We start from the raw sequence: 55,681 nt of genomic DNA on the forward strand, positions 1-55,681 counted from the left end.
CGGGGCCGACACGCGGGCGACGGTGGCCGGGCACGCGGCGACCTTCACCGGCGCCTCCCGCTGGGAGGAGTCGCGGGCCGGGCTGGCGCGGGCGATCGAGGGCGCGCTGGCGGAGGCCGGCTGCCGGCCCGAGGAGGTGGACGTGGTGTTCGCGGACGCCCTCGGGGTGCCGGAGGCGGACCGGGCCGAGGCCCTCGCGCTCGCCGACGCCCTCGGGCCGCACGCACGGCGGGTGCCGGTCACCGCGCCCAAGACCGGGACCGGGCGGGCGTACTGCGCGGCGCCGGTGCTGGACGTGGCGACCGCGGTGCTCGCCATGGAGCACGGGCTGATCCCGCCCACGCCGAACGTGTACGACGTCTGCCACGACCTGGACCTGGTGGCCGGCCGGGCCCGTCCCGCGGAGTCGCGCACGGCCCTGGTCCTCGGCCGGGGGCTCATGGGCTGCAACTCCGCGCTGGTCCTGCGCCAGGGCGCGCCCACCGCCTGAGCACCGGCCGGCCCCGTACCGCCCCTCCCGAGCCATCACCATCCCGAGCGGGCGCCGCCTCCCGGTGGGCGCCGATCCGAGTGAAGGAGCACCTCCGCATGACCGACCAAGTGGACTACCAGGTGACCGTCGAGGAACTGTCGGCGCTCATGAAGCGCACCGCCGGTGTGCACGTCGACCCGGTCACCCTCCAGCAGCAGGCCGACGCCGGTTTCGACACGTTCGGCCTGGACTCCCTCGGCCTGCTGGGCATCGTGGCCGAGCTGGAGAAGCGGTACGGGCTGGGCCTGCCGGAGCAGGCCGAGCGCTGCAAGACGCCCGCGGATTTCCTCGCGCTGGTCAACGGCGCCCTGAAGACGGGAGTGTGACATGGCAGGGCACACCGACAACGAGATCACCATCGCCGCGCCGATGCCGCTGGTCTGGGACATGACCAACGACATCGAGAACTGGCCCCGGCTGTTCAGCGAGTACGCCTCCGTGGACGTCCTCGAACGCGACGGCGACCGGGTCACCTTCCGGCTCACCATGCACCCGGACGAGGAGGGGCGGGTGTGGAGCTGGGTGTCCGAGCGCGTCGCCGACCCCGTGACCCGCACCGTCCGCGCCCACCGGGTGGAGACCGGTCCCTTCCAGTACATGAACATCGTCTGGGAGTACACCGAGACCGCGGAGGGGACCCGGATGCGCTGGGTCCAGGACTTCGCGATGAAGCCGGAGGCGCCCGTCGACGACGCGGGGATGACGGACAACATCAACCGGAACTCCCGTACGCAGATGGAGCTGATCCGGGACCGGATCGAGCAGGCCGCGGGCGAGCGGCGGACCGCCGCGGTGCTCGCCGACTGATCCCGTCGAACCACAGTGCCGACTGGCACCGACGAAGGGCACCTCCCCATGCACCACACCCTGATCGTCGCCCGGATGGCACCGGGCGCGGCACCGGACATCGCGAAGGTGTTCGCCGAGTCCGACCGCGGCGAGCTGCCCCATCTGGTGGGCGTCAACCGGCGCCGTCTCTTCGAGTTCGGTGACGGTGTGTACCTGCACCTCATCGAGAGCGACGACGACCCGGCTCCCGCCATCGGCAGGCTGACCGGGCATCCGGAGTTCCGGCTGGTCAGCGAGCGGCTCGAGCCGTACGTGTCGGCGTACGACCCGGCGACCTGGCGCAGTCCCAAGGACGCGATGGCGCGCTGCTTCTACACCTGGGACCGGACCACCGCCGGCTGACGCCGGTCCGCCGCCCGCGACGTCGGGGCCGCCCGCCTTCCGCGGGCGGCCCCGACGCGCTCCGGTCGCCGTCACGGCACGCGGCCCGCGCGGACCGTCGACGACCGCGACGGCGACCACCTGGGCGGACCCGCGATTCCCTGACCACGGCCGGCCCCGCCGGTGGGCGGTTCGCGGGACAGCCGGCGGGGCGAGGGGTGATGATCCCTCCATGACCACCACACCCTCCTTCGACCCGCGCACCCTGCTGGCGGCGAGCCGGCTCGGCGTGCTCGCGACGATCAAGGCGGACGGCCGCCCGCAGCTGTCCCCCGTCTCCCCGTCCTACGACCCCGAGGCCGGCGTCATCCGCGTCTCGACCCGCGAGAGCCTGGCCAAGACCGCCAACCTGCGCCGGGACCCGCGGGCCGCGCTGGAGGTGACCGCCCCGGACGGCAGGTCCTGGGCCACCGCCGAGGGCACGGCGACCCTGACCGGGCCGGGCACCGACCCGCACGGCCCGGAGGTCGAGGCGCTCGTGGAGTACTACCGGGCGGCCGCCGGGGAGCACCCGGACTGGGACGAGTACCGGGCGGTCATGGTGTCCGACCGCCGGGTGCTGGTGACGATCACCGTCGACCGGGTGTACGGGGCGAATCTCGGCTGAGCGGGACCGGGGTCGGGGCCGGCCCAAGTTTTGTGCCGGAGCGGTGATCGATCCGCGCGCCGTTTGCGTACCTCCTGGCGTACGAGTCCCACGCGTCGCCCTGGAGGCATCATGCGGCTGTCCCGCGGCAGGATCGGCGTCGTCGTCCTGCTCGGTGCGATGACCCTGACCCTCACCGCGCTGGCCTTCCCGGCCGTGCTCGGTCTGGAGAAGCCCGACGGCAATCAGGACCGCGTCGTCGCGAGCACGAAGTACGGGCCGCTCACCGAGGCCGACCGCGACTTCGTCGTCAAGGTCCGCTCCGCCGGGCTGTGGGAGTACCCGCTGGGCGAGATGGCCATGCGGCGCGGCACGACCAAGGAGATGAGGACGGCCGGCGAGCACCTGGTCGTCGGGCACGCCGGCCTCGACGCGATGTGCCGCGAGATCGCCCCCGAGCTGGGCATCACCCTGCCCAACCTGGCCTCCCCGCAGCAGCAGGGCTTCGTGGCGACCGTCGATGCCAAGAGCGGCAGGGAGTTCGACTCCTCGGCGGTCAACATCATGCGGGTGACCCACGGTCAGATCTTCCCGGCCATCGCCAAGATCCGGGCCACCACCAAGAACACGCTCGTGCGGCAGCTGGCCGACCTGGCCAACGACACCGTGCTGGACCACATCACGGTGCTGGAGAAGACCGGACTGGTGGAGTACGACCAGGTCACCTTCCAGCAGACCGGCCCGGCGAAGCTCCCGAAGGAGAAGGTCACCCCGCCCCCGCCCCAGCCGGGAGAGCGGGTGCTGGTGCTCAGGCCGCGCCCCGACCTGAACGTGAACACGGCCTCGCCGACGCCGACGCCGTCACCGGCGGCTCCCTGAGGCGCTCCACGGGAACGGCGGGGGGAATCAGGCGCCGGGGGGCGCCGTGATTCCCGCCGCCCGCCTCGCTGAGGGCGGTGAGCGCCTGGACGATTGCCGCCCGCTTCCTGCCGACCGAGACCGGTGCCGCCATGATGGCCGGGTGCGCGCGGCGGCACCCGGGAACGGCCCGGTGTCTGTGCGCGTTCATGGGGTTGGCGGTGGAGGGCGGCGAGGCGTCGTTCCGCGGGGCGGGGGCGTACTCGGCGGGACCGGGAAGAGGGGGACCATGGCGGCATCCGAACCGGGCGGCGGCGCCACGCCGGAGGGGCGGGACGGTACGCCGTCCGTGCCCGAGGAGGTCTGGCGCAAGTTCCTCGCGGACAGTGAGCGGGCCATCCGCGCCACCGCCCCGAGAGAACCGTCCGCCCGGGAGCGGGCCCAGGGCCACCGCCCCCGCCCTCCGGCCACGGGCCCTGCGCGGGACGGACACCGGGAACCGGGCCCGGGGACCGGCGCGCTCCCCGGCTCCGGGGACGCGCATCCGGCGGAGCCACACCCGGGCGCGGACACCGACGCGTTCTCGGGGACCGACGCGTTCCCCGGCTCGGACGCGCGTCCCTCGCCGGGCCTTCGCCCGGGTGCGTACCCGCGTCCGCGCCCCCGCCCCGGAGGGGTGCGCCCTGGGTCGGGGGCGTCGCCGGGCGGGGAGGGGGTGGACGCGGTCGGTGACCTCTGGTGTCCGCAGGAGCCGTGGGCCGGTCCGGCGTGGCATGAGCTGGACGGCCGTGCCCGGCTCCGGCGGGTCGGACGGGTGGTCGGCACGGCGGCCGCGGTGGCCCTCGCGCTCACGGCGTGGTCGCAGCTGTCCACCGGCCCCGGCACCCCCGTCCGAGGACCCGGCGACACCATCGGCCGACGTCTGGAGGAGACGGCCCTGCCCACCGCCGCCTCCCCGGCACCCGGCGCCTCCGCGAGCCCCGCGGCCTTCCGGCCCCTTCCGTCCGCCGTTCCCCGGGCGTCCGCCTCCACCCTCACGATCGGCTGAGCGACGGCGCCACCGCCCGGGTGACCCGGCGCCGCCGCGGTGCCTTCGAGCCCGTACCGTCCGCCGCTCCCCGGGCGTCCGTCCGTCTCCACCCTGACGATCGACTGAGCGTCCACGTCACCGGCCGAGTGACACCCGCGCCTCCGCGAGCCCGCGGCTTTCGAGCCCGTACCGTCCGCCGATCCCCGAGCCCCGCCTCCACCTGGACGATCCCTGAGCGTCCACGTCACCGGCCGGGCGGTGCCCCGCGACCCGCGTCCCTGGACCGACCCGACGCTCCGCACCGGAACCCGCCCCGGCGCAGCGCCGCGCGCCGGCACCGGCGGGCCAGTGCCCGCACCAGCACCCGTGCCGGCGCCTGTGCGGCATCCGGCCAACACCCCGCACCGCCACCCGGACCGTCACCCGCCCGCGCCCCCAGACCCGCGGCCGGCCACCGCCTCCCGTGGAGTCACGCGCTGCGTCTGCGGGAGGCCGTCTTCTTCGCGGTGCTCTTCGAGGCCGTGTTCTTGGCCGTCGCCTTCTTCGCCGTGCTCCTGGTCGCCGTCTTCTTCCCCGACCCCGCGGCCGTCGACTTCTTCGTGGAGGCCGCCGTCTTCTTCGCCGCCGTCTTCTTCGCCGCCGTCGACGTGGACTTCTTGCCGCCGGTCTCCTTCGGCGTGCGGGGCGCCGCCGTCTTGGGCAGCGTCCTGACCTCGGCCTCCTCCCCCTCCTCGCCCCGGGACTCGCGCGCCGCCCGCACGCTGTTCTCCAGGGCGGCCATGAGGTCCAGCACCTTGCCGGACCGCGCCGGCTCCGGGCTCTCCGGGGGCGCCTCGCCGGCGGCCTTCGCGGCGATGACCTCCTCCAGTGCCTCGCGGTACTCGTCGTGCAGGTCGTCCAGGTCGATCTCGCCGAGCGTGTCCATCAGGGCGTCCGCGAGGTCCAGCTCCTGGTCGCGGACCGTGACGTTCGTGTCCGGGGCGACGCCCTCGGGGGCGCGCACCTCGTCCGGCCACAGCAGACCGTGCATCGCGATGGCCTCGCCGACGACCCGCAGCATGCCCAGGCGCTCACGGCCGCGCAGCGCGTACTTGGCGATGGCGACCCGGTTGCTGCGCTTGAGCGCCTCGCGCAGCAGGGTGTACGGCTTGGCGGCGGGGGCGCCGCTCGCCGCGAGGTAGTACGCGGCGTCCAGCTGGAGCGGGTCGATGCGCTCCTCGGGCACGAAGGCCACGATCTCGATCGTCCGCGCGGTCGGGATCGGCAGGTGGGACAGGTCGTCGTCGGTGATGGGGATCATCGAGCCGTCCGCGTCCTCGTAGGCCTTGCCGATCTCGCCCTGGGTGACCTCGCGGTCCTCCAGCTCGCAGACCTTGCGGTACCGGATCCGGCCGCCGTCCTCGGTGTGGATCTGGCGGAAGGAGATCGCGTGGCTCTCGGTCGCGTTCACCAGCTTGATCGGGATGCTGACCAGGCCGAAGGAGATGGCGCCGTTCCAGATGGACCTCACGTGCAGCACCCTTCCGATCACTTGCCACGTTGGGCGGTTTGTCCGTGTTTCATGAGATTCTCATCGTATGGCGCCTATCACGGAGGTGGAGGGGCGGCGGGTGGCCCTCAGCAACCTGGAGAAGGTGCTGTATCCGGCGACCGGCCTCACCAAGGGCGAGCTGCTGCACTACTACGCGACGACGGCCGAGGTGCTGCTGCCGCACCTGCGGGACCGCCCGGTGTCCTTCCTGCGGTACCCGGACGGACCGGACGGCCAGCTGTTCTTCACCAAGAACGTGCCGCCGGGTACGCCCGACTGGGTCACCACCGCCGAGGTGCCCCGGTCGGAGGGGCCGGCCCGGATGGTGCTGGTGCAGGACCTGGCGAGCCTGATGTGGGCGGCGAACCTGGTGACCGAGTTCCACACGCACCAGTGGACCGCGGACGATCCCGGCGAGGCCGACCGGCTGGTGTTCGACCTGGACCCCGGGCCGCCCGCGACCGTGGTGCACTGCTGCGAGGTCGCGCTGTGGCTGCGGGACCGGCTGGCGGCGGACGGGCTGGAGGCGTACGCCAAGACGTCCGGCGCGAAGGGGCTGCACCTGCTGGCCGGGGTGCGCGGGTCGTCGTCCGAGCGGGTGTCGGAGTACGCGAAGGCGCTGGCCGTGGAGGCGGAGCGGGCCCTGCCGCGGCTGGTGGTGCACCGGATGACGCGCAGCCTGCGCCCCGGGAAGGTGTTCGTGGACTGGAGCCAGAACGCCGCGCGCAAGACGACCGCCGCGCCGTACACGATGCGGGCCCGCACCGAACCGGCCGTCTCCACGCCGGTGACGTGGGAGGAGGTGGCCGCGTGCCGGCGGGCGGAGCAGCTGGTGTTCCGGGCGGGGGACCTCGGGCCGCGGGTGCAGGACTACGGCGACCTGCTGGCACCTCTGTTCGACCGGCGGCGTTCGGCACCGCTGCCCTGACGGTTCCCGGGCCCGGCCCGACGCAGGACCGTCACATCCGCGTTCCCGCCGCCGTTCCGATGCCGGACGTCAGACCCGCGTCCACGCGGTGCGGTCCCGGGCCATCGCGTGCAGGGCCTCCACGTCCGCCGGCTTGAGCACCCCGCCCGGGCGGGCCAGGCCGGGCAGTTCCTCGGCCGTGAGGACGCGGACCTCGCGCGGCGGGACCGCGACGTCCACCCCCGCCGGGCCGGCGAGGACCAGGACGGGCCGGACCTCGGCGGTCAGGGCGTAGGACGCGCGGTCGGCGTCGGCGCGGACCCGGTCCAGCAGGGGCCACGGCGCGCGACGGCCCAGCGTGACCAGCGGGTCGGCGATCCGGACCCGCTGCCTGCGGGCGGGCAGCACATGGAGGGCGAAGAGGCCCCCGGGCCCGATCACCAGGTGGTGGATGCGGTCGCCGCCGGGCAGCGGGACCGAGTGCAGGGTGTGCCAGCCGGCGCCGTCGAGCCGGTCGAGGACCTGCCCGGTCAGCTGCTCGGCGGCCAGCTCCCGGCGGCGCGGGTCGGGCCGCAGCCGGTGCGCGGGGCCGGGGTCGCGGTCCAGGGCGACCAGGAGGGCCTCGCCGGGCCGGTTGGGGGCGAGGTCGTCGTCCGGGTGGAGGGAGAGCCGGGCCAGCTCGGCGGGGGTGGGGACCGGGGGCGGCCCGACGGTGACGGGGCCGGTGAGGAAGGGCCCGAGGGCCTCCAGCACCTCGTCCTCGCGCTCGTCGCTCAGCAGGCTGACCCGGGACGCCTCACGGTCGTACCAGGCGATGTTCCCGCCGTCCGCGCGGCAGACGTAGAGGCGCTCCCGGCCGTGCCGCCAGGTCGGTATGACGCGCAGTCCGCTCATGCACCATCACCCCACGACCATGGGACCAGGAGGGTGCTCGTGGGGCAAGACCGGGCTACCTTGGAACGGGAACGGGGCAGGTCCTCGGGCGGGATGGGGAGGCGCGTTGCGTACCCGTGGCAAGGGATCCGACGTACCGGCCCCGGCCAGGCCGTGGGACGAGATCGTGCCCGGACTGTGGATGGGCGGGCACGAGTTCAGGCGGCAGGGCGGGCTGCTGGAGTCCGTCGTGGTGCGCGACGAGTTCGACCTCGTGCAGACCCTGCTCAGGCTGCCCGGTCACGGCCCGGACCCGGGTGTCGAGCACCAGGTGTGGCCGATCCCCGACGGGCCGCTGGACGGGACGCAGCTCGCGGGGGTGATCCGGCTGGCCCAGGCCGCGGGCGAGGCGCTGGCCGGGGGACGCAGGGTCCTGGTCCGCTGCTACCACGGGTACAACCGCTCCGGGCTGGTGGTCGCCCAGGTCCTGATGCACCAGGGCCGCGGCGCCGAGGAGGCGATGCGGCTGATCCGGACCCGCCGTTCGCCGTGGGCGCTGCACAACGAGCTGTTCGCGGAGTACCTGCGGGCCGGTCTGGTGACCGCCCGGCTGCTGGAGGAACTGGCCGAGTAGCCCGGCGCGCGGCGGGGCAGGCAAAATGGACTCCCGTACGAACGAGGGTGCGGGGCCACCGACGACGATCGCCGACTCGACGATCACCGACCTCCAGGAGTGCCGTGCTCCCCAGCCGCCGTGGGCGCCCGGCCCGTGTCCCCGCCGCCCGGGTGCTGCTGGCGCTCGCGGTGGCCTCGGTGACGGTGGCGGGCTGCGGTGACACGGGCGGGCTGCGGAGCGCGGGCGCCACGCCCACCGCGGTCAGTCCCGCCCGGCTGTGGCCGGACCTGACGCCGGCGTCGTCCCCGGCCTACGACATCGGCGAGGTGGACCACGAGGTGGTCGAGGGCGTCGCCGTGCCGGGCGGCGACATCCGCCGTGTGGACCCGGTGGCCACGGTACGGGCCGAGATCGCCGCGCACCCGGACGACTACGCGGGCGCCAAGGCGCCGAACCGGGAGACGGCCCGCCGCATGGCCGACTGCGACGCGGCCGGCGAGAGCGCCGGCTGCCCCGTCCTCAAGCCGTACTACCGGGACCTGACCGGCGACGGGCGCCCGGAGCTGACGCTGGGCTTCCGGCTGCTGCCCGCGAAGATGACGGCCGTGCGCGTCTACAGCGTGGAGCAGGGCCGGCTCGTGCGGGTCATGTCCTACGAGGACGCAGTGAGCGCGGTCGAGCTTGCCGGGCGGTCGGTGATCGTCCGGTCGCCCTCGGAGGTGGCGGGCTACGAGTACCGCCTCCAGTGGACCTGGGACCCGGACCAGAACGCGATGCTCCTCACCCGCGACGAGATGCTGCGCACCGGCGACGCGGCGGGCGCGAAACGCCCCTCCGCCTCCCCCTCCCCCTCCCCGTCCCCGTCCCCGTCCCCGTCTCCGTCCTCGTCGGCGAGCCCCCGGTGAGGGCCGCCCTTCCGCGATGGGCCGGTCCGCTCGCCCTGAAGGCCGCCGTGTTCATCACCGTGATGTGCTGCGCGCTCGCCGCCCTGCTCGGCGTCCTGGTGCACGTCTCGGTGACCGACCAGACCGTGGGGCAGGCCCGGGACGTCGCCCTGGCCCGGCTGCGGGAGGCGACGGCGGCGTACGAGGCCGGGGACCCGCTGCGCCGGGGCGCGGGCGTCGATCCGCCGGGGCTGCCGCCGTCGCTGCGGGAGCTGGCCGCCTCCGGCCGGCGCGGCACGATGGTCGCCGAGCACGATGGGCGCCCCACGATGTGGGCGGCGGGTCCGGCCGACGGCGGCCGGGTCCTCGCGGTGCGGGTCGACCACTCCCAGGGCGAGCGCACCATCGACGGCCTGGACCGGGCGATCGTGTGGTCGTCGGGCCTGGCGATCGGGGCGACGCTGGTGGTGGGCGCGTTCGCCGTGACCCGGGTGACGCGCCGACTGCACACGACGGCGCGGGTGGCGCGGCGGATCAGCGCGGGCGACCTCGACGCGCGGGTCGGCGATCCCCGGACGAAGGATCCGACGCGCCCGCAGGACGAGGTGGCCTCGGTCGCCGCCGCGCTGGACTCCATGGCGGCGTCGCTGCAGGGCAAGCTGCTCGCCGAGCAGCGGTTCACCGCGGACGTGGCGCACGAGTTGCGCACCCCGCTGACCGGGCTGCACGCGGCGGCCGAGCTGCTGCCGCCGGGCCGTCCGACCGAGCTGGTGCGGGACCGGGTGGCCGCGCTGCGCACGCTCACCGAGGACCTGCTGGAGATCTCCCGGCTGGACACCGGGCGGGAGCGTCTGGAGGCGGACCCGGAGGAGCTGGGCTCGCTGGCCCGGCGGGTCGTGCGGGGCTCCGGCACCGATGCCCGGGTGGACGTCGTACGGGACGCGCGGGTGGAGACCGACCGGCGGCGGCTGGAGCGGGCGCTCGGCAATCTCGTCGCGAACGCCGACCGGCACGGGCGGGCGCCGGTGGTGCTCACCGTGGACGGTCCGGTGATCACCGTGCGGGACCACGGGGACGGCTATCCGGAGTACCTCCTCGCGCACGGGCCGCAGCGGTTCCGCACCGAGGGCGGCGCGAAGGGGCACGGGCTCGGGCTGACGATCGCGCTGGGGCAGGCGGAGGTGCTCGGCGCGCGGCTGGAGTTCGCCAATCCGCCCGACGGCGGGGCGCTGGCGATCCTGACGCTGCCTCAGCGGACCTGACCGGCAGGGACTCCCCGCGGAGCGTCCGGCCCTTCCCCGATGGCGCAGTGCGACGGGCGACCGCCACCCACCGCTCCTAATGTGGCGATTAGTCACATTCGACCACGTCGGCACTTTCGACCGCGTCGGCGCTTTCGCCTCTCGGGAGGTACCCATGTCGCTGCTGAACCCCCGTTCCCCCTTGACCCGGCGCATCGCCGTGACGGCAGCCGCCGGCGCGCTCGCCGCCGCCGTCGCCGTCACGCCCGCCGTCGCGAACGACGACTGGGGCGGCGGGGGCTCCGGTTCCGGCAGCGCCTCCGGCAACCCCACCGGGGGGAACGGCGGCGACGGGGGCGGGCACGACGGCCGGCAGCAGCAGGGCGACTACCGGGGCCGCGTCACGGCCGACCGGCTCGCCCTGCGCACCTCGCCGAGCCGCGGCTCGCAGGTCATCCGGTACGTCCGCCGGGGCGAGATCGTCCACATCTACTGCAAGACCCCCGGCGACCGGGTGCAGGGCAACCCGCTCTGGTACCTCCTCACGGACGGCACCTGGGCCTGGGGCGCGGCCCGCTACATCGACAACATCGGTCCCGCGCCGCGCTGGTGCTGATGCCGACAGCTCGCACACCCCGCCATTTGGGTAAGTTCCGGACATGACCAAGGCCGGAACCGAGACCGGAATCACCGTGGCACAGGCGGACACACCCGCTCCCGCCGCCCGCCTCCCCCGGCGCCGTGGCATCGAACTCGCCCTCATCGTCATGGCCGTCCTGCTGTCGGTGTTCGGCTACTGCAACGTCGGCCTCGCCCAGCAGGGCACCCTGCCGCCCGGCGCCGCCGGTTACGGCGCCGGGCTCGGGGTGCTCGCCGTCCTCGCCCATCTGGCGGTACGGCTGCGCGCCCCCTGCGCCGATCCGCTGCTGCTGCCCATCGGTGTGCTGCTCAACGGCCTCGGCCTGGTGCTGATCTACCGCCTCGACCTGGAGACGCCGGACGACCGGGCGGCCCCGGCCCAGCTGGTGTGGTCCACGCTGGGCGTCGCGCTGTTCATCGTCGTCGTCCTGCTCCTGCGCGACCACCGGGCCCTCCAGCGCTACGCCTACGTCTGCGTCGCCGCCGCGCTCGTCCTGCTCACCGTGCCGATCCTGTTCCCGGCCGTGAACGGCGCCCGCATCTGGATCCGCGTCGAGGGCTTCTCCATTCAGCCCGGTGAGTTCGCCAAGGTGCTGCTCGCCGTGTTCTTCGCCGCCTACCTGGCCGCCAATCGCAGCGCCCTGGCGTACGCGGGCCGCCGCGTGTGGCGGCTGCAACTGCCCACCGGCCGGGTGCTCGGCCCGATCGTCGCCGTGTGGCTGGTCAGCGTCGGCGTCCTGGTGCTGGAGCGCGACCTCGGGACCTCGCTGCTGTTCTTCGGCCTGTTCGTCGTCCTGCTCTACGTCGCCACCGGCCGCACCGGCTGGATCGCGGTCGGCCTGCTGCTGGCCTCGCTGGGCGCGGTCGCCGTGGGCTGGCTGGAGCCGCACGTGCACAGCCGGGTGGAGGACTGGCTGCACCCGTTCGCGTCGATCGAGGCCGGAGGGGGCGCCAACCAGCTCGCCCAGTCGCTGTTCGCGTTCGCCGCGGGCGGGGTGACCGGCACGGGCCTGGGCCTGGGACACTCCGTGCTGATCGGGTTCGCCGTCAAGTCGGACTTCATCCTGGCGACGGCCGGGGAGGAGCTGGGCTTCCTCGGTCTGACCGCGATCTTCCTGCTGTACGCGCTGCTGGTGGAGCGCGGCTTCCGGGCCGGCCTCGCCGCCCGCGACCCGTTCGGCCGGCTGCTCGCGGTCGGTCTCTCCTCGATCGTGGCGCTCCAGGTGTTCGTCATCGCGGGCGGGGTGACCGGGCTGATCCCGCTGACCGGCATGGCGATGCCGTTCCTGGCCCAGGGCGGCTCGTCGGTGGTCACCAACTGGGCGATCGTGGCCCTGCTGATCCGGGTCAGCCACGCGGCCCGCAGCCTCGGCGACGGGCGGGCGGCGCCGTGAGCGGGGAGGGGCCGCGGTGACCCGGCACATCCGGCACGCCGCCGCCTTCTGCGCCCTGCTGCTGGTCGCCCTGGTGGTGAACGCCGCCCGCGTCCAGATCGTCCAGGCGCCGGAGTACGACGACAATCCCGCCAACCGACGTCCGGACATCGCCCGTTACCAGCAGCCGCGCGGCAACATCCTGGTCGGCGGCGAGCCGGTCACCGGCTCCCGGGACACCGGCGAGCACCTGCGCTTCGAACGGACGTACGCGAACGGCCCGATGTACGCCCCGATCACCGGCTTCGCCTCGCAGGTGTACGGGACGACCCTGCTGGAGCACGCCGAGGACAGCCTGTTGTCCGGCGCCGACCCGATGCTCGCGCCGCTGCCGTTGTGGAACGACGTCACGGGCAACCGCAACCCGGGCGGCGACGTGGTGACGACGATCAACGGGGCCGCGCAGCAGGCGGCGTTCGAGGGGCTCGGCGGTCGCAAGGGGGCGGTGGCCGCGATCGAGCCGTCGACCGGGCGGATCCTGGCGCTGGTCTCCGCCCCGTCGTACGACCCCCAGCTGCTGTCCGGGAACAGCACGGCCGCCACCCGGACCTGGGAGCGGCTGAACGGCGACCCGGACAAGCCGATGCTCAACCGGGCGGTGCGCCGGACCTATCCGCCGGGCTCCACGTTCAAGGTGGTCACCGCGGCGGCGGCGCTCGACGCGGGCGTGATCCGGGACCTGGACGCGCCGACCCGCTCCCCCGACCCGTACACGCTGCCCGGAACGCGGACGCGGCTGACGAACGAGGGCGAGGGATGCCGGGACGCCTCGCTGCGGGAGGCCTTCGAGTGGTCCTGCAACACGGTGTTCGCCAAGCTCGGCGTGGACGTGGGCGTGGCGGAGATGGCGGCCACGGCGGAGGCGTTCGGCTTCAACGACGATGGGCTGCGCGTCCCCTTCTCGGTCGCGCGGAGCACCTTCGACACCTCGGTGGACCGGGCGCAGCTCGGGCTGTCGTCGATCGGCCAGTACAACACGCGGGCCACTCCGCTGCAGATGGCGATGGTGGCGGCGGCCGTGGCCAACGGCGGGCAGGTGCGGGCGCCGTACCTGGTGGAGCGGACGGTGCGGGCGGGCGGCAGCCTGGTGGCGACGGCCGGGTCGCGCCCCGCCCGGGAGGCGATGCGGCCGTCGACGGCCAGGAAGCTGAAGGAGCTGATGACCGGCGTGGTGGAGGACGGCACCGGCGCGAACGCGGCGATCCCGGGGGCCACGGTCGGCGGCAAGACCGGCACCGCCCAGCACGGCGTCGGCAACTCGGGGACTCCGTACGCCTGGTTCGTCTCGTGGGCACAGGACGACCGGGACCTGGAGCCGAAGGTCGCGGTGGCGGTGGTCGTGGAGGGCTCCCCGGGCGGCCGGGAGGACATCAGCGGGGGCGGGCTGGCGGCGCCGATCGCGCGGGCGGTGATGGAGGCGGTGCTCGCGGAATGAGACGGGGGTACCGGCCCACAGACGGCCCGACCTAACGTTCGGTACATGACTGACGCCGCGTACGAACTCGCACAGGTCAACATCGCCCGCCTCAAAGCCCCCCTGGACTCGCCGCAGTTGAAGGACTTCGTGGACGGGCTCGACCCGGTGAACGCCGACGCGGACTCCGCCGAGGGGTTCGTGTGGCGCCTGCAGAGCGAGGCGGGGGACGCGACCGACATCCCGGTCCTCGGGGACTCCTGGCTGATCATCAACATGTCGGTGTGGCGGGACGCGAACGCCCTGACGGCGTTCATGTACCAGGGGCGGCACCGGGAGATGCTGGCCCGGCGCCGGGAGTGGTTCGAGCGGGTGGCCGAGGCGATGGCGACCCTGTGGTGGGTCCCGGCGGGCCACCGGCCGACGGTCGCGGAGGCGGAGGCGCGACTGCTCCACCTGCGCACGCACGGTCCGACGCCGTACGCCTTCACCCTGCGGACGTCGTTCCCGGCGGGGGCGTCGACGCCGGCGACGGTCGAGGTGCCGGAGGGGCTGGGCTGCCCGGTCTAGGAACCTGAACACCTCTCACTTCTTTACTCGCGGTCAACAAGTCTCGCCCAGGGGATTGACGAGCTTGCTGACAGGCAGTCTCATAAGACGAGTGAGTGACCGCGGGTAACACGAAGAGGTGGGACAGCCATGACGACCCTGACGGAAGCCGACGCGCTCGACGGTCTGCGCGACGCGCTCGGCCTGCTCAAGGACCGGGAGCAGGTGGCCGAACGGCTCCTCGACTCGTCCGCCAAGCACTCCTTCGACCCGGACAAGGAACTGGACTGGGACGCGCCCTTCGAGGAGGGCAAGTGGTTCTGGCCTCCGGAGCTGGTGTCGCTGTACGACACCCCGATGTGGAAGCGGATGAGCGAGGAGCAGCGCATCCTGCTCTCCCAGCACGAGGCCGCGGCGCTCGCCTCGCTCGGCATCTGGTTCGAGCTGATCCTCATGCAGCTGCTGGTGCGGCACATCTACGACAAGGCGGCGACGAGCGCGCACGTGCGGTACGCGCTGACGGAGATCGAGGACGAGTGCCGGCACTCCAAGATGTTCGCCCGGCTGATCTCCCGCGGCGAGACCCCGTGGTACCCGGTCAGCCCGGTCCACCAGCACCTGGGCCGCCTGTTCAAGACGATCTCCACGACGCCCGGCTCCTTCACCGCCACGCTGCTCGGCGAGGAGGTCCTGGACTGGATGCAGCGGCTGACCTTCCCGGACGAGCGGATCCAGCCGCTGATCCGGGGCGTCACGCGCATCCACGTCGTGGAGGAGGCCCGTCACGTGCGCTACGCCCGTGAGGAGCTGCGCCGCCAGATGGTGACGGCCCCGAAGTGGTCGCAGGAGTTCACCCGGGTCACCTCCGGCGAGTTCGCCCGCGTCTTCTCCAAGGCCTTCATCAACCCCGAGGTCTACACGAACGTCGGCCTGGACAAGCGGGAGGCCCTGGCCCAGGTCCAGGCCAGCGGCCACCGCAGGGAGATCATGCAGACCGGCGCGAAGCGCCTGACCGACTTCCTGGACGACATCGGCGTCCTGCGCGGAGCAGGCCGCCGCCTGTGGAAGTCCTCGGGCCTGCTGGCATAACCCCCGCAGCCGACCCCCCTCAGCTGCGGGCAGCAGTGCCGCTGGGGCGGCACGGGTGGGCGCAGCGGCACCCCGTAACGCCGGGCCGCGCGACCCACCCCCGCCTCGCCTCAGCGCCGGCACCCCGTGACGCCGCGCAACCCACCCGTCCCTCCTCTCCCGCACCTGACAGTGCGATCCGGACACCGCCCACCGCACCGGCCCCCCAGCCGCACCCAGCGGAGCGATTACGCTGCGGTCCATGACCCCGCAGGCCCCCACCCCCGCCTACCGCCGGCTCAGCGTCGAGGAGCGCCGCGGTCAGCTGCTCGACGCCGCGCTCGCCCTCTTCGCCCACCGGCCGCCGGAGGAGGTCTCCCTGGACGACGTCGCGGAGCAGGCCGGGGTCTCGCGCCCGCTGGTGTACCGGTACTTCCCCGGCGGCAAACAGCAGCTCTACGAGGCCGCCCTCAGGTCGGCCGCCGACGAGCTGCGGCAGTGCTTCGACGAACCCCGCGAGGGGCCCCTGCTGACCCGGCTGTCCCGCGCCCTGGACCGCTACCTGGCCTTCGTCGACCAGCACGACACCGGCTTCAGCGCCCTGCTGCGGGGCGGCAGCGTGGCCGAGACCTCCCGGACCACGTCCATCGTGGACGGCGTGCGCCGGGCCGCCGCCGACCACATCATGAGCCACCTGGAGGTCGCCGAGGCCGGCCCGCGGCTCCGGATGACCGTGCGGATGTGGATCACGGCGGTGGAGGCGGCCTCTCTGATCTGGCTGGACGAGGGCAAGCAGCCGCCGCTCGACGAGCTGCGGGACTGGCTCGTCGAGCAGTTCCTCGCCATGCTGACGGTCACCGCGCGGCGCGACCCGCAGACCTCGGCGCTGGTCGAGGTGCTGGCGGAGGATGTCTGACACTGGTGCCGTGAAGAGCGAAGACACCCCCTTCGAGGGCGGCCCCATGGACGGGCGGGTGCTGCCCGTGCTGGTCGGTCCGACCGGGCACCCGCCGAAGACGTACCGCATCCCCGTACCGGCCCCGGACGGCGGAGCGCCCACCGTGCTCGTCTACCGGCGCGTGCCCCGCTCGGACCGGGCGCGGATCGGGTTCGCGCGCTGGAAGTACGCCTACGACCCCGAGGGCGGCAAGGGCTCCCGTCGGCGCTGGCCGTGGTCCCGGCCGGACACCACGCCGGGTGGCAAGCCGGACGACGCCGACGGGTGACGTCATTGCGCCGAACCGCGCACACTCGACGCGCGCGTTCCGGACAACCGGCTGATGCTCGCGGTGCGGAGCGGACGAAGGGGCCGCCGCACCGGAGGTGACAGCATGTCAGGAAGGTTTCTCCGTCTGGCCTGTACGGCGGCGGTGACGGCGGGGATCGCGCTCGCACCCGTGTCCGCCACGGCGCAGCCCGCGCCCGCCCCCGCGGAGCGTTCCGTGGCCGAGCTGCTGACGGACCTTCAGGGTCTGTACCGGGAGGCCGAGAAGGCCACGGAGACCTACAACGGCACCGAGGAGAAGCTGACGAGGCAGCGCGCGAAGGTGCAGCGGCTGGAGACCGAGCTGGCCCGGGCCCGGCTCTCCCTGCGCGACGGCCGTGGCGCGGTGGGCCGGCTGGCCCGGCAGCAGTACCAGAACAGCGGCGGCCTCTCCCCCTACCTGCGGCTGCTGCTGGCCCGCGATCCCCAGCACGCCCTCGACCAGGGGCATGTGATCGGGCGGCTGGCCCTGGAGCGCGTCGAGACGGTGGGGCGCCTGGCCGACCACGAGAAGAAGGCCGACGACCTGGCCCGCCGGGCCCGCGAGGCCCTCGACGAGCAAGTAGCCCTCGCCGAACGGCAGAAAAAGGACCGCGACGGCGTACGCGCCCGGCTCCACGCCGTGGAGGAACTGCTCGCCTCGCTCAGCACCGAGCAGCTGACCGAGCTGGCCGCCCTGGAGAAGAACGGCATCGCCGAGGCCCAGGAGCGGTTCATGGCGTCCGGCGCGATCGGCGACGACGACAAGCCGTCCGCGGAGGGCGACCGGGCGGTGCGCTTCGCCGTGGAGCAGGTCGGCAAGCCGTACCAGTGGGGCGCGGAGGGCCCGGCGTCGTACGACTGCTCGGGGCTGACCTCCGTGGCCTGGCAGCGGGCCGGGACACCGATCCCGCGGACCAGCCAGGAGCAGTGGGCGCGGCTGGAGCGCGTCCCGCTGGAGGACCTGCGGCCCGGCGACCTCGTCGTCTACTTCCCCGAGGCCACCCATGTGGCGCTGTACCTCGGCGACGGCATGGTCGTCCAGGCGCCGCGGCCCGGCGCCGAGGTCAAGGTGTCGCCGATCGCGGCCAACCCGGTGCTGGGCGCCGTACGCCCCGACCCCGGTGGGGAGCCTCTGCGGCAGTACACGCCGCCGAAGCTCCCCGAGGGGGCGACGGGCGGATCCGACGAGGGATACGCCGCGCCCTACGCGCCGGTGGCTCCGGAGACCTCCATCAGGTAGGCCTCCGTCTTCTGCGGGTCGAAGAAGAAGTTCTCGAAGTCCGCCGGGTTGTTGAAGCCGTTGGCGAAGCGGTCCGCGACCGGCTGGAGCTGACCGGCCGCGCCGATCAGGTTCAGGACGTGCTCCGGCGGCGGCGCGAGCATGGCGTTCGTCCACTTGGTGACGTGCTGGGCCGTCTCCCAGTAGCGGTCGAAGGTCTGCTGCATCCAGACCTCGTCGAACTCCTTGTCGCCGTGCTCCAGGATCGAGGCGAGGTAGGCGGCGGCGCACTTGGAGGCCGAGTTGGAACCCTGGCCGGTGATCGGGTCGTTGGCGACGACCACGTCGGCGACACCGAGGACCGCGCCGCCGCCGGGGAGGCGGCCGATGGGGTTGCGGACGGTGGGGGCGTAGCGTCCGGCGAGGGTGCCGCCGGCGTCGGTCAGTTCGACCTTGGTGGCCCGCGCGTACTCCCAGGGGAGGAATTTCTCCATGAGTTCCAGGGTCAGGGAGAGGTGCTCCGAGGGGTCCTTCACGTCCTTGAAGGCGTCGAGCGGACCGCCGGGTATGCCCTCCCAGAACAGGATGTCGGCGCGGCCGGAGGTGGTCACGGTCGGCATGATGAACATCTCGCCGACGCCGGGCACCAGGTTGCAGCGGACGGCCTCCGTGTCCGGGTGCTCCGGGCGCGGGCCCAGCCCGTGCACGTAGGCGACGGCGAGGGCGCGCTGCGGCTCGCTGTACGGGGAGCGGGAGGCGTCCCGGCCGAACATCTGGACCAGCTCGCCCTTGCCCGCCGAGACGAGGACGAGGTCGTAGGCGCGGGAGAAGTAGTCCAGGTCGCCGACGGCCGCGCCGTGGATGACGAGCTGGCCGCCGCGCTGGGCGAAGGTCTCCATCCAGCCGGCCATCTTCACCCGCTGGTCGACCGACTGCGCGTAGCCGTCGAGCCGGCCCAGCCAGTCGATCGCGCGCTGCGAGGGGCCCGGGTCGAAGGAGCCGGGGGCCGCCACCGAGACGCCGAGTCCCTCGATCTTCGGGGCCTGGGACTCCCAGAAGTTCAGCTGGAGATCGCGCTCGTGCTGGAGTGCCGTGTGGAACATGCACTGCGTCGACATGACCCGGCCCGTGCGGATCTCGTCCGCGGTCCGGTTGGACATCAGGGTGACCTCGTAGCCGTGCGACTGGAGGCCGAGGGCGAGCTGGAGACCGGACTGCCCGGCTCCGACGACGAGTATCTTCCGCATGCGGGTGTTCCGTCTTCTACTCGGGGGTTTCGTCGAGCGCGTGGCCCACGAGGGACAAGAGGGTCTCGATGGCCGAGATCCGGCGGCGCGCATCCATGATCATTACAGGTATGTGCGCGGGGATCGTCAACGCCTCCCGCACGTCCTCCGCATCGAACAGCTCGCTGCCGTCGAAGTGGTTGACCGCGACGACGTACGGCAGTCCGCAGCTCTCGAAGTAGTCGAGCGCCGGGAAGCAGTCCGTCAGGCGGCGGGTGTCGGCCATGACGACGGCGCCGATCGCGCCGCGCACCAGGTCGTCCCACATGAACCAGAACCGCTGCTGGCCCGGCGTGCCGAACAGGTAGAGCACCAGGTCGTCGTCGAGCGTGATGCGGCCGAAGTCCATGGCCACGGTGGTGGTGAGCTTGTCCGGGGTGGCGGTGAGGTCGTCGGTGTCCTCGCTCGCCTCGGTCATCAGCGCCTCGGTCTGCAGGGGCGTGATCTCCGAGACGGCGGTGACCAGCGTGGTCTTGCCGACGCCGAAGCCGCCCGCCACGACGATCTTCGTCGCGATCGGCGCACGGGTGCGATCCGTCTGCCAGGGCTGCACGGTCTCGTCCGGGTCGACGAGTGGGGAGACGCCGTAGGCGGCGGCGTCAGAGACGACGGAGTCCACTGAGCACCCTTTCGAGCAGAGCGCGGTCCGGGCGGCCCGTGCCGTGGCCGGTCCCGGTGCCGTACACACGGATCTTTCCCTGGTCCGCGAGGTCGCTGAGGAGCACGCGGACCACGCCGAGCGGCATCTTCAGCAGCGCGGCGATCTCGGCCACCGTACGCATACGGCGGCACAGTTCGACGATGGCCCGCATCTCCGGCATCACGCGGGAGGTCAGCGAACCGTTCGTCAGTTCCTTGCGCTCCTCGGCGGCTTCGAGCGCGGCGGTGCCCGCGGTGGCGCCGACGAACGTCTCGACGAGCAGCACGTGGCCGAAGCGGGTGCGGCCGCCGGTGAGCGAGTAGGGGCGGACGCGGGCGGGCTTGCGGTCCGCGCCGCGTACGGGGAGGTGACCCCGGCTGTTCTTCCCGGGACTGCTGCTCATCGGGCACTCCCCGTCGACTCGGACTCCAGGGACTTCCGCAGCTCGCTGCGGAGTTCGGGGGTCAGGACGTGACCGGCTCGGCCGACGAACAGCGCCATGTGGTACGCGATGACACTCATGTCGGCGTCCGCGGAACCGTGCACGCCGAGCAGCGATCCGTCGCTGATCGACATCACGAACAGGCTGCCCTCGTCCATGGCGACCATCGTGTGCTTCACGTTGCCGAAGTCCATCAGCCGGGCGGCGCCGATGGTCAGGCTGCCCACGCCGGAGACGACCGTGGCGAGGTCGGCCGCGGAGCCGCGCGGGCCGGTGCGCCGCTCGCCCCGCGCCACCCGGGCCGCCTCGTTCCTGTCCTGGTCGGAGGAGAGCAGGAGCAGGCCGTCGGAGGAGACCACGGCGACGGACAGGATGCCGGGGACCTCCTCGACGAGGTTGGTCAGCAGCCAGTGCAGATTACGGGCTTCGCTGCTCAGCCCGAAGGTACTGGGAGCGGTCAACTGCTTGCCTCCTCGACGGTGCCCCCCGTGGCTTCTTCGGTGGTGCCTGCGGCCGGCGGCGCCTCGTGCTGGTCCGTCCGCTCGGCGATCTCGGCCTCGACGTCGCGCCGCCCGGCCTCCGCCCCCCGGCGGAACCCTCCCAGGCGGCGGCGCAGCGCCTCGGCGTCGACGGAACCCGCCGTGCGCGGCCGTGGGACCGCGGCGGGTGTGGTGATCTTCGGGGTCCGCTTGGGCAGACCCTTGGCGGTGACGGGGCCACCGGCCGGCTCGGCGCCCTCGTCCGCGGTGCGTTCGTGGACTTCGGGGCCGATGGCGTAGGGGTCGGCGGGAGCGGGTGCCTCCGGCTGGGCGGCGCCGTGCGGCTGAGCCGGGGCCGGGGGCTGCGGGGCGGCCGGCTCGGGGGCCGGGGGCTCGGTCGGAGCCTGGTCGCGAGGCTCCGCCTGCTCCTGCTCCTGTGCCGGGAGGAAGAGCTCCATGGTGGTGTCGTCCGGGAAGTCCCTGACGCCGTGCGCGCCCTCGGTCTCCGGGGCCTCCTGCGGCTCGGCAGCACCCGTCTCGCTGGTCTCGGCGGCCTCGTCGGTGGGCTCCTGCGCGTGGGTGCCCGTCTCCGTCGGCTCGGGGGTAAGCCCGGGGTCCGCCGCGTCCGCCGCGGGCTCCGCTTCGGCCTCCGCCTCCGCGCGCCGTACGGCCTCTTCCGCCGAGGCCACCAGCGGGTCGACGTCGTGCCGCACCCCCTTCTCCGCGCGGCCGTGCAGGACGTTGGAGTTGGCCTCCGCGCCGGCGCCCGGCAGGGTGAAGGAGCCCGTGCCGTCGGACACCGGCGCGACCGGGGCGAGGGCCGCCGGGGGCGCCGCCGCGAGCAGCGTGCTCGGCAGGACCACGACGGCCGCGACGCCGCCCTGCTTCTGCTCCCGCAGCCGCACGCGCGCCCCGTGCCGGTGGGCCAGCCGGGCCACCACGTACAGGCCGAGCCCGAGCCCGTCCTCGCCCTCCTGGTCGTAGGGCGCTTCGGGGTCGAAGTCGGTGAGGCGGGCGTTGAGCCGCTGGAGCCGCTCGGTGGCCATGCCGATGCCCTCGTCCTGGACGGAGAGCATCACCTCGCCGTTCTCCAGCAGCCAGCCGGAGACCTCGACGGGCAGGTCGGGCGGCGAGAAGGACGTGGCGTTCTCCATCAGCTCGGCGAGCAGGTGGGAGAGGTCGTCGGCGGCGAAACCGGCCACGTGGGCGTGCGGCGGCAGCGCGGCGATGCGCACCCGTTCGTACCGCTCGATCTCGCTGACCGCGGCCCGGACCACGTCGACCAGCGGCACCGGACCGGCGCTGTGCTGGATGTGCTCGGTGCCGGCCAGCACGAGGAGGTTCTCGCTGTGCCGGCGCATGACCGTGGCGAAGTGGTCGAGCTTGAACAGGGTGGCGAGGCGTTCCGGGTCCTGCTCGCGCTCCTCCAGGCTCTCGATGACGGCGAGTTGCCGCTCGACCAGACCGAGGGTGCGCAGCGCCAGGTTGACGAAGGTGGAGCCGATGCTCTTGCGGACGACCTCGAGCTGGGCGGCGGACTCGGCGAGTTCGGCGCGCAGTTCCTCGCGGGCGTCGGCCATCTTCTGCCGCTGCCCGACGAGGTGCTTGCGGTCGGCCTCCAGCGTGGTGACGCGCTCGGCGAGCGTGGCGGCGTGCGCGTGCAGGGCGTTGACGGAGCGGACGACCTGGGCGAACTCGTCGTTGCGGCCGGTGAAGGCGACCGGCTCCTCCACGGCGGGGTCCGCCGCGCCGGCGAGCCGGGCCGAGCCGCGGCGCAGCACCGAGAGCGGGCGCGTGAGGGTGCGGGCCATGGCGGTGGCGATACCGAGGGCGAGCAGGACCAGGGCGCCGAGGGCGGCGATCCGGATCTCCAGCGCGGTCACGTCGTCGTCGCGCAGCCGCTCGAGTGCCTGGGTGCGCTTCTCGTACAGGGCGGACTCCGCGCCGCGCATGGCGTCGACGCGGGCGGAGAGCGCAGCGTCCAGCTTCTTGACGGAAGTGCCGAGGTCGTCGTCGGAGAGGGTGGGCTGGTCGGTGAGCCCGGCGAGGTACTTCTCGGCGGAGTTGACCTCCGGCCCGGCGACCGTGGCATCGAAGCTGTCGCGCGCCTCCTTGGGCGCCCCCTCGCGGAAGTCGGCGAGGGCCGCGTCGGAGCGCACCCGGGCCTGCTGGGCGGCGGCGGTGAGGGCGTCGCGCTGCTCGGTGTCGGCGTCCGAGGAGGTGACGGACTCGGTCGGCAGCCCGGTGATCGGGTCGATGACGGTCTCGGTGCTGCTCGGCACGCCGAGGGCCGCGAGCAGCAGGCCCCGGGTGGCGGCGGCCTGCTGGACGGCGGTGTCCAGTTCGGCGAGGGCGTGGGCGCCGGCGCCCGCTCGGGGCGGCATCCGCTCGGCCAGCTCCTCGGCCAGGGCGTGGAGTTCGGCGATCGCGTCGGAGTAGGCCTCGTGCGCCTGGAGAGCGGTGCTCTTCCCGGTGAGCGCCGATCGGCGCAGCGCGGCGATGGCGTCGAGGTCCTCGCGCAGGGACGCGGGCGTGTCCGTGTCGGCGAGCAGCTCCTCCACCTGCCGGTCGACGCGAGCGCTGCGCTGCTCGGAGGGGGCCTTGGACTTGGGACGGCCCGCGGCGATGTAGGGGGTGACCTCGTCCCGCTCGTCGGCGAGGGAGTGGGCGAGGGTCAGCGCGTCCTGGGTCTGCTCGGCGAGCGTCACCAGGTCCTGCGAGTCGTGCAGTTGCCCGGAGGCGGCCACGACGGAGGGGGCCCCGGCTCCGGCGACGGCGGCTGCCACGACCGCCACGGCGACGATGAGCCGGTTGCGTACATGGGTGGGACGGCCCTTGCCGACGGGCGGCGCCTCGGCCACCGGGGTGGAGGGGGTGCCGGGGATCCGCTCCGCGCTCCCCGCGGGGGCCGTCTGCTTGCCTGTACGACGAGGCCGCGTCTTCTGCACCGGTGCTCGCATTCCTGACTCGTGTACCCGTGGGCCCGGGTGGCGCTCCGTCAACTGGCCGGCCGGCGCGTGCACCCTTCCCCAAGCTCTGGGCTGCTCCCCCGCCGCCGACCGTGCGCCGGACGGGGAAACCGCGTGAGCAGGGCAGGCCCCCCACCGGTTCCCGACCCTCCCAGTGCCGGTGGGCGGTGGGCGTGCATCACCTGACCCGCCACCCGAAGGAGTGAACCCCGGACGGGAGTTGGCGGGCAAGTTCCCGTGGCTCGTGCGACGTGCCCGGTCCGCGCGCCGGTTGGACGTCTGCGGCGGGCGGTGGCACTATGTGCCGCCACGCGTTCCCGGAGTGAAGCATTCCACCCCAAATCCGGCTGCTGACCTGCGCGACCGGGGCGTTTCCTGGGAGAGTTGCCGGTCTTTTGCGGACACCGTGAAGGGGTCGTGCAGACTGGCCGGATGCGTACGGAACTCGTTTCGGAACCAGGCCTCGCCGACCACCCCAACGAGGACTTCGCGAGCGTCGCACTACCGGCCTCGGGACAGGGTGGTTCGCTCGTCGTGCTGGACGGCGTGACACCGCCGAGGGGGGCGACGGGCTGTCTGCATTCCGTGCCCTGGTTCACCGCGCGGCTCGGTGGGGCGCTGACCGAACTGACCGTTTCACTCGCGGATGTTCCTCTCTCCGACGTCCTGTCCCGCGCCATCGCGCGTACCTCCGCGGCACACGCGGAAACCTGTGATCTTTCTCACCCGCGCACCCCTCAGGCAACCGTGGTCCTGGCGCGCTGGTCCCCCGACCTGGTCGAGTACCTGGTGCTGTCCGACTCCGCCCTGCTGGTGGAGGCTCCCGCCGGCGCGGTCACGGCGGTTCTGGACGACCGGCTGGCCCGCCTGCCGCGCTCGGCCCTCGCGACGGACGCGATCGTGGACGCCGGCTTCCGCAACAAGGAGGGCGGCTTCTTCACGGCCGCGGCGGATCCCGCGGTGGCGGCACGGGCGGTGACGGGGGCGCTGCCGCGCGAGGACGTGCGGACGCTGGCGGCGCTGACGGACGGGGCCGCGCGCTGGGTGGAGAAGTTCCGCGAGGGCGACTGGGCGGACTGCCTCGCCCTGGTGCGCAAGCAGGGCGCGCAGGCACTGGTGGACCGGGTGCGGCAGCTGGAGCGCGAGGACGCGGCGGGGGCGCGGGAGTTCCTCGGCCGCAGCAAGACGCACGACGACGCGACGGTCGTGTACGCGGAGCTGTGACGAGGACGGCCCCCGGCGCTACTTCTCCATCCCGCGGTTCAGCTCGTGCAGCAGGCGGGCCAGTTCCGCCACTTCCCGCGGGTCCCAGTCGCCGAGCCGGCGGGCGTACCGGGCCCGGCGGGCCTCCCGCACCCTGCCCACCCGCTCCTGCCCCTCCGGGGTCAGGGTGACGAGCCAGGCGCGGCCGTCGGCGGGGTCGGGTTCGCGGGCGACGAGGCCGAGTTCCTCCAGGGCGCGCAACTGGCGGGACATCGTGGCCTTGCCGACTCCGATGTAGGCGGCGAGGTCCGTGGCGCGCTGGCCACCGGACTCGCCGAGCCGGACGAGAAGGCCGTACGCGGACGACTCCAGGTCGGGGTGGACCTCCCGGGCCATCTCGCCCTGGTTGGCCCGGGCGCGCCGGAACAGGACGGTCAACTCGCGTTCCAGGGCCAGGAACTGCGGTTGGTTCACACCACTGCCGGTCGGGCGGGATTCGCCCTGGCGACCGCCGCCGTTTCCGTCTTCGTGCACGTCAGCCCCTGCCTCGATTTTCCCGGTCCTGAAAGTTTCCGCCACGGGCCGCCATCACCGCAGCTCGGCAAGTATTTCGCAGGCTTAGACCAACGGCAGCTTCCAGTCCCTCTTCCCACCCCCCGTTCTACGTGCGTAGCGTCTTCACCGGACCTGTGAATGGCATGCTCACGCCACTCACGGATTCTCCCCACGCACGCAACCCCCACCGAGCACCACCGAGCCATCGGAGGCACGTTCATGCTCGTGCACAGATCCGGATCGGCCCGCGGGCGGCGTTTCGCCGCCACCGGGATTCTGCTCGCCGCCCTCTCCCTCCTCCTCGCCCAGCCCTCGTCGGCCGCCGACGTCCCGTCCCGCGGCTCGGCCCACATGGGCATGGGCGTCCTGGCCCACGACGGACAGCAGGGCACCCCCGTCCCCGGCGACGCCACCCAGACGGAGGGCGTGGACGTCTCCGGCCACCAGGGCAACGTCGCCTGGTCGACCCTGTGGAACAGCGGGGTCAAGTGGGCCTACGTCAAGGCCACCGAGGGGACGTACTACACGAACCCGTACTTCGCCCAGCAGTACAACGGCTCCTACAACGTCGGGATGATCCGCGGCGCGTACCACTTCGCCACCCCGGACACGACGAGCGGCGCGACCCAGGCCAACTACTTCGTCGACCACGGCGGCGGCTGGTCCCGGGACGGCAAGACGCTGCCGGGCGTGCTGGACATCGAGTGGAACCCGTACGGGGCCGCCTGCTACGGCAAGACGCAGAGCGCGATGGTGACCTGGATCCGGGACTTCCTGAACCAGTACAAGGCCCGCACCGGCCGGGACGCCGTCATCTACACGGCCACCAGCTGGTGGACCCAGTGCACCGGCAACTACGGCGGCTTCGCCGCGTACAACCCGCTGTGGATCGCCCGGTACGCCTCCACGGTGGGGACGCTGCCGGCCGGCTGGGGCTACTACACGATGTGGCAGTACACCTCGTCGGGCCCGACGGTCGGGGACCACGACAAGTTCAACGGGGCCCTGGACCGGGTGCAAGCACTCGCCACCGGCTGAGCGGCGCGCCCCCGGCCGGGGGCCCGGGGGGTGGCCCCGGACCAAAACAGCAACGGCGCCCCGGACCGCGTGCAGGCACTCGCCAACGGCTGGGCAGCGCCGACGGGCGCTTGCCGACGGCTGACCCGCACAGGGGCTGGGCCCGGGTCCCCCTCTCGGGGACCCGGGCCCTCACCTCTCCCGGTCACGTCCGTCACGCCGCGACCGGAACCTCCGGCTCGGCACCGCTCGTCGCCGGTGCCAGGGCCAGTTCCAGGACCTGGCGGACGTCGGTGACGGCGTGGACGTCGAGCTTGTCCAGCACCTCCGCCGGGACGTCGTCCAGGTCGGGCTCGTTGCGCTTCGGGATGATCACCGTGGTGATCCCGGCCCGGTGCGCGGCGAGCAGCTTCTGCTTCACACCGCCGATCGGCAGGACCCGGCCGGTCAGCGAGACCTCACCGGTCATCGCCACGTCCGTACGGACCAGGCGCCCGCTGAGCAGCGACGCGAGAGCGGTCGTCATCGTGACGCCCGCGCTCGGACCGTCCTTGGGGACCGCGCCCGCCGGGAAGTGGATGTGCACGCCCCGGTCCTTCAGGTCGGCCACCGGCAGCTCCAGTTCGGCGCCGTGGCTGCGCAGGAAGCTCAGCGCGATCTGCGCGGACTCCTTCATCACGTCGCCCAGCTGACCGGTCAGCGTCAGACCCGCCGCTCCCGTCTCCGGGTCGGCGAGGGACGCCTCGACGTACAGCACGTCGCCGCCCGCGCCGGTGACCGCGAGGCCCGTGGCCACGCCCGGCACCGCGGTGCGCCGCTCGGCCGGGTCCTGCGCGGACTCGGGCACGTGGTGCGGCCGGCCGATCAGGCCGCGCAGGTCGCCGTCGGTGACGGTGAACGGCAGGTCCCGCTCCCCCAGCTCGTGCTGGGCCGCCACCTTGCGCAGCAGCCGCGCGATCGACCGCTCCAGGGTGCGCACGCCCGCCTCGCGGGTGTACTCGCCCGCCAGCCTGCGCAGCGCGCCCTCGTCGATCGTGACCTCGTCCTTGTCCAGACCGGCCCGCTCCAGCTGGCGCGGGAGCAGGTGGTCGCGGGCGATGACGACCTTCTCGTCCTCGGTGTAGCCGTCGAGGCGGACCAGTTCCATGCGGTCGAGGAGGGCCTCGGGGATGGCCTCCAGGACGTTGGCGGTGGCCAGGAACACGACGTCGGACAGGTCGAGCTCGACCTCCAGGTAGTGGTCCCGGAAGGTGTGGTTCTGCGCCGGGTCGAGGACCTCCAGCAGTGCGGCGGCGGGGTCCCCCCGGAAGTCGGAGCCCACCTTGTCGATCTCGTCCAGGAGCACGACCGGGTTCATCGACCCGGCCTCCTTGATCGCCCGCACGATCCGGCCGGGCAGCGCGCCGACGTACGTACGCCGGTGGCCGCGGATCTCGGCCTCGTCGCGGACGCCGCCGAGGGCGACGCGGACGAACTTGCGGCCCATGGCGTGGGCGACGGACTCCCCGAGCGACGTCTTGCCGACGCCGGGCGGCCCCACCAGGGCCAGCACGGCACCGCCGCGCCGGCCGCCGACGACACCGAGGCCGCGGTCGCTGCGCCGCTTGCGCACGGCCAGGTACTCGGTGATCCGCTCCTTCACGTCCTGGAGGCCCGCGTGCTCGGCGTCCAGGACGGCCTGGGCGCCCTGGATGTCGTAGGCGTCCTCGGTGCGCTCGTTCCACGGCAGCTCGAGGACGGTGTCCAGCCAGGTGCGGATCCACGAGCCCTCGGGCGACTGGTCGGAGGACCGCTCCAGCTTGTCGACCTCCTTGAGCGCGGCCTCGCGGACCTTCTCGGGCAGGTCTGCGGCCTCGACGCGGGCGCGGTAGTCGTCGGACTCCTCGCCCTCCTGCTCGCCGTTCAGCTCGCGCAGCTCCTTGCGGACGGCTTCGAGCTGGCGGCGCAGCAGGAACTCGCGCTGCTGCTTGTCGACGCCCTCCTGGACGTCCTTGGCGATGGTCTCGGCGACGTCCTGCTCGGCGAGGTGGTCGCGCAGCTGCCGGGTGGCGAGCTTCAGGCGGGCGGCCGGGTCGGTGGTCTCCAGCAGCTCGACCTTCTGCTCGGTGGTGAGGAAGGGCGAGTAGCCGGAGTTGTCGGCGAGCGCGGAGACGTCGTCGATGGCCTGGACGCGGTCGACGACCTGCCAGGCGCCGCGCTTGCGCAGCCAGGCGGTGGCGAGCGCCTTGTACTCCTTGACGAGCTCGGCGAGCTGGCCGGGCAGCGGATCGGGCACGCTCTCGTCGATACGGGTGCCCTCGACCCACAGCGCGGCGCCGGGGCCGGTGGTGCCGGCGCCGATGCTCACCCGGCTCCGGCCGCGGATCAGCGCGCCCGGGTCTCCGTCGGCGAGACGGCCGACCTGCTCGACCGTGCCGAGGACGCCGGTCTTCGCGTAGGTGCCGTCGATGCGCGGGACCAGCAGGACCCGGGGCTTGCCCGGTTCGTCCCTGGCGGCGGCCTGCGCGGCCTCCACCGCGGCCCGAACCTCGGAGTCGCTCAGGTCCAGGGGGACGACCATCCCCGGCAGCACGACCTCGTCGTCGAGCGGCAGCACGGGCAGGGTGAGCGGTGTGAAGGCAGCGGACTCAGCAGCCATGATCTCCCCTTCGGCAGTCAAGTTGAGTTATGCCGACTCAATGCTCGGGAGGCGATGAATGTTCCCGGAGGCCTGTTCGCTCTGAGCGATCAAGGGGCGATGCCCCTCGCGAGCCGCCCTCACGCACCATCAGCGCCCCCGGACCGCCGGCCATTCCCCTTGCCGGAGTGCCAGGATGGGCCGATGCCCATCACCTCTTACGACTCCCACGGCACCCCGGAAGTTCTGGACCGTCGCGAGGGCCCGTACGGCGAGGTCGTCCTGCGCCGGCACGGGAAGCTGCTGCAGATCATCGCGAACGGCTGCTTCCTGATGGACACCTCCGACGGACGCTCGGAGCGCCGGCTGGTGGACGCGGCGGCCGAGGCGCTCGACGGCCGGGCGGCGCCGCACGTCCTCATCGGCGGGCTCGGCGTCGGCTTCTCGCTGGCCCACGCGGCCGCCGACCCCCGCTGGGGGCGCATCGCGGTCGTCGAACGCGAACGTGCCGTCATCGACTGGCACCGCTGCGGACCACTGGCCGAGCTGTCCGCCGGAGCACTGGCCGATCCGCGCACGGAGATCCTCGAGGCGGATCTCGTGGCTTACGTCAATGAGACTTCCGACACGTACGACGCGCTGTGCCTCGACATCGACAACGGCCCCGACTGGACCGTCACCGAGGGCAACGACGGGCTCTACTCGTCGGCCGGACTCGCGGGCTGCGCAAGGGTGTTGAGGCCCGGCGGGGTGCTCGCCGTATGGTCCGCGCAGCCCTCTCCGGAATTCGAAGAAACCTTGCGTAATGCCGGGTTCCAGCAGGTGCGTACCGAAGAGATCCCCGTTGCCCGGGGCGTTCCGGACGTCGTCCACCTCGGCATCGGGCCTGGATAGCAAAGGCGCGTCACCTCCCCGTACGCTGCTGCCCTGGCGCAGATCATTCAAGCGTCAAGCGCAGTCATGGGATCACCCCACGGATTCCGGAAAGCACACCTCAGGGGCGGGCGATGGAGCAGACACAGACCTCCCACAACGGCACGGCGACGGCCACCCAGGGCGCACAGCGCCGGGTGCTGGTGGTCGAGGACGACCAGACGATCGTGGACGCCATCGCGACCCGCCTGCGCGCCGAGGGATTCCTGGTGCAAACGGCGGGCGACGGCCCGGCCGCCGTCGACACGGCCGAGGCCTGGCAGCCCGACCTGCTGATCCTCGACATCATGCTGCCCGGCTTCGACGGCCTGGAGGTCTGCCGGCGCGTGCAGGCCCAGCGCCCGGTGCCGGTGCTGATGCTCACCGCGCGCGACGACGAGACGGACATGCTGGTCGGCCTCGGCGTGGGCGCCGACGACTACATGACCAAGCCGTTCTCGATGCGCGAGCTGGCCGCACGGGTGCACGTGCTGCTGCGCCGGGTGGAGCGGGCCGTCGTGGCCGCCTCGACGCCGCGCAGCGGCATCCTGCGCCTCGGCGAGCTGGAGATCGACCACGCACAGCGCCGGGTGCGGGTGCGCAGCGAGGACGTCCACCTGACGCCCACCGAGTTCGACCTGCTGGTGTGCCTGGCGAACACCCCGCGCGCGGTGCTCTCCCGCGAGCAGCTGCTGGCCGAGGTCTGGGACTGGGCCGACGCCTCCGGCACGCGGACCGTCGACAGCCACATCAAGGCGCTGCGCCGCAAGATCGGGGCCGAGCGCATCCGCACCGTGCACGGCGTGGGCTACGCGCTGGAGACGCCGACGCCATGAGCTCGGGACGGGAAGCCGCACGGAGGAGCCCCGGGGAGCCCTGGGGCGGCGTACGCCCGTTCTCGATCAAGACCAAGCTGGGCGCACTCGTCGTCACCTCGGTGCTGATCACCACCGGCCTGTCGGTGATCGCGGTGCACACCAAGACGGAGCTGCGCTTCATCACGGTCTTCTCGATGATCGCCACACTGCTGATCACGCAGTTCGTGGCGCACTCGCTGACCGCCCCGCTGGACGAGATGAACGCCGTGGCCCGGTCCATCTCGCACGGCGACTACACGCGCCGGGTGCGGGAGAACCGGCGCGACGAGCTGGGCGACCTGGCCGTCACGATCAACCGCATGGCCGACGACCTGGAGGCCCAGGACCTCCAGCGCAAGGAGCTGGTGGCGAACGTCTCGCACGAGCTGCGCACCCCCATCGCGGGCCTGCGCGCGGTGCTGGAGAACATCGTCGACGGCGTCACCGAGGCCGACCCGGAGACCATGCGGACCGCCCTGCGGCAGACGGAGCGGCTCGGCCGGCTGGTCGAGACGCTGCTGGACCTCTCCCGCCTGGACAACGGCGTCGTACCGCTGCGCAAGCGGCGCTTCGAGGTGTGGCCGTACCTGTCGGGCGTGCTGAAGGAGGCCAACATGGTCGCCTCGGCACGCGCGGGCATCGCTTCCGGATCCGGCAGCCACACGCGTACCGACGTGCATCTGGCCCTCGACGTGTTCCCGTCCGACCTGACCGCTCACGCCGACCCCGAGCGCATCCACCAGGTCGTCGCCAACCTCATCGACAACGCGGTCAAGCACAGCCCGCCGCACGGCCGGGTGACGGTCAGGGCGCGGCGCGGGGCGCAGCCGGAATCCCTGGAGCTGGAGGTTCTGGACGAGGGCCCCGGCATTCCGCGGTCGGAGTGGCGACGGGTGTTCGAGCGGTTCAACCGGGGCTCGGTGTCCCGGCCGCACGGTCCCGGCAGCGACGGCGGCACCGGACTCGGGCTGGCGATCGCCCGCTGGGCGGTGGATCTGCACGGCGGCCGGATCGGAGTGGCCGAATCCGAGCGGGGCTGCCGGATTCTCATCACTCTTCCGGGCCTGCCGACGACGTCGAGTTGACGTAGGGTTCGAAGCGGAGCACCAAGATCCACGAGCGTTCGCGCTGACGGACACGTGTGATCAGGCACAGGCCCGCGAATTCTTCGCGCAGGGCCGCGGTCTCCCCTTCCCAAGCGCAACAGAACCTCGCTTGTTTCCCGCCATTTCCAGCGCCGAAACACGGTCTGCAATGTGACTTACGCGACGTTGAACGGGCCCGGTCTGACCTTCCGGTCCGGGGAGGCGTAGCCTTGATTCCCGCTGTCCACCACCTTGTGAAGCGGAAGAGGGCGGTTCTCGCCGTGTCGCCACAGTCCCCCAGTAACTCGAGCATCTCGACCGACACCGACCAAGCGGGCAAGAACCCCGCTGCCGCGTTCGGTGCCAACGAATGGCTCGTCGACGAGATCTATCAGCAGTACCTCCAGGACCCGAATTCCGTGGACCGAGCCTGGTGGGACTTCTTCGCCGACTACAAGCCAGGGGCGGCCGCCGCCCAGGCGGCTTCCGGCTCCGCGACGACCACGGGCACGAGCGCGCCGCAGGCCGCCCCGGCGCCCCAGGCGCAGACTCCCGCCCCGGCCGCTCCCGCGCAGCCCGCCCCGGCCCCGGCTCCGGCGGCTCCCCAGCCGGCCGCCGCCCCCGCGAAGCCGGCCGCCCAGCCCGCGGCCGCGGCTCCCGCCGCCCCCGCCGCTCCGGCCGCGAAGCCGCAGGCGAAGGCCGAGCCCGCCAAGGAGGCCCCCGAGGGCCCCGAGCTGGTGACGCTGCGCGGCCCGGCCGCCGCGGTCGCCAAGAACATGAACGCCTCGCTGGAGCTGCCCACGGCCACGTCCGTGCGCGCGGTCCCGGTGAAGCTGCTGTTCGACAACCGCATCGTCATCAACAACCACCTCAAGCGCGCCCGGGGCGGGAAGATCTCCTTCACGCACCTGATCGGCTACGCGATGGTGCAGGCCATCAAGGCCATGCCGACGATGAACTACGCGTTCGGCGAGAAGGACGGCAAGCCGACCCTCGTCAAGCCGGCGCACGTCAACCTCGGCCTGGCCATCGACCTGGTGAAGCCCAACGGCGACCGCCAGCTCGTCGTGGCCGCCATCAAGAAGGCCGAGACGCTGAACTTCTTCGAGTTCTGGCAGGCCTACGAGGACATCGTCCGCCGCGCCCGCGACGGCAAGCTGACGATGGACGACTTCACCGGCGTCACCGTCTCGCTGACCAACCCCGGCGGCCTCGGCACCGTCCACTCCGTGCCGCGTCTGATGCCCGGCCAGTCGGTCATCATGGGCGTCGGCTCCATGGACTACCCGGCGGAGTTCCAGGGCACCAGCCAGGACACCCTGAACAAGCTCGGCATCTCGAAGGTCATGACGCTCACGTCGACCTACGACCACCGGGTCATCCAGGGCGCCGCCTCCGGCGAGTTCCTGCGCCAGGTCGCCAACCTGCTCCTCGGCGAGAACGGCTTCTACGACGAGATCTTCGAGGCGCTGCGCATCCCCTACGAGCCGGTCCGCTGGCTCAAGGACATCGACGCCTCCCACGACGACGACGTCACCAAGGCCGCCCGCGTCTTCGAGCTGATCCACTCCTACCGGGTCCGCGGCCACGTCATGGCCGACACCGACCCGCTGGAGTACCAGCAGCGCAAGCACCCCGACCTGGACATCACCGAGCACGGGCTCACCCTGTGGGACCTGGAGCGCGAGTTCGCCGTCGGCGGCTTCGCCGGCAAGTCGATGATGAAGCTGCGCGACATCCTCGGCGTCCTGCGCGACTCGTACTGCCGCACCACCGGCATCGAGTTCATGCACATCCAGGACCCGAAGCAGCGCAAGTGGATCCAGGACCGCGTGGAGCGCGCCCACTCCAAGCTGGAGCGCGAGGAGCAGCTGCGCATCCTGCGCCGGCTGAACGCGGCGGAGGCCTTCGAGACCTTCCTGCAGACCAAGTACGTCGGCCAGAAGCGGTTCTCCCTGGAGGGCGGCGAGTCCGTCATCCCGCTGCTCGACGCCGTGCTGGACTCGGCCGCCGAGTCCCGCCTCGACGAGGTCGTCATCGGCATGGCCCACCGCGGCCGGCTGAACGTGCTGGCCAACGTGGTCGGCAAGTCGTACGCGCAGATCTTCCGCGAGTTCGAGGGCAACCTCGACCCGAAGTCGATGCACGGCTCCGGCGACGTGAAGTACCACCTGGGCGCCGAGGGCACCTTCACCGGCCTGGACGGCGACCAGATCCGCGTCTCGCTGGTGGCCAACCCCTCGCACCTGGAGGCGGTGGACCCGGTCCTGGAGGGCGTCGCGCGCGCCAAGCAGGACATCATCAACAAGGGCGGCACGGACTTCACCGTCCTGCCGGTGGCGATCCACGGCGACGCGGCCTTCGCGGGCCAGGGCGTGGTGGCCGAGACCCTGAACATGTCGCAGCTGCGGGGCTACCGCACCGGCGGCACGGTCCACATCGTCATCAACAACCAGGTCGGCTTCACCGCGGCCCCCGAGTCCTCGCGTTCCTCCATGTACGCGACGGACGTGGCCCGCATGATCGAGGCCCCGATCTTCCACGTGAACGGCGACGACCCGGAGGCCGTCGTGCGCGTCGCGCGCCTGGCCTTCGAGTTCCGCCAGGCGTTCAACAAGGACGTGGTGATCGACCTCATCTGCTACCGCCGCCGCGGTCACAACGAGTCCGACAACCCGGCCTTCACCCAGCCGCTGATGTACGACCTGATCGACCGCAAGCGCTCGGTGCGCAAGCTGTACACCGAGTCCCTGATCGGCCGTGGCGACATCACCCTGGAAGAGGCCGAGCAGGCGCTCCAGGACTACCAGGGCCAGCTGGAGAAGGTCTTCACCGAGGTCCGCGAGGCCACCTCGCAGCCCTCGGCCGCCGCGCCCACCGACCCGCAGGCCGAGTTCCCGGTCTCCGTGAACACCGCGGTCACCGCCGAGGTCGTCAAGCGGATCGCCGAGTCGCAGGTCAACATCCCCGACCACATCACCGTCCACCCGCGCCTGCTGCCGCAGCTGCAGCGCCGGGCGGCGATGGTCGAGGACGGCACGATCGACTGGGGCATGGGCGAGACCCTCGCCGTCGGCTCCCTCCTGCTGGAGGGCGTGCCGGTGCGCCTGGCCGGCCAGGACTCGCAGCGCGGCACCTTCGGCCAGCGCCACGCGGTCATCATCGACCGCGAGACGGGCGACGAGTTCACGCCGCTGCTGTACCTGGCCGACGAGCAGGCCCGGTACAACGTCTACAACTCCCTGCTGTCCGAGTACGCGGCGATGGGCTTCGAGTACGGCTACTCGCTGGCCCGCCCCGACGCGCTCGTGCTGTGGGAGGCGCAGTTCGGCGACTTCGTCAACGGCGCGCAGACGGTCGTGGACGAGTTCATCTCGTCGGCGGAGCAGAAGTGGAACCAGACCTCCGGTGTGGTCCTCCTCCTCCCCCACGGCTACGAGGGCCAGGGCCCGGACCACTCCTCGGCCCGCCCGGAGCGCTTCCTCCAGCTGTGCGCGCAGAACAACATGACGGTCGCGATGCCGACCTCGCCGGCGAACTACTTCCACCTCCTGCGGTGGCAGGTGCACAACCCGCACCACAAGCCGCTGGTCGTCTTCACCCCGAAGTCGATGCTGCGCCTGAAGGCGGCGGCGTCGAAGGCGGAGGAGTTCACGACGGGCCGCTTCCAGCCGGTCATCGGCGACGACTCGGTCGACCCGACCGCGGTCAAGAAGGTCGTCTTCACCGCCGGCAAGGTCTACTACGACCTCGAGGCCGAGCGGAAGAAGCGCGGCGTCACGGACACGGCCATCATCCGCATCGAGCGCCTGTACCCGCTGCCGGGTGCCGAGCTCCAGGCGGAGATCGCCAAGTACCCGAACGCCGAGAAGTACCTGTGGGCCCAGGAAGAGCCGGCGAACCAGGGTGCCTGGCCGTTCATCGCGCTCAACCTGATCGACCACCTGGACCTGGCGGTCGGCGCCGACGTCCCGCACGGCGAGCGCCTGCGGCGTATCTCGCGCCCGCACAGCTCGTCCCCGGCCGTCGGTTCCGCGAAGCGGCACCAGGCCGAGCAGGAGCAGCTGGTGCGTGAGGTGTTCGAGGCCTGAGCCTCGTACGGCCTGAGATGAAGGGCGCGGCCCCCGGTGCCTCCGGGGGCCGCGCCCTTCGTCATGGGCCCAGGCCGGGCCCGGGGACGCGGAGCTCGCCCTCCGGGCGCGGGCGCATAACCTTGACGGGTAGGACCCGAGGCCCCAGGCGGCCCATCCCCAGGAGAGCACCTGTGTACTTCACCGATCGAGGCATCGAGGAACTGGAGAAGCGGCGCGGCGAGGAGGAGGTCACCTTCGAGTGGCTCGCCGAGCAGCTGCGGACGTTCGTCGACCTGAACCCGGACTTCGAGGTGCCGGTGGAGCGGCTGGCCACGTGGCTGGCGCGGCTGGACGACGAGGACGAGGACGAGTAGGAACGCCCGTCTTTTACTGCCGATCTCGCGCGGGGTGCCGGTCACGGCACCCCGTTCGGCATGTCCTGGGGCCTTCTTCGACCCCACGCACCACACGAACAGGTGTCTTGACTTCCGACCACCACGATATATCGTGAATGGCGAGGGACGCGATATGGCGCGTTCGGTCGGGAGGTCTTCACCATGTCCGAGTGGTCCGTCGCGGAGCCCAGGAAGCTCTCCTTCGACGAGTCCGTGAGCGAGCTCCACGTACGCATCGTCAACGGAACGGTGAACGTCGTGGGCACGGACGAGGGTTCCGCCAGACTGGAAGTGTCCGAGATCGATGGCCCGCCCCTGATCGTCACCCACCGGGACGGCACCCTCACCGTGGCCTACGAGGACCTGCCCTGGAAGGGTTTCCTGAAGTGGCTGGACCGCAAGGGCTGGCGCCGCAGCGCGGTGGTCTCCCTGGCCGTCCCCACCCGCACCCGCGTGGAGGTGGGCGTCGTCGGCGCCGCGGCCGTGGTCTCCGGGATCGACGCGGGCACCGAGGTGAGGGGTGTGTCCGGGGACACCACCCTGGTGGGCCTCGCCGGACCGGTCCGCGCGGACACGGTCGCCGGGAATCTGGAGGCCCAGGCCCTCACCGGGGACCTGCGCTTCAACTCCGTCTCCGGGGACCTGACCGTGGTGGAGGCGGGTTCGTCCGTCAAGGCGGACTCGGTGAGCGGTTCGATGATCGTCGACCTCGACGCGGCCGACGGACCCACCGACATCAGTCTCACCAGCGTCTCGGGCGAGATCGCCATCCGGCTGCCCCAGCCGGCCGACGCCGAGGTGGAGGCCAACACCGCGAGCGGCACGGTCTCCAGCGCCTTCGAGGACCTCCGGGTGACCGGCCAGTGGGGCGCCAAGCGGATCACCGGCCGGCTCGGCGCGGGCAACGGCCGGCTGAGGGCCACGACCGTCTCCGGCTCGATCGCGCTGCTGCGCCGGCCGCCCGTGGAGGACACACCGTGGGAGCCGGAGCCGGAGGACACCGGACCGGGGCACGGCACACGGGGCGACTCGGGGGACAATTCCGCTTCCGGCCGGAACGACGGCGTCACCGACGCCCCGGCCGACGGCACGACCGACAAGAAGGTGCTCTGACATGCCCCCCGTCTTCGCCCACGGCCGCCTCCGCCTGTACCTCCTGAAGCTGCTCGACGAGGCCCCGCGCCACGGCTACGAGGTGATCCGCCTCCTCGAGGAGCGCTTCCAGGGCCTGTACGCGCCGTCGGCGGGCACGGTGTACCCGCGCCTGGCCAAGCTGGAGGCGGAGGGCCTGGTCACCCACACCACCGAAGGCGGCCGCAAGGTGTACGCCATCACCGACGCGGGCCGCGCCGAGCTGGCCGACCGCAGCGGCGAGCTGGCCGACCTGGAGCTGGAGATCCGCGACTCGGTCGCCGAGCTCGCGGCCGAGATCCGGGCCGATGTGCGCGGCGCGGCCGGTGATCTGCGCCGGGAGATGCGGGCGGCGGCCGGTGAGGCCCGCCGGGGCACCGGCACGGGCCCCCGGGCCGAAGGAACGGGGGACCTCGGCGACAGCGCGGACCTCGGGGACAAGGAGGCCTGGCGCGCCGCCAAGGAGGAGATGCGCCGGGTCAAGCAGGAGTGGAAGGAGCAGGCCCGCCGCGCCAAGGACGAGAGCCGCCGGGCCCGTGACGAGGCCCAGCGGGCCCGGCGCCAGGCCAAGGAAGCGCAGGAGCGGGCCCGTGCCCAGGCGCAGGAGGAGGTGCAGCGCATCGCCCAGCGGGTGCAGGAGCAGATGCAGGACCACTTCTCGCGGGGCGACTGGCCGACGGGACTGCGCGAGGGCCTGGGCGAACTGGTCAAGGAGGTCGGCGAGTTCGGGAAGGACCTCGGCAGGGACTGGGGGTTCGGCCGCACCGACACCGGTACGTCCGCCCCCCGGCCGGAATACTCCCGTGCCCCCGAGGACTTTCCGGCGGGGTACGAGCCGGCCTGGGCCCACGAGGACACCGCGGAGTCCACCGGTGACCCGGCCCGCGACCTGGACCGGTTGCTGGACCGCTTCCGGGACGACATCCGTGACGCCGCCCGCGACCACGGCGTCACGGCCGACCAGCTCCGCGACGCCCGCCGCGAGCTGTCCACCGCGGCCGCCCACATCGGGGCGATACTGCGGACACCTGAGGCCTGAACCCCCGGTGCGGGCAGGGGCTGCGCCACCCCTTCCCGCGCCGCAGGGCCCGTCCGTCCGGGTCAGGCGCAGGCCTCCCCCGGGCCGCCGAGCACCCGGGTCAGCGAGTCGTGGGTCACGCCGTGGTCGGCGAGCACCTCGGCGGGCACTCCCGGGCGGACGGTGAGGGCGAGCAGCAGGTGCTCGTCCCCGATGTACCGTTCACGCCGGGCGAGGGCCATCCGCAGGGACTTCTCCAGGACGTCCTTGGCGTCCCTGCCGAAGCCGGGACGCCCCGACCGTGAGCGCCGGCCCGACCGACCGCCGGACATGGCGCCGACGCCGTGGGTCTCCTCCACCCGGGCGACGACCTCCGTGACATCGATGCCCAGCCCGGCGAGGGCATCGGCCTCGGCCTGCGAGAGACCGGCGCGCCGCCGCGCCTCCTCCAGGGCCCGGCGCACCGACTCCCGGCCCTCGCCTCCCCCGAGCGCCGTCAGCGCGAAGGAGGCACGGCTCCCCTCACGGTCCAGCAGGGCGAGCAGCAGGTGCTCGGCGCCGACGCTCCCCGCCCGTGTCCGTTCGGCGTGCTCGACGGCGCCCTGGACCACGGCGCGGGCGTTCTTCGTGAACCGCTCGAACATCAATGCCTCCCGTACTTCTTGTGCACGGCCTGCCTGCTGACCCCGAGTTCCGTGGCGATCTCCTGCCACGACCAGCCCTGATTGCGCGCGCTGCGCACCTGCACCGCCTCCAGTTGCTCCAGCAGCCGTCGCAGTGCGGCGACGGCCCGCAGCCCGACCCGCGGGTCGCGGTCGCCCGCACGCGCGGCGAGATCCGTTGCTTCGCTCATGCAGTCAACTTAGGTTGACAGGACGGCCCCGTCAACCCCAGTTGACGACTGGATCCGGGGGGCGGGACAGCGAACGGCGGGCCCGGAGGAACCGGACCCGCCGCGGACGCTCGGGAGGAAGGGTGGGCTCAGGAGGCGGTGAGCACGATCTTGCCGAACAGCTCGCCGGACGCCATCCGCTCGAAGCCCTCCCGGGCCCGGTCCAGCGGAAGCACCTCGTCGATGACCGGACGAACGCCGGTGGCGGCGCAGAAGGAGAGGAGGTCCTCCAGCTCGTCCTTGGTGCCCATCGTGGAGCCGACGACCTTGAGCTCCAGGAAGAAGATCCGGGTCAGCTCGGCATGGGAGGGCCGGTCGCCGCTGGTGGCGCCGGAGATGACGAGCGTGCCCCCGGGCCGCAGCGACTTCACCGAGTGGGACCAGGTCGCGGCACCCACGGTCTCGATGACGGCGTCGACCCGCTGCGGCAGCCGCGCGCCCGGCTCCACGGCCTCCACCGCGCCCAGTTCCAGGGCCCGCTTCCGCTTGGCCTCGTCCCGGCTGGTGGCGAAGACCCGCAGCCCCGCGGCCTTGCCGAGCACGATCGCGGCCGTGGCGACCCCGCCGCCGGCGCCCTGCACCAGCACCGAGTCACCGGGACGCACCCCGGCGTTGGTGAACAGCATCCGGTAGGCCGTCAGCCAGGCGGTCGGCAGACAGGCGGCCTCCTCGAAGGAGAGCTCCTTCGGCTTGGGCAGGACGTTCCAGGTCGGCACGGCGACCTGCTCGGCGAACGTCCCCGGGTAACGCTCGGTGAGGATGGAGCGGGGCTCCTGGGGCCCGACGCCGTGGCCGGTCTGGCCGATCACGGAGTGCAGGACGACCTCGTTGCCGTCGGCGTCGACACCGGCGGCGTCACAGCCGAGGATCATCGGCAGCCGGTCCTCCGGGAGGCCGACACCACGCAGGGACCACAGGTCGTGGTGATTGAGGGAAGCGGCCCGCACATCGACGACACTCCAGCCGGGACGGGCCTCGGGGGCCGGACGCTCCCCCAACTCCAGACCGTTCAGCGGCTGGTCGCGGTCGATTCGGGCGGCGTAGGCAGCGAACATGACCTTGACGATAGATTCCGCACCCGCCATCCGAAACCGCACGCCCGTGTGACACACACCCTCTTGCCACGGAACCACCACAGCTGCGGGCAGGAGTGCCACTGGGGCGGCACGGGTGGGCGCAGCGGCACCCCGCGACGCCGGGCAGCGCACCCACCCTCCACCGAGCCGACCCCGCCAACCCCACGCCGGCCCGGTCGGCCGGCCCCTTCCCACCCCACCCAGCACCCAAGCCCTGCCCGAACAGCAAACGGCCCCGTCCACCAGGACGGGGCCGTTCACCACACGGGTCACACCGTCACCGGCGCGCAACCCCCTCCGCACGAGCCGCCGCCGCCACCGCCGCCGTGACGGCCGGCGCGACGCGCTCGTCGAACGGGGACGGGATGACGTAGTCCGCCGCGAGGTCGTCGCCCACGACGGAGGCCAGCGCCTCCGCCGCCGCGAGCTTCATGCCCTCGGTGATCCGCGACGCCCGCACCTGCAGCGCGCCCGCGAAGATGCCCGGGAACGCCAGCACGTTGTTGATCTGGTTCGGGAAGTCCGACCGCCCCGTCGCCACGACCGCCGCGTACTTGTGCGCGACCTCCGGGTGCACCTCGGGGTTCGGGTTGGCCATGGCGAAGACGAACGCGCCCTCGGCCATCGAGGCCACCGCCTGCTCCGGCACCGTACCGCCGGAGACGCCGATGAAGACGTCGGCGCCCGCGAGGGCTTCCTCCAGCGAGCCGGTCAGCCCGGCCTTGTTGGTGAAGGAGGCGAGCTCCTGCTTCACCGGCGTCAGGTCGTCCCGGTCGGCCGAGACGACACCCTTGCGGTCGGCGACCGCGACGTCGCCGATGCCGGCCTCGACCAGCATCTTGGCGATGGCGACACCGGCCGCGCCCGCGCCCGAGATCACCGCCCGCAGCTCACCCAGCGTCCGCTTGCTCAGCCGCGCCGCGTTCCGCAGCGCCGCCAGCGTCACGACCGCAGTGCCGTGCTGGTCGTCGTGGAAGATCGGGATGTCGAGACGCTCCTGGAGCTTGCGCTCGATCTCGAAGCACCGCGGTGCCGAGATGTCCTCCAGGTTGACTCCGCCGAACGAGGGCGCGAGGCGCACCACCGTCTCGACGATCTCGTCGGCGTCCGTGCAGTCCAGCGCGATCGGGACCGCGTCCACACCGCCGAACTGCTTGAAGAGGATCGCCTTCCCTTCCATCACCGGAAGAGAGGCCTCGGGCCCGATGTCCCCGAGTCCCAGCACCGCCGTACCGTCCGTCACGACCGCCACGACCGAGGACTTCCAGGTGTAGTCGTGCACGAGGTCGGGCTGCTCGGCGATCGCGCTGCACACTTTCGCGACGCCGGGCGTGTACGCCAGGGACAGGTCGTCCTTGTCGCGGATCGGCACGGTGGCCTGCACAGCCATCTTGCCGCCGCGGTGCAGCGCGAACGCCGGGTCGAAGGAGTCGAGGGGCTCGGCCCCGGCCTCCTGGTCCGTACTGACGTCACTGTCGCTGCGAGGATTGACGATCTCCGCTGCCACTTTGTCTTACCCCTTAAGTGTTCATGGTTTGAGGGTTTGTCCACTCCTGGTGAGGGGTGGGCGGGCACCGCCCAGGGACATGGCACGTTGATGCGCACGGGCCCCTGCGCGACGGGCGCGCCGCACACGCGCCCTGAGCCCCTGATGAGGGGTGTAAAGAACCTTCTTACCCGACGGACACCTCCCGCGACGAGTCCGATAAGTGCAAGCTCACATGTCGGACGCCGCACGTCGCATGTCGGTGACATGACTCATAGCCGGGTATCCGGTCAACTTCCTGGCACCTCTTGACAGTCCCGGAGAACAGCGCCTCAACGGGGGCACGCGCCCGCGAACCATGTCCGCATCGCGAGAAATACCGAAGATCTTCCGGCCGGAAGGGCTGATTCCCGCAAAGGTTCGGTCGTGATGTACCGACCTGGTGCGGTTCGGGGGGTCACCCGTTATCCGATTTTGACATGACGGCTCCCCTGAATGGCCGAGTCCGAATGGCAAGATGCCGTAATCACACGAGGTCGCGACACTCGAAGGCGTGTGCTCTCGTCGACCCACAGCGCCTGTCGGTCCCCCGGCCGGCGTCCCGTCCCATCGGCAACTCCATCATCCGCCGGAGGAACCACCATGACCGCAAGCTCCACCCGTCGTCCGACCGCCGCGCAGTCCCGGCTAGCAGCGGTCGGTGCGATCGCGGTCGCAGGCGCTCTGCTGCTCACCGGATGCGGCGACCAGACCAAGAAGAACGACGGCGGCGACAGCCAGTCCGCCTCGGGAGCCCCGCTGGCCGAAAAGCTGCCGCAGGCGATACGTGACAAGGGCGTCATCAAGGTCGGATCCGACATCGCCTACGCTCCGGTCGAGTTCAAGGACGACTCCGGCAAGACGGCCGGCATCGACCCCGATCTCGCGGCCGCCATGGGCAAGCAGCTCGGGGTGAAGTTCGAATTCCAGAACGCCACGTTCGACACCCTGGTCGGCGGTCTCGCGTCCAAGCGCTACGACATCGCCATGTCGGCCATGACCGACACCAAGGACCGGCAGGAGGGCATCGACGCCGACACCGGCAAGAAGGTCGGCGCCGGCGTCGACTTCGTCGACTACTTCACCGCGGGCGTCTCGCTCTACACCAACAAGGGCGACGACCAGGGCATCAAGACCTGGGACGACCTCTGCGGCAAGACCATGGCCGTGCAGCGCAACACCTTCTCCCACGACCTCGCCAAGGAACAGGCGCAGAAGTGCGAGAAGGCCGGCAAGAAGACCCTGAAGATCGAGGACTTCGCGACCAACCCCGAGGCCGAGACCCGGATGCGCTCCAAGGGCGCGAACGTCGTCTCCGCCGACTTCCCGATCGCCGCGTACTCGGTGAAGAACTCCGGCGGCGGCAACTACTTCGAGATCGTCGGCGACCAGGTCGAGGCGGGCCCGTACGGCATCGCCGTCGCCAAGGACAACACCCAGCTGCGCGACGCGCTGCAGGCGGCCCTGCAGGCCGTCATCGACAGCGGCGAGTACAAGAAGATCGTCGAGAAGTGGGGTGTCGCGGACGGCGCGGTCACCGAGGCCAAGATCAACGGCGGCTCCTGAACCGTCCCGTTCGACGCGGCTCTGAAAGGCTCCATCCGTGACTGTTGACGTCAACAAGACGACCGGTCCCGACGCGAGGCCCCCCGCCGGGCCGGAGGCCATCAAGGCCATTCCGGTCCGGCACCCGGGACGGTACGTGTCCGCGGTCGTCGTGCTCGCCCTCCTGGGCTCGGTCGTCTACGCCTTCGCGCAAGGCAAGATCAACTGGGGCACGATCCCCGAGTACTTCTTCGACGACCGCATCCTCGACGGCGTCTGGAACACCCTGGTCCTCACGGTGCTCTCGATGGTGATTGGCATCGCCGGCGGCATCCTGCTCGCCGTGATGAGGCTGTCGAAGAACCCGGTGACCTCGTCGGTGGCGTGGTTCTACATCTGGTTCTTCCGCGGCACACCGGTCCTGGTCCAGCTCTTCGTCTGGTTCAACCTGGGCCTGGTCTTCGAGTACATCAACCTGGGTCCGGTCTACAAGGACTACTGGTCGTCCTTCATGACGCCGCTGCTGACGGCGCTGCTCGGCCTGGGTCTCAACGAGGCCGCGTACATGGCCGAGATCTGCCGTGCCGGTCTCCTCTCGGTCGACGAGGGACAGACCGAGGCGTCGCACGCCCTGGGCATGAGCCACACGAAGACGCTCCGCCGGATCGTGATCCCGCAGGCGATGCGGGTCATCGTGCCGCCGACGGGCAACGAGGTCATCAACATGCTGAAGACGACCTCGCTCGTCTCGGCGGTGCAGTTCTACGACCTGTTCAAGCAGGCCCAGGACATCGGCCAGAACGCCGGTTCCCCGGTCGAGATGTACTTCCTGGCCGCCGCCTGGTACCTGATCATGACGTCGATCCTGAGCGTCGGGCAGTACTACGTCGAGCGCTACTACGCCCGCGGTTCGAGCCGGTCCCTGCCGCCGACGCCGCTGCAGCGCCTCAGGGCCGCGGTTCTGCCCACGCGCCGTCCGAAGGGAGCCGCGGCATGAAGCAGTCCTCCCACGCCATGGTCAAGGCCGAGGGCGTCCACAAGTCCTTCGGCGCGGTCGAGGTCCTCAAGGGCATCGACCTGGAGGTGAAGCAGGGCGAGGTGTTCTGCCTCATCGGCCCCTCCGGTTCCGGCAAGTCGACCTTCCTGCGGTGCATCAACCACCTGGAGAAGATCAACGCCGGCCGGCTGTACGTCGACGGGGACCTGGTCGGCTACCGCCAGAAGGGCGACAAGCTCTACGAGCTCAAGGACAGCGAGGTCGCCCTCAAGCGCCGGGACATCGGCATGGTCTTCCAGCGCTTCAACCTGTTCCCGCACATGACGGCCGTGGAGAACGTCATGGAGGCGCCGGTGCAGGTCAAGGGCGTCAGCAGGACGCAGGCCAGGCAGCGCGCCATGCAGCTCCTGGACCGCGTGGGCCTGGGCGACAAGTCCGGCAACTACCCCTCGCAGCTCTCCGGCGGCCAGCAGCAGCGGGTCGCGATCGCCCGGGCCCTCGCGATGGACCCGAAGCTGATGCTGTTCGACGAGCCGACCTCGGCCCTGGACCCGGAGCTGGTCGGTGACGTCCTGGACGTCATGCGCGACCTGGCCGAGTCCGGCATGACGATGGTCGTGGTCACCCACGAGATGGGCTTCGCCCGCGAGGTGGGCGACAGCCTGGTCTTCATGGACGGCGGCGTCGTGGTCGAGTCGGGCAACCCGCGCGACGTGCTGACCGACCCGCAGCACGAGCGGACCAAGTCGTTCCTGTCCAAGGTTCTCTGAGCACACGCGCAGGCCGAGGGGCGGTACGGATCTCCGTACCGCCCCTCGGCGCGTGGTCCTACTTCAGCGCCAGCAGCAGTGTGTCCGACGGCGAGCACCACACCGGCCGCACCTCGCCGAAGCCCTTCTCGCGCAGCACGCGCGCGTGCCAGGCCGCCGAGGGCATCTCGCCGTCGGCGTGCTCGCCGTAGATCTCGAAGCGCCGGGCCGTGGGCTCGGCGAGGACGGGGTCCTTGGCGGCGAGCTGCCACCATTCGGCCCAGTCGAGGGCACCGTCCCGCCTTGCCTCCTCCATGCGGGCGTGCCGCTGCGTGCGCTCGGCCGCGTTGATCCGGGGCGTGGTCTCGTCGATCATGTGGTCCGCGTTCATGAAGACACCGCCGTCGCGGACCAGCTCCGCGACGCGGCCGTAGAGGGCGGTGAGGGGTTCGGCGTGGAACCAGTGCAGGGCCGTCGCGGTCAGGACGGCGTCGTAGGAGTCGTACGGCAGCTTGGCCGACCAGTCGGGGTCCTTGAGGTCGGCGGTGACGAAGGAGACCCGGTCGTCGCCCGCGAAGGTGCCCTCGGCGATGGCGAGGAGCGCGGGGTCGAGGTCCACGCCGGTACTGACGGCGTCCGGGAACCGGGCGAGCAGCCGGGCGGTGATGGTGCCGGTGCCGCAGGCGAGGTCGAGCACGCGGGGTGCGGGGCCGGTCAGGGCCTCGACCATGTCGAGCATGATCCGGAAACGGTCCTCGCGGTCCGGCATGTACCACTCCTGCTGCCGGTCCCAGCTCTGCTGCCAGGCGTTCCAGTCGGCACCGGTGGTGGTGATCTCCGCGTCCGTCATCGAGCCCCTCCGTCACGTCGGCGTACGTAATACCCTGTAAGCACGATCAGCTGTTACCTGACCGCAGGCACGACCATAGAGCCCCTTCGTAAGGACTACAAGTGGAACTGGCCTATTACTCGGATTACGCCGTGCGTCTCGTCAACACCGAGGAACCGGCGCGGGGGCAGGATTCCCTGACCTCGGTCGAGGCCGTCCGCGAACTCTTCGGCGCCAACCAGTCGGCTGCCCGGCGGGCCACGGACTCGGACGTGACCCGGTTCCGGTCGGTCCGGGGGCGGCTGCGCGCGGTCTTCGAGGCGGCCGACGAGGGCGACGAGACGCTCGCCGTGGACCTCCTCAACTCCCTGCTCCTGGAGTTCCCGGTGAGCCCGCAGATCTCCGGCCACGACCAGCGCGACGACGACGGCCGCCCGCTGTGGCACATGCACCTGGCGGACCACCCGTCCAACGCGACCGCCGGTTTCGCCGCCATCGCCGCGATGGGCCTGGCCTTCCACCTCACCGAGTACGGCGTGGACCGCCTGGGTCTGTGCGAGGCGTCCCCCTGCCGCAACGCCTACCTGGACACCTCCACCAACCGCTCCCGGCGCTACTGCTCCGACCGCTGCGCCACCCGTGCCAACGTGGCGGCCTACCGCGCCCGCAAGCGCCTGGAGGCGGACCGGTCGGACAGCACCGGCCTGAGCGCCGAGGAGGCCCAGCGGACCACGGCGAGCGGCGAGCGCTGACCGGGCCGCCGCGGCCGGTACCGGAAGCGCACCCTGCCCAGCACGAGGTCCTCGGGGACCGTCCCGTAGTCGGTGCTGTCGCCGCCGGCGAAGGCGTTGTCCCCGAGCACCCACCAGCCGGCCCCGCGCCGCTCCGCCGCCCGCTTCACGACCAGCAGGTCCTGCTGGAAGGGGTGCCGCAGCACGACCACGTCACCGGGCCTGACCCTGGCCCCCCAGTGCACGAGGAGCAGATCCCCGTGGTGCAGCGTGGGCACCATCGACGGCCCGGTCACCTCGGCCGGCCCGAACGGCAGCGGCCCTCTCGCCCGCTCGGTCTCCTGCGACAGCTCCGGCATCACCCGGCACCTCCCCGGTCTTTCCTCCACCAGTCTCAGTCTCACCCCGGACTTTTGTCCTAAGCCCACGGGGGCACTCGCGAAAACGGGTCTCCCAGGGAGTAATGTCCCCCCTGAGAAGACGATCACGAGGAAGGAACGCTCCATGCTTTCCCGCCTGTTTGCCCCCAAGGTCACGGTCAGCGCCCACTGCGACCTGCCCTGCGGCGTGTACGACCCGGCCCAGGCCCGCATCGAGGCGGAGTCGGTGAAGGCCGTCCAGGAGAAGATGGCCGGCAACGACGACCCGCACTTCCAGGCGCGTGCCACGGTCATCAAGGAGCAGCGCGCCGAGCTCGCGAAGCACCACGTCTCCGTGCTGTGGAGCGACTACTTCAAGCCCCCGCACTTCGAGAAGTACCCGGAGCTGCACCAGCTGGTCAACGACACCCTGAAGGCCCTCTCGGCCGCCAAGGCGTCGACCGATCCGGCCACCGGCCAGAAGGCGCTGGACTACATCGCCCAGATCGACAAGATCTTCTGGGAGACCAAGAAGGCCTGACGTCCGGTCACTCTCTCCGCACGCCGGCGATCGGTGCACCATCGCAGGCCGACGGACAGACCGAAGGGCCCGGCCGCTCCTGCGGCCGGGCCCTTCGCCGTCCGGTGCCGTGCCCCGGAGGGCGGCTCAGCGCTTCCTGCTGTACGACCGCACCATGACGCCGTTCCCGAACACCCGTACCGCCTCCGCGTCCGGCACGAACTCCGAGACGTCGAAGCCGGAGGCGAACATGGGCATGCCGGTGCCCAGCAGGACGGGGTACGTCTTGATGACCAGCTCGTCGACCTCGTCGATCAGCTCGCCCGCCACGGCGGAACCACCGCACAGGTAGATGCCGAGCGGGCTGTCCTCCGCCTTCAGCTCGCGGACCCTGCCGACCAGGTCCGTCGAGATGATCTCGACCTTCGGGTCGGGCGACGGGACGAGCGTGCGCGAGGCGACGTACTCCCGCAGATGGGCGTAGGGGCTGGTGATGCCCTCCTTCAGGGCCAGGTCGTAACTGGCCCGCCCCTGGACGACCGTGTCGAACCGCTTGTTGGGCAGGTCGTCGAGACCCAGAGCCCGGCGGCCGTGCGTCGCCATCGTCTCCGGATACTCCGCTTTCAGGAACGCGAGGAACTCCTCGTCGACGAACGGCATCATGAAGGACGCGTCGCCGTCCGGGCCTCCGATGAAGCCGTCGATCGAGCAGGCGATGAAGTACGTGAGCTTGCGCAAGTGGTCTCTTTCCGTCGGGAGAGGAAGTCCGGTCTGTCAACCACTTCAGTTATAGTGCTTCATGTGTAGTGGTTGCAAGGGATTTCCGCGACGTACGGACGAAGACCGTACGAAGCCATCGAGCAGGAGGAAGGGTTCCGCATGGTCAGCAACCCGGAGCGGCGTGCCGCCCTGGTCGACGCGGGCGTCGAGGTGCTGGCCCGCGAGGGGGCACGCGGGCTGACGTTCCGCGCGCTGGACACCGAGGCGGGCGTGCCCGTGGGCACCGCGTCCAACTACTTCACCGGTCGCGACGACCTGCTGCGCCAGATCGACGCCCGGCTGCACCAGCGGCTCGCGCCCGATCCCGACGTGGTGGCGGAACTGCTGACGAGGCCGAAGGACCGCTCACTGGTCACCGCCTTCATGCACGACCTCATGGGCCGGGCGACCCGTGACCGCACCGGCTACCTCGCCCTGCTGGAGATGCGCCTGGAGGCCACCCGGCGCCCCGGACTGCTCGCCTCGTACACCCGCTCGGTGCGGGGCGACCTGGAGGAGGGCATGGAGTTCCACCGCGCGGCGGGCCTGCCCGGCGGTGACGAGACCGTCGTCGTGCTCTATCTCGCGATGCTCGGGCTGATCCTGGAACACCTGACCCTGCCGGACGTCCTGAACGGCGTACTGCCCACGGTGGACGTCCCGGACGCTCTGGTGGAGCGGATCGTGGCGACGGTGGTGCCGGAGGCCTAGCGCGCCCCCTGCCGCGGCTCGCGCCACATGGGCCACATCCGGGGGCCGTCCGGCAGGTCCAGGGCGCGGCCGGTGAACTCGAAGCCGAGGCGTTCGTACAGCCCTCGGCTGCGGGCACTGCTCGCCTCCAGATAGGCCGGCAGTTCCTCGCGGTCGCAGCGGTCGAGGACCGACTCGATGAGCGCGGTGCCCAGGCCCTCGCCCTGCCGCCCCGGGGCCACGCCGATCATCCACAGGTACGCGTGGGCACGGCCGGAGGGGTGGATGCCCTCCGTCAGCCTGGCTATCCGCTCGACGCGCTCGTTGTCCGGATCCACCGCCTCGCGTACCTGGGCGGGTCCGTCGGCGCCGTCGGTCTCGCCATCGTGCCCGCCCTCGGACACGGACAGCCACAGCGCGCAGGCCGCGCCGTCCTCGGTGACGTCGATCCACCCGTCCGCCAGTACGGCGTCGGTGAAGGCGGCCATGAGCCGGTGGTGGGTCCTGCGGCGGTACTCCTCGCCGGGGAAGACCCAGCGGCTCACCGGGTCGTCCCGGAAAGCCTCGTCCAGCAGCCGTACGACCAGCTCCCGGTCGCCCTCCCCCGCCGTCCGGATCGCCACACCCATGTCCCGCCCGCCCTTTCGCCTCAACAGCGCCCATGCGTACGGCGGTTGAGCCTATCCGCAGGCATCTGCGGAGCGTGAACGGTGCTCCGGGCGGTACGCCGACGAGGTGGCGAGCCCCGCACACCGTGGGGAAGTGCGGGACCCGCCGTACCGGAGCCCTCGGCGGTGCGGTCGTACGGCGGTCAGGTGCCGAACGGCCCTGCACGGGCTCCGGGGTCTTGCGCGGCCGAGGCCGTCAGGTGCTGCGCCGGGTCACGAACTCGGCCAGCGCGAGCAGGCCGCCCGCTGCCTCCGGCTCGGGCACCGCGCGGGCGAGCTCCTGCATGGCCCGCGCCATCCGGTCGGCCGCCTGGGCCTGCGCCCAGTCCCGGCCGCCCGCCCGCTCCACGGCCAGTGCCGTGTGTTCCAGATCCTCCTCGTCCTCCGCGTACGGTGCCGCGTACAGCTCGGCGAGCGCGGCGGCCTCCGGGGTACCGGCGGCGAGGGCGGCGACCACCGGCAGCGACTTCTTGCGGGCGGCCAGGTCCGCGCCGGCCGGCTTCCCGGTGTGGCCCGGGTCGCCCCATATGCCGATGACGTCGTCGATGAGCTGAAAGGCCAGGCCGGCCTCGCGGCCGAAGGCGTCCAGCGCCCGGACGTCCTCGTCGGCCGCGCCGGCGTACAGCGCGCCGAGGGCGCAGGCGCACCCCAGCAGCGCACCGGTCTTCGCCTCGGCCATCGCGAGCGTCTCGCCGAGGGTGACCTCGTGCGGGCCGCGCCGCTCCATGGCGGTGTCCACCTGCTGCCCCTCGCACAGCTCCATGACGCAGTCCGCCAGCCGGACGGCCGCCGCGGCGGACGCCGGGTGCGGGTCCGTCGCCAGCAGCCGCAGGGCCAGCGCCTGGAGGGCGTCCCCCGCGAGGATCGCGTCGGCGTCGCCGAACACCGCCCAGGCGGTCGCCCGGTGACGGCGGGTGGCGTCCCGGTCCATCACGTCGTCGTGCAGCAACGTGAAGTTGTGGACCAGCTCCACCGCCGCCGCCGCCCGCACCGCCGCCGCCCGGGCCGCGGCCCCGCCGAGCGCGGCGGCCGAGGTGAGCACGAGGGCGGGACGGATCGCCTTGCCCGCGTTCCCGGACGCGGGCGTGCCGTCCGCGTGCTGCCAGCCGAAGTGGTAGAGCGCGACCCGGCGCATGGCGGCGGGGAGCGACGCGATGGCGGACCGCAGTTCCGGATCGACCGACGCCCGGGACCGGCGCAGGAGCTCCGCCGCCTCGGTCCCGTCGGACACGGCCGCCACCTCGGGCTCCTTGTCGCGCTGCCCGCCGATGGTCCCGTGCCGTTCCAGGATTCCGGTGGGGTGAGGCGCCTCGGCGGCGCCGTGCCCAGCCTCCGTCATCGGCTCACCTCCCCCATGCGTCCGTCTGCGTACCCCCGGGGTGTACCCGCCCGGACGGACGGGGACACGGCGTTCGGGAGACAGGCGTCACCGCCAGCGGCCGATCTCGACGTTCTCCAGGACGCCGAGCGCATCGGGCACGAGGACTGCGGCCGAGTAGTAGGCCGTGACCAGGTACTTGATGATGGCCTGCTCGTTGATGCCCATGAACCGCACCGACAGACTCGGCTCGATCTCGTCCGGGATGCCGGTGGCCCGCAGCCCGATGACGCCTTGGTCCGCCTCGCCGGTACGCATCGCGATGATCGAGGACGTACGGGCTTCGCTGACCGGGATCTTGTTGCAGGGGTAGATGGGCACACCGCGCCAGGTCGGGATGCGGTTGCCGGCGATGTCGATCGTCTCGGGAACCAGTCCGCGCTTGTTGAGCTCACGTCCGATGGCGGCGATCGCCCGCGGGTGGGCGAGGAGCAGCTTGGTGCCGCGCCGGCGGCTGAGCAGCTCGTCCAGGTCGTCCGGGCCGGGCACGCCGTCGTGCGGCTGGATCCGCTGGTCGTACTCGCAGTTGTGCAACAGCCCGAACTCGCGGTTGTTGATGAGCTCGTGCTCCTGACGCTCCTTCAGCGCCTCGACGGTCAGCCGGATCTGCTGCTCCGTCTGGTTCATCGGCTGGTTGTACAGATCGGCCACGCGCGAGTGGATGCGCAGCACGGTCTGGGCGACGCTCAGTTCGTACTCACGGGGCCGCGCCTCGTAGTCGACGAAGGTGTGCGGGATGTCCGGCTCGCCGCTGTGGCCTGCGGCGAGGTCGATGGCCTTCTCGCCGTGCTTGTTGGTGCGCTGCTCGGGGATCGAGCGCTGCTGCTGGAGGTGTTCGCGCAGGGTGGTCGCGCGCTCCGCGACCTGCTCCACCTCCTGGCGGGGCAGCACGAGCACCGTGCAGGCGGTGACCGTGCGGGCGGTGTACTCCCAGATGGCGTCCCCGTCGAGCAGCGCCTGGTCGCCGAAGTAGGCGCCGTCGGCGAGGACTCCGAGGACGGCGTCGTCGCCGTACGGACCGGTGCCGATCTTCTCGACCTTGCCGTGCGCCAGCAGGTAGACCTCGTCGGCCTGACCGCCGAACGAGGCGATCACCTCTCCCGGGCCGAACTCCCGCTGCTCACAGCGCTGGGCGAGTTCCGACAGGACCTCCTCGTCCTCGTACGACCGCAGGGCCGGCAGCTCGCCCAGCTCCGCGGGGATGACCTCGACGCGGTCGCCGGTCTTCACGAACGTCACCCGGCCGTCGCCGACGGCGAAGGTCAGGCGCCGGTTCACCCGGTACGCGCCGCCCTGGATGTCCACCCAGGGGAGCGTGCGCAGCAGCCAGCGCGAGCTGATCTCCTGCATCTGAGGTACGGACTTGGTCGTGGTGGCCAGGTTCCGCGCGGCCGCCGTGCCGAGGCTCTGCTGCGGCCTGGTCTGCTCGGTGCGGACCTCTTCGCCTACCGACATAAGGAATTGCCCTCCCGGTCATGCCGGACGCCTGCGTCCGGCATCGATGTGCGCGGACCAGCTTTCCTCACGGAGCGTGCCGGTGCTATTACCCGAAAGAGCGGGAATGGATCACCGTCCGCCGGGGCAGGAAGAGGGGCCTCGCACAGCCGCACGAGGCCGGGCCCCGCCGCCGCCCCGGGGCGAACATTGTCCGGATCGGCTCGCACACGGCCCGAACGAGTCGTAGGGACGGCTCCGTTTCGGTACAAGCACCGTACGAGGCGGTCGCGCCCGGCGGTCGTCGCGCAGCGTGAAGGAGTCGGCCATGGCCTCACCCATGTCCGCGAGCACGTTCCTCAAGGCCCTGAAGGCGGAGGGCCTCAGCGTCGTCGAGGTCGGCGACTGGCGGCACCACAACCGCAACCACAAGGGCCCGTGGGGCCCCGTCCACGGGGTGATGATCCACCACACGGTCACCAGGGGCAGCGCGCGCACCGTGGACATCTGCCGCAAGGGCTACGAGGGTCTGCCGGGCCCGCTGTGCCACGGGGTCGTCACCAAGGACGGCAGGGTCCACCTGGTCGGCTACGGCCGGGCCAACCACGCCGGGCTGGGTGACGACGAGGTCCTGCGCGCGGTGATCGCGGAGCGGGCGCTGCCCCGGGACAACGAGGCGAACACCGACGGCAACCGGCACTTCTACGGATTCGAGTGCGAGAACCTGGGCGACGGCGAGGATCCCTGGCCGGCGGCACAGCTGGAGGCGATCGAGCGGGCCGCCGCCGCGGTCTGCCGCCATCACGGGTGGACGGAACGTTCCGTCATCGGCCACCTCGAGTGGCAGCCGGGGAAGGTGGACCCGAGGGGGTTCACGATGGCGTCCATGCGGGCGCGGATCCGGGACCGGCTGCAGTGACCGCGGACGCCGCGCGCGGAGCGGCGTGACAATGGCGGGGTGACCAGCACCGACCCCGCCGACCTCGCCGCCCTGCGCCCCCGGCTGCCCTCACCGTTGCAGGAGGCCGTGGACGACCGGTTCGAGCGGCGCGGGGTGCGGCTGCTGCTGAAGCGCGACGATCTGATCCACCCGGACCTGGTCGGCAACAAATGGCGCAAACTCGCGCCGAATCTCGCCACGGCGCACGGCCGTACCGTCGTCACCTTCGGGGGCGCGTACTCCAACCACCTGCGCGCCACGGCCGCCGCGGGCCGACTGCTCGGGCTGTCGACGGTCGGCGTGGTGCGCGGCCAGGAGCTGGCCGGGCGGCCGCTCAACCCCTCCCTGGCCCGCTGCGTGGCCGACGGCATGCGGCTGCACTTCACCGACCGCTCGACGTACCGCCGCAAGGCCGAACCCGGGACTCTCACGGCCCTGCTGCGGGCGGCGGGCGCCGAGGACGCCGTCGTCGTCCCGGAGGGGGGCAGCAACGCCGCGGCCGTCCGCGGCTGCCGGGCCCTCGGCGAGGAACTGGCCGGGCACGCCGATATCGTCGCGCTCGCCTGCGGCACCGGCGGCACGCTCGCCGGGCTGGCCGCCGGCCTCCCGGACCGGCGGACGCTCGGGATACCCGTACTCAAGGGCGGCTTCCTGGCCGACGAGGTACGGCGGCTCCAGCAGCGGGCCTTCGGCGGGCCCCGTGGTACCTGGAGCCTCGACGACCGCTTCCACTGCGGCGGCTACGCCCGTACCACCCCCGAGCTCGAATCGTTCGCCGCGGACTTCGAACGACGCCACGGCCTGCCCGTCGAGCGCGTGTACGTCGCCAAGATGCTGTACGGCCTGCTCGCGCTGACCGAGGAGGGCGCCTTCCCGCGGGGGACGACCCTCGCGGCGGTCATCACCGGCCGCCCCTTCCCCTGAGGCCGGCACGCCCTCCCCCTGCCCGAAGGGGCGTGGGCGCCGTCCCCGGCGGCGTTGTCGTGCGTCGCCCGCTCCCCCACGCCCGAACGGACTGGTCCGGTGCCGCGGCTCCCCTACGCCCTGCTCCGCCGGACGGCCCTACGCGGCCTCCCGGTACGCCGCCGCCTCCTCCAGGTCCAGGCGGCGCAGGAGCGTCCGCAGCATCTCGTCGTCGATGTACCGGCCGTCCCGCAGCCGGACGAACACCTCGCGCTCCGCGCTGATCATCTCCCGGGACAACCGCCGGTAGGTGTCGTCGACGGTCTCGCCGGTGACGGGGTTGGCCTGCCCGAGGCGCTCCCAGACGGCGTTGCGGCGGCGCTCCAGGACCGTGCGCAGGCGCTCGGCGAGGGGCGCCGGCAGGGCGTTGCGCTCGTCGGCGAGCAGGTCGTCCAGGCACTGTTCGGCGGCCCTGGAGGCCTGCGCCTGGGCGTTGGCCTCCGCGAGCGTCTCGGCCTGCACGTCGTGCGGCGGGAACTTCAGCAGGCGGATCAGGGGCGGCAGGGTCACGCCCTGCACCACCAGGGTTCCGATGACCGTGGTGAAGGTCAGGAACAGGATGAGATTGCGCTCGGGGAAGGGCGCGCCGCCGTGCACGGTGAGCGGGATGGAGAAGGCGATGGCCAGCGAGACCACGCCCCGCATCCCGGCCCAGCCGATCACGAACGGCCCCGTCCAGCCGGGGTCCTCCTCGCGCGCACGGATGCGTGCCGACAGCATCCGCGGCAGGAGGATCGCCGGGTACACCCATACGAAACGGGCGGCGGCGACGACCAGGAAGACGGCGACGGCGTACCAGGCGGCGTCGGCACCCTCGTACGCGCCGAGGCCCTTGAGGACCACGGGCAGCTGGAGACCGATCAGGGCGAACACGGCGGACTCCAGGACGAAGGCGACCATCTTCCACACCGCCTCCTCCTGGAGCCGGGTGGCGAAATCGACCTCCCACGCGCGGTGGCCGAGGTAGAGCGCGACGACCACCACCGCCAGCACCCCGGAGGCGTGCACCTGCTCGGCGACCGCGTACGCGACGAACGGGATCAGCAGGGAGAGCGTGTTCTGCGGCAGCGCGTCCTTCACGTGCGTGCGCA

At 72.2% G+C, this 55,681-nt stretch carries 56 protein-coding genes (2 of these 56 only partly in view); 36 read left to right on the forward strand and 20 right to left on the reverse strand.

Annotated features, from left to right (window positions below):
* The 7 genes from IEZ05_RS04400 to IEZ05_RS04430 all read left to right on the forward strand — a co-directional run.
* Positions 1–490 carry the end of a ketosynthase chain-length factor gene (locus IEZ05_RS04400; protein ID WP_189228665.1) on the forward strand. The gene continues 758 nt to the left of window position 1, outside the view, so 490 of the gene's 1,248 nt are visible here — the last part of the coding sequence; its start codon lies beyond the left edge, outside the window; it ends in the stop codon at positions 488–490.
* Between the two features lie 98 nt (positions 491–588).
* The gene (locus IEZ05_RS04405) at positions 589–858 is read left to right on the forward strand and encodes an acyl carrier protein (RefSeq protein ID WP_161167749.1); all 270 of its coding nucleotides are present in this window, start codon (positions 589–591) and stop codon (positions 856–858) included.
* Position 859: 1 nt separating this feature from the next.
* On the forward strand, positions 860–1,339 hold the full coding sequence (locus tag IEZ05_RS04410) for an SRPBCC family protein (RefSeq protein WP_189228666.1): 480 nt from the start codon (positions 860–862) through the stop codon (positions 1,337–1,339).
* A 48-nt stretch (positions 1,340–1,387) separates the two neighbouring features.
* Positions 1,388–1,723, forward strand: a complete 336-nt coding sequence (locus tag IEZ05_RS04415; protein WP_189228667.1) for a TcmI family type II polyketide cyclase — start codon at positions 1,388–1,390, stop codon at positions 1,721–1,723.
* Between the two features lie 211 nt (positions 1,724–1,934).
* Positions 1,935–2,369 (forward strand): PPOX class F420-dependent oxidoreductase, encoded by a 435-nt coding sequence (locus IEZ05_RS04420; protein ID WP_189228668.1) that lies wholly within the window; start codon positions 1,935–1,937, stop codon positions 2,367–2,369.
* A gap of 111 nt (positions 2,370–2,480) precedes the next feature.
* Positions 2,481–3,227 (forward strand): DUF4142 domain-containing protein, encoded by a 747-nt coding sequence (locus IEZ05_RS04425; RefSeq protein WP_189228669.1) that lies wholly within the window; start codon positions 2,481–2,483, stop codon positions 3,225–3,227.
* A 694-nt stretch (positions 3,228–3,921) separates the two neighbouring features.
* Positions 3,922–4,254: a hypothetical protein gene (locus tag IEZ05_RS04430; RefSeq protein WP_189228670.1), complete on the forward strand. Its 333-nt coding sequence runs from the start codon at positions 3,922–3,924 to the stop codon at positions 4,252–4,254.
* A 451-nt stretch (positions 4,255–4,705) separates the two neighbouring features.
* Here the strand turns inward: IEZ05_RS04430 and ku are convergent, their stop codons facing one another.
* Complete coding sequence (ku, locus tag IEZ05_RS04435) at positions 4,706–5,746, reverse strand: non-homologous end joining protein Ku (protein WP_189228671.1); 1,041 nt, start codon at positions 5,744–5,746, stop codon at positions 4,706–4,708.
* Positions 5,747–5,813: 67 nt separating this feature from the next.
* On the opposite strand from ku, the gene ligD reads away from it, so the two are divergent.
* A complete protein-coding gene (ligD, locus tag IEZ05_RS04440) occupies positions 5,814–6,695 on the forward strand; it encodes a non-homologous end-joining DNA ligase (RefSeq protein ID WP_189228672.1) in 882 nt (293 codons plus the stop codon).
* Between the two features lie 69 nt (positions 6,696–6,764).
* Here ligD and IEZ05_RS04445 read toward each other — a convergent pair whose 3' ends face one another.
* Positions 6,765–7,568 (reverse strand): nuclease-related domain-containing protein, encoded by an 804-nt coding sequence (locus tag IEZ05_RS04445; protein WP_189228673.1) that lies wholly within the window; start codon positions 7,566–7,568, stop codon positions 6,765–6,767.
* Positions 7,569–7,674: 106 nt separating this feature from the next.
* Here IEZ05_RS04445 and IEZ05_RS04450 point away from each other — a divergent pair, with 106 nt between their 5' ends.
* The 11 genes from IEZ05_RS04450 (at position 7,675) to IEZ05_RS04500 (ending at position 17,877) form a co-directional block, all read left to right on the forward strand.
* Complete coding sequence (locus tag IEZ05_RS04450; RefSeq protein ID WP_189228674.1) at positions 7,675–8,181, forward strand: protein-tyrosine phosphatase family protein; 507 nt, start codon at positions 7,675–7,677, stop codon at positions 8,179–8,181.
* Positions 8,182–8,285: 104 nt separating this feature from the next.
* Positions 8,286–9,068 carry a hypothetical protein gene (locus IEZ05_RS04455; protein WP_189228675.1) on the forward strand — a complete coding sequence of 261 codons (783 nt, stop codon included), beginning with the start codon at positions 8,286–8,288 and terminating at the stop codon, positions 9,066–9,068.
* The gene (locus tag IEZ05_RS04460; RefSeq protein ID WP_189228676.1) at positions 9,065–10,309 is read left to right on the forward strand and encodes an ATP-binding protein; all 1,245 of its coding nucleotides are present in this window, start codon (positions 9,065–9,067) and stop codon (positions 10,307–10,309) included. The genes IEZ05_RS04455 and IEZ05_RS04460 overlap by 4 nt, the downstream gene beginning before the upstream one ends.
* Positions 10,310–10,463: 154 nt before the next feature.
* On the forward strand, positions 10,464–10,904 hold the full coding sequence (locus tag IEZ05_RS04465) for an SH3 domain-containing protein (protein ID WP_189228677.1): 441 nt from the start codon (positions 10,464–10,466) through the stop codon (positions 10,902–10,904).
* A gap of 43 nt (positions 10,905–10,947) precedes the next feature.
* Positions 10,948–12,321, forward strand: coding sequence for an FtsW/RodA/SpoVE family cell cycle protein (locus IEZ05_RS04470; RefSeq protein WP_189228678.1), 1,374 nt, complete (start codon positions 10,948–10,950; stop codon positions 12,319–12,321).
* Positions 12,322–12,337: 16 nt separating this feature from the next.
* Positions 12,338–13,795 (forward strand): penicillin-binding transpeptidase domain-containing protein, encoded by a 1,458-nt coding sequence (locus tag IEZ05_RS04475; protein ID WP_189228679.1) that lies wholly within the window; start codon positions 12,338–12,340, stop codon positions 13,793–13,795.
* A 45-nt stretch (positions 13,796–13,840) separates the two neighbouring features.
* Positions 13,841–14,344: a DUF3291 domain-containing protein gene (locus tag IEZ05_RS04480; RefSeq protein ID WP_189228680.1), complete on the forward strand. Its 504-nt coding sequence runs from the start codon at positions 13,841–13,843 to the stop codon at positions 14,342–14,344.
* A 129-nt stretch (positions 14,345–14,473) separates the two neighbouring features.
* Positions 14,474–15,412, forward strand: coding sequence for an AurF N-oxygenase family protein (locus IEZ05_RS04485; RefSeq protein ID WP_189228681.1), 939 nt, complete (start codon positions 14,474–14,476; stop codon positions 15,410–15,412).
* 241 nt (positions 15,413–15,653) lie between these two features.
* Positions 15,654–16,307 carry a TetR/AcrR family transcriptional regulator gene (locus tag IEZ05_RS04490; RefSeq protein ID WP_189228682.1) on the forward strand — a complete coding sequence of 218 codons (654 nt, stop codon included), beginning with the start codon at positions 15,654–15,656 and terminating at the stop codon, positions 16,305–16,307.
* Positions 16,308–16,317: 10 nt separating this feature from the next.
* Positions 16,318–16,617 carry a hypothetical protein gene (locus IEZ05_RS04495; RefSeq protein WP_189228683.1) on the forward strand — a complete coding sequence of 100 codons (300 nt, stop codon included), beginning with the start codon at positions 16,318–16,320 and terminating at the stop codon, positions 16,615–16,617.
* A 105-nt stretch (positions 16,618–16,722) separates the two neighbouring features.
* Positions 16,723–17,877, forward strand: coding sequence for a C40 family peptidase (locus IEZ05_RS04500; protein ID WP_189228684.1), 1,155 nt, complete (start codon positions 16,723–16,725; stop codon positions 17,875–17,877).
* Here IEZ05_RS04500 and IEZ05_RS04505 read toward each other — a convergent pair.
* The 5 genes from IEZ05_RS04505 to IEZ05_RS04525 are packed head-to-tail and all read right to left on the reverse strand — an operon-like array spanning position 17,841 to position 23,663.
* Positions 17,841–19,103, reverse strand: coding sequence for a styrene monooxygenase/indole monooxygenase family protein (locus tag IEZ05_RS04505; RefSeq protein WP_189228685.1), 1,263 nt, complete (start codon positions 19,101–19,103; stop codon positions 17,841–17,843). The genes IEZ05_RS04500 and IEZ05_RS04505 overlap by 37 nt on opposite strands.
* Before the next feature lie 16 nt (positions 19,104–19,119).
* Positions 19,120–19,761, reverse strand: coding sequence for a GTP-binding protein (locus IEZ05_RS04510; protein WP_189228686.1), 642 nt, complete (start codon positions 19,759–19,761; stop codon positions 19,120–19,122).
* The gene (locus IEZ05_RS04515) at positions 19,742–20,185 is read right to left on the reverse strand and encodes a DUF742 domain-containing protein (protein WP_189228687.1); all 444 of its coding nucleotides are present in this window, start codon (positions 20,183–20,185) and stop codon (positions 19,742–19,744) included. The genes IEZ05_RS04510 and IEZ05_RS04515 overlap by 20 nt, the downstream gene beginning before the upstream one ends.
* Entirely contained in the window at positions 20,182–20,685 is a 504-nt protein-coding gene (locus tag IEZ05_RS04520; protein ID WP_189228688.1) for a roadblock/LC7 domain-containing protein, read from the reverse strand. The genes IEZ05_RS04515 and IEZ05_RS04520 overlap by 4 nt, the downstream gene beginning before the upstream one ends.
* Positions 20,682–23,663 carry a sensor histidine kinase gene (locus tag IEZ05_RS04525; protein ID WP_189228689.1) on the reverse strand — a complete coding sequence of 994 codons (2,982 nt, stop codon included), beginning with the start codon at positions 23,661–23,663 and terminating at the stop codon, positions 20,682–20,684. Before IEZ05_RS04525 ends, IEZ05_RS04520 begins: the two co-directional genes overlap by 4 nt.
* 441 nt (positions 23,664–24,104) lie before the next feature.
* Between IEZ05_RS04525 and IEZ05_RS04530 the strand changes: the two genes are divergently transcribed.
* Positions 24,105–24,896: a protein phosphatase 2C domain-containing protein gene (locus IEZ05_RS04530; RefSeq protein WP_189228690.1), complete on the forward strand. Its 792-nt coding sequence runs from the start codon at positions 24,105–24,107 to the stop codon at positions 24,894–24,896.
* 18 nt (positions 24,897–24,914) lie between these two features.
* Here the strand turns inward: IEZ05_RS04530 and IEZ05_RS04535 are convergent, their stop codons facing one another.
* Positions 24,915–25,409, reverse strand: coding sequence for a MarR family winged helix-turn-helix transcriptional regulator (locus IEZ05_RS04535; protein ID WP_189228691.1), 495 nt, complete (start codon positions 25,407–25,409; stop codon positions 24,915–24,917).
* A gap of 240 nt (positions 25,410–25,649) precedes the next feature.
* Between IEZ05_RS04535 and IEZ05_RS04540 the strand changes: the two genes are divergently transcribed.
* Positions 25,650–26,468, forward strand: a complete 819-nt coding sequence (locus IEZ05_RS04540) for a lysozyme (RefSeq protein WP_189228692.1) — start codon at positions 25,650–25,652, stop codon at positions 26,466–26,468.
* Positions 26,469–26,661: 193 nt separating this feature from the next.
* Here IEZ05_RS04540 and lon read toward each other — a convergent pair whose 3' ends face one another.
* The gene (gene lon / locus IEZ05_RS04545; protein ID WP_189228693.1) at positions 26,662–29,085 is read right to left on the reverse strand and encodes an endopeptidase La; all 2,424 of its coding nucleotides are present in this window, start codon (positions 29,083–29,085) and stop codon (positions 26,662–26,664) included.
* A 183-nt stretch (positions 29,086–29,268) separates the two neighbouring features.
* Here lon and IEZ05_RS04550 point away from each other — a divergent pair, with 183 nt between their 5' ends.
* The 7 genes from IEZ05_RS04550 (at position 29,269) to IEZ05_RS04580 (ending at position 38,556) form a co-directional block, all read left to right on the forward strand.
* A complete protein-coding gene (locus IEZ05_RS04550) occupies positions 29,269–29,958 on the forward strand; it encodes a spermine/spermidine synthase domain-containing protein (protein ID WP_189228694.1) in 690 nt (229 codons plus the stop codon).
* A 113-nt stretch (positions 29,959–30,071) separates the two neighbouring features.
* Positions 30,072–30,812, forward strand: a complete 741-nt coding sequence (locus tag IEZ05_RS04555; RefSeq protein WP_043380000.1) for a response regulator transcription factor — start codon at positions 30,072–30,074, stop codon at positions 30,810–30,812.
* Positions 30,809–31,918 (forward strand): HAMP domain-containing sensor histidine kinase, encoded by a 1,110-nt coding sequence (locus IEZ05_RS04560; RefSeq protein WP_189228695.1) that lies wholly within the window; start codon positions 30,809–30,811, stop codon positions 31,916–31,918. Before IEZ05_RS04555 ends, IEZ05_RS04560 begins: the two co-directional genes overlap by 4 nt.
* A gap of 281 nt (positions 31,919–32,199) precedes the next feature.
* Positions 32,200–36,009: a multifunctional oxoglutarate decarboxylase/oxoglutarate dehydrogenase thiamine pyrophosphate-binding subunit/dihydrolipoyllysine-residue succinyltransferase subunit gene (locus IEZ05_RS04565; RefSeq protein WP_189228696.1), complete on the forward strand. Its 3,810-nt coding sequence runs from the start codon at positions 32,200–32,202 to the stop codon at positions 36,007–36,009.
* Positions 36,010–36,182: 173 nt separating this feature from the next.
* Positions 36,183–36,365: a DUF6104 family protein gene (locus IEZ05_RS04570; protein WP_003961784.1), complete on the forward strand. Its 183-nt coding sequence runs from the start codon at positions 36,183–36,185 to the stop codon at positions 36,363–36,365.
* A gap of 183 nt (positions 36,366–36,548) precedes the next feature.
* Complete coding sequence (locus tag IEZ05_RS04575; protein WP_189228697.1) at positions 36,549–37,499, forward strand: DUF4097 family beta strand repeat-containing protein; 951 nt, start codon at positions 36,549–36,551, stop codon at positions 37,497–37,499.
* Between the two features lies 1 nt (position 37,500).
* Positions 37,501–38,556: a PadR family transcriptional regulator gene (locus IEZ05_RS04580; RefSeq protein WP_189228698.1), complete on the forward strand. Its 1,056-nt coding sequence runs from the start codon at positions 37,501–37,503 to the stop codon at positions 38,554–38,556.
* A gap of 62 nt (positions 38,557–38,618) precedes the next feature.
* Here IEZ05_RS04580 and IEZ05_RS04585 read toward each other — a convergent pair whose 3' ends face one another.
* The 4 genes from IEZ05_RS04585 to IEZ05_RS04600 form a co-directional block, all read right to left on the reverse strand.
* A complete protein-coding gene (locus IEZ05_RS04585; protein WP_189228699.1) occupies positions 38,619–39,179 on the reverse strand; it encodes a Clp protease N-terminal domain-containing protein in 561 nt (186 codons plus the stop codon).
* Positions 39,179–39,388 (reverse strand): helix-turn-helix domain-containing protein, encoded by a 210-nt coding sequence (locus tag IEZ05_RS04590; RefSeq protein ID WP_055417899.1) that lies wholly within the window; start codon positions 39,386–39,388, stop codon positions 39,179–39,181. The genes IEZ05_RS04585 and IEZ05_RS04590 overlap by 1 nt, the downstream gene beginning before the upstream one ends.
* Before the next feature lie 128 nt (positions 39,389–39,516).
* Entirely contained in the window at positions 39,517–40,482 is a 966-nt protein-coding gene (locus tag IEZ05_RS04595) for a zinc-binding dehydrogenase (protein WP_189228700.1), read from the reverse strand.
* Positions 40,483–40,780: 298 nt separating this feature from the next.
* On the reverse strand, positions 40,781–42,010 hold the full coding sequence (locus IEZ05_RS04600; RefSeq protein ID WP_189228701.1) for an NAD(P)-dependent malic enzyme: 1,230 nt from the start codon (positions 42,008–42,010) through the stop codon (positions 40,781–40,783).
* A 621-nt stretch (positions 42,011–42,631) separates the two neighbouring features.
* Here IEZ05_RS04600 and IEZ05_RS04605 point away from each other — a divergent pair.
* Genes IEZ05_RS04605 through IEZ05_RS04615 form a run of 3 tightly spaced genes read left to right on the forward strand, consistent with a single transcriptional unit; the run spans position 42,632 to position 45,340 of the window.
* Positions 42,632–43,594, forward strand: coding sequence for an ABC transporter substrate-binding protein (locus IEZ05_RS04605; protein WP_189228702.1), 963 nt, complete (start codon positions 42,632–42,634; stop codon positions 43,592–43,594).
* Between the two features lie 37 nt (positions 43,595–43,631).
* Positions 43,632–44,570, forward strand: a complete 939-nt coding sequence (locus IEZ05_RS04610; protein WP_189228703.1) for an amino acid ABC transporter permease — start codon at positions 43,632–43,634, stop codon at positions 44,568–44,570.
* A complete protein-coding gene (locus IEZ05_RS04615; RefSeq protein ID WP_308426875.1) occupies positions 44,567–45,340 on the forward strand; it encodes an amino acid ABC transporter ATP-binding protein in 774 nt (257 codons plus the stop codon). The genes IEZ05_RS04610 and IEZ05_RS04615 overlap by 4 nt, the downstream gene beginning before the upstream one ends.
* 58 nt (positions 45,341–45,398) lie before the next feature.
* On the opposite strand, the gene IEZ05_RS04620 is transcribed toward IEZ05_RS04615, so the two are convergent.
* Positions 45,399–46,169 (reverse strand): class I SAM-dependent methyltransferase, encoded by a 771-nt coding sequence (locus IEZ05_RS04620; protein WP_189228704.1) that lies wholly within the window; start codon positions 46,167–46,169, stop codon positions 45,399–45,401.
* A 101-nt stretch (positions 46,170–46,270) separates the two neighbouring features.
* On the opposite strand from IEZ05_RS04620, the gene IEZ05_RS04625 reads away from it, so the two are divergent.
* Positions 46,271–46,900, forward strand: coding sequence for a CGNR zinc finger domain-containing protein (locus IEZ05_RS04625; protein WP_189228705.1), 630 nt, complete (start codon positions 46,271–46,273; stop codon positions 46,898–46,900).
* Here IEZ05_RS04625 and sodX read toward each other — a convergent pair.
* Complete coding sequence (sodX, locus tag IEZ05_RS04630) at positions 46,804–47,238, reverse strand: nickel-type superoxide dismutase maturation protease (protein WP_189228706.1); 435 nt, start codon at positions 47,236–47,238, stop codon at positions 46,804–46,806. The two genes, IEZ05_RS04625 and sodX, sit on opposite strands and share 97 nt — an antisense overlap.
* A 145-nt stretch (positions 47,239–47,383) precedes the next feature.
* Between sodX and sodN the strand changes: the two genes are divergently transcribed.
* Positions 47,384–47,779: a superoxide dismutase, Ni gene (sodN, locus tag IEZ05_RS04635; RefSeq protein WP_077796552.1), complete on the forward strand. Its 396-nt coding sequence runs from the start codon at positions 47,384–47,386 to the stop codon at positions 47,777–47,779.
* Positions 47,780–47,905: 126 nt separating this feature from the next.
* Here sodN and IEZ05_RS04640 read toward each other — a convergent pair whose 3' ends face one another.
* Positions 47,906–48,496: a dihydrofolate reductase family protein gene (locus tag IEZ05_RS04640; protein ID WP_189228707.1), complete on the reverse strand. Its 591-nt coding sequence runs from the start codon at positions 48,494–48,496 to the stop codon at positions 47,906–47,908.
* 141 nt (positions 48,497–48,637) lie between these two features.
* On the opposite strand from IEZ05_RS04640, the gene IEZ05_RS04645 reads away from it, so the two are divergent.
* Positions 48,638–49,228, forward strand: coding sequence for a TetR/AcrR family transcriptional regulator (locus IEZ05_RS04645; protein ID WP_189228708.1), 591 nt, complete (start codon positions 48,638–48,640; stop codon positions 49,226–49,228).
* Here IEZ05_RS04645 and IEZ05_RS04650 read toward each other — a convergent pair.
* The 3 genes from IEZ05_RS04650 to IEZ05_RS04660 all read right to left on the reverse strand — a co-directional run bounded on the left by IEZ05_RS04650 (position 49,225) and on the right by IEZ05_RS04660 (position 52,708).
* A complete protein-coding gene (locus IEZ05_RS04650) occupies positions 49,225–49,836 on the reverse strand; it encodes a GNAT family N-acetyltransferase (protein WP_189228709.1) in 612 nt (203 codons plus the stop codon). The genes IEZ05_RS04645 and IEZ05_RS04650 overlap by 4 nt on opposite strands.
* A gap of 235 nt (positions 49,837–50,071) precedes the next feature.
* Positions 50,072–51,214: a family 2 encapsulin nanocompartment cargo protein polyprenyl transferase gene (locus IEZ05_RS04655; RefSeq protein WP_189228710.1), complete on the reverse strand. Its 1,143-nt coding sequence runs from the start codon at positions 51,212–51,214 to the stop codon at positions 50,072–50,074.
* Between the two features lie 87 nt (positions 51,215–51,301).
* The gene (locus tag IEZ05_RS04660) at positions 51,302–52,708 is read right to left on the reverse strand and encodes a family 2B encapsulin nanocompartment shell protein (protein WP_189228711.1); all 1,407 of its coding nucleotides are present in this window, start codon (positions 52,706–52,708) and stop codon (positions 51,302–51,304) included.
* A 307-nt stretch (positions 52,709–53,015) separates the two neighbouring features.
* Between IEZ05_RS04660 and IEZ05_RS04665 the strand changes: the two genes are divergently transcribed.
* Both IEZ05_RS04665 and IEZ05_RS04670 read left to right on the forward strand, forming a co-directional pair.
* Entirely contained in the window at positions 53,016–53,606 is a 591-nt protein-coding gene (locus tag IEZ05_RS04665; RefSeq protein ID WP_189228712.1) for an N-acetylmuramoyl-L-alanine amidase, read from the forward strand.
* 39 nt (positions 53,607–53,645) lie between these two features.
* Positions 53,646–54,551 carry a 1-aminocyclopropane-1-carboxylate deaminase/D-cysteine desulfhydrase gene (locus IEZ05_RS04670; protein ID WP_189228713.1) on the forward strand — a complete coding sequence of 302 codons (906 nt, stop codon included), beginning with the start codon at positions 53,646–53,648 and terminating at the stop codon, positions 54,549–54,551.
* 138 nt (positions 54,552–54,689) lie between these two features.
* On the opposite strand, the gene IEZ05_RS04675 is transcribed toward IEZ05_RS04670, so the two are convergent.
* A protein-coding gene (locus IEZ05_RS04675; protein ID WP_189228714.1) for a Na+/H+ antiporter crosses the window boundary here: on the reverse strand, positions 54,690–55,681 show its 3' portion. The gene runs 604 nt beyond the window's last position; the window shows 992 of its 1,596 coding nt (coding positions 605–1,596); its start codon lies beyond the right edge, outside the window; its stop codon occupies positions 54,690–54,692.

The organism is Streptomyces flaveolus (assembly GCF_014648815.1).
Lineage (GTDB): Bacteria > Actinomycetota > Actinomycetes > Streptomycetales > Streptomycetaceae > Streptomyces > Streptomyces flaveolus.

Excerpts from the sequence above, each read along its gene's own strand:
- IEZ05_RS04405 (WP_161167749.1), top strand. The coding sequence starts at position 589 with ATGACCGACCAAGTGGACTACCAGGTGACCGTCGAGGAACTGTCGGCG.
- IEZ05_RS04410 (WP_189228666.1), top strand. The coding sequence starts at position 860 with ATGGCAGGGCACACCGACAACGAGATCACCATCGCCGCGCCGATGCCG.
- IEZ05_RS04415 (WP_189228667.1), top strand. The coding sequence starts at position 1,388 with ATGCACCACACCCTGATCGTCGCCCGGATGGCACCGGGCGCGGCACCG.
- IEZ05_RS04420 (WP_189228668.1), top strand. The coding sequence starts at position 1,935 with ATGACCACCACACCCTCCTTCGACCCGCGCACCCTGCTGGCGGCGAGC.
- IEZ05_RS04425 (WP_189228669.1), top strand. The coding sequence starts at position 2,481 with ATGCGGCTGTCCCGCGGCAGGATCGGCGTCGTCGTCCTGCTCGGTGCG.
- ligD (WP_189228672.1), top strand. The coding sequence starts at position 5,814 with ATGGCGCCTATCACGGAGGTGGAGGGGCGGCGGGTGGCCCTCAGCAAC.
- IEZ05_RS04445 (WP_189228673.1), bottom strand. The coding sequence starts at position 7,568 with ATGAGCGGACTGCGCGTCATACCGACCTGGCGGCACGGCCGGGAGCGC.
- IEZ05_RS04465 (WP_189228677.1), top strand. The coding sequence starts at position 10,464 with ATGTCGCTGCTGAACCCCCGTTCCCCCTTGACCCGGCGCATCGCCGTG.
- IEZ05_RS04470 (WP_189228678.1), top strand. The coding sequence starts at position 10,948 with ATGACCAAGGCCGGAACCGAGACCGGAATCACCGTGGCACAGGCGGAC.
- IEZ05_RS04480 (WP_189228680.1), top strand. The coding sequence starts at position 13,841 with ATGACTGACGCCGCGTACGAACTCGCACAGGTCAACATCGCCCGCCTC.
- IEZ05_RS04485 (WP_189228681.1), top strand. The coding sequence starts at position 14,474 with ATGACGACCCTGACGGAAGCCGACGCGCTCGACGGTCTGCGCGACGCG.
- IEZ05_RS04490 (WP_189228682.1), top strand. The coding sequence starts at position 15,654 with ATGACCCCGCAGGCCCCCACCCCCGCCTACCGCCGGCTCAGCGTCGAG.
- IEZ05_RS04500 (WP_189228684.1), top strand. The coding sequence starts at position 16,723 with ATGTCAGGAAGGTTTCTCCGTCTGGCCTGTACGGCGGCGGTGACGGCG.
- IEZ05_RS04505 (WP_189228685.1), bottom strand. The coding sequence starts at position 19,103 with ATGCGGAAGATACTCGTCGTCGGAGCCGGGCAGTCCGGTCTCCAGCTC.
- IEZ05_RS04515 (WP_189228687.1), bottom strand. The coding sequence starts at position 20,185 with ATGAGCAGCAGTCCCGGGAAGAACAGCCGGGGTCACCTCCCCGTACGC.
- IEZ05_RS04525 (WP_189228689.1), bottom strand. The coding sequence starts at position 23,663 with ATGCGAGCACCGGTGCAGAAGACGCGGCCTCGTCGTACAGGCAAGCAG.
- IEZ05_RS04530 (WP_189228690.1), top strand. The coding sequence starts at position 24,105 with ATGCGTACGGAACTCGTTTCGGAACCAGGCCTCGCCGACCACCCCAAC.
- IEZ05_RS04540 (WP_189228692.1), top strand. The coding sequence starts at position 25,650 with ATGCTCGTGCACAGATCCGGATCGGCCCGCGGGCGGCGTTTCGCCGCC.
- lon (WP_189228693.1), bottom strand. The coding sequence starts at position 29,085 with ATGGCTGCTGAGTCCGCTGCCTTCACACCGCTCACCCTGCCCGTGCTG.
- IEZ05_RS04550 (WP_189228694.1), top strand. The coding sequence starts at position 29,269 with ATGCCCATCACCTCTTACGACTCCCACGGCACCCCGGAAGTTCTGGAC.
- IEZ05_RS04555 (WP_043380000.1), top strand. The coding sequence starts at position 30,072 with ATGGAGCAGACACAGACCTCCCACAACGGCACGGCGACGGCCACCCAG.
- IEZ05_RS04560 (WP_189228695.1), top strand. The coding sequence starts at position 30,809 with ATGAGCTCGGGACGGGAAGCCGCACGGAGGAGCCCCGGGGAGCCCTGG.
- IEZ05_RS04575 (WP_189228697.1), top strand. The coding sequence starts at position 36,549 with ATGTCCGAGTGGTCCGTCGCGGAGCCCAGGAAGCTCTCCTTCGACGAG.
- IEZ05_RS04580 (WP_189228698.1), top strand. The coding sequence starts at position 37,501 with ATGCCCCCCGTCTTCGCCCACGGCCGCCTCCGCCTGTACCTCCTGAAG.
- IEZ05_RS04585 (WP_189228699.1), bottom strand. The coding sequence starts at position 39,179 with ATGTTCGAGCGGTTCACGAAGAACGCCCGCGCCGTGGTCCAGGGCGCC.
- IEZ05_RS04590 (WP_055417899.1), bottom strand. The coding sequence starts at position 39,388 with ATGAGCGAAGCAACGGATCTCGCCGCGCGTGCGGGCGACCGCGACCCG.
- IEZ05_RS04595 (WP_189228700.1), bottom strand. The coding sequence starts at position 40,482 with ATGTTCGCTGCCTACGCCGCCCGAATCGACCGCGACCAGCCGCTGAAC.
- IEZ05_RS04605 (WP_189228702.1), top strand. The coding sequence starts at position 42,632 with ATGACCGCAAGCTCCACCCGTCGTCCGACCGCCGCGCAGTCCCGGCTA.
- IEZ05_RS04615 (WP_308426875.1), top strand. The coding sequence starts at position 44,567 with ATGAAGCAGTCCTCCCACGCCATGGTCAAGGCCGAGGGCGTCCACAAG.
- IEZ05_RS04620 (WP_189228704.1), bottom strand. The coding sequence starts at position 46,169 with ATGACGGACGCGGAGATCACCACCACCGGTGCCGACTGGAACGCCTGG.
- sodX (WP_189228706.1), bottom strand. The coding sequence starts at position 47,238 with ATGCCGGAGCTGTCGCAGGAGACCGAGCGGGCGAGAGGGCCGCTGCCG.
- sodN (WP_077796552.1), top strand. The coding sequence starts at position 47,384 with ATGCTTTCCCGCCTGTTTGCCCCCAAGGTCACGGTCAGCGCCCACTGC.
- IEZ05_RS04645 (WP_189228708.1), top strand. The coding sequence starts at position 48,638 with ATGGTCAGCAACCCGGAGCGGCGTGCCGCCCTGGTCGACGCGGGCGTC.
- IEZ05_RS04650 (WP_189228709.1), bottom strand. The coding sequence starts at position 49,836 with ATGGGTGTGGCGATCCGGACGGCGGGGGAGGGCGACCGGGAGCTGGTC.
- IEZ05_RS04655 (WP_189228710.1), bottom strand. The coding sequence starts at position 51,214 with ATGACGGAGGCTGGGCACGGCGCCGCCGAGGCGCCTCACCCCACCGGA.
- IEZ05_RS04660 (WP_189228711.1), bottom strand. The coding sequence starts at position 52,708 with ATGTCGGTAGGCGAAGAGGTCCGCACCGAGCAGACCAGGCCGCAGCAG.
- IEZ05_RS04665 (WP_189228712.1), top strand. The coding sequence starts at position 53,016 with ATGGCCTCACCCATGTCCGCGAGCACGTTCCTCAAGGCCCTGAAGGCG.